Origin of the sequence: Pseudomonas sp. UBA1879 (assembly GCF_002338065.1) — a bacterium.
In the GTDB taxonomy this organism is placed as follows: Bacteria; Pseudomonadota; Gammaproteobacteria; order Pseudomonadales; family Pseudomonadaceae; genus Aquipseudomonas.
The window spans coordinates 1-56,572 of sequence record NZ_DDHJ01000021.1 but is presented as its reverse complement, the minus strand read 5'-3'; the positions used below and the strand labels follow the sequence as shown (position 1 = coordinate 56,572).

Sequence of the window (56,572 nt, the reverse complement as noted above, 5' to 3'; positions counted from 1 at the left end):
GGGCGTGATCGTCAGCGATATCCGTATGCCGGGCATCGACGGCCTTGAGCTGCTGAATCAGCTCCACGCGCAAGACCCTGAACTGCCGGTGTTGCTGATCACCGGGCACGGCGACGTGCCGCTCGCGGTGCAGGCGATGCGTGCCGGGGCCTATGATTTTCTGGAAAAACCCTTCGCCAGCGACGCCCTGCTCGACAGCGTACGCCGTGCCCTATCATTGCGCCGACTGGTGCTGGATAACCGAAGCCTGCGTCTTGAGCTGAGTGATCGCCAGCAACTGAGCGCGCGGCTGGTGGGGCTCTCGCCACAGATGCAACGGCTGCGCGACCAGATCGGGGCATTGGCAGCGACCAAGGCCGATGTGTTGATCCTCGGCGAAACCGGCGGAGGGAAAGAGGTCGTGGCCCGAGCACTGCACGATCTGTCCAACCGTCGCAACGGCCCCTTCGTCGCGATCAATGCCGGGGCGCTGGCAGAATCGGTGGTAGAAAGCGAGCTGTTCGGACACGAGCCTGGCGCGTTCACCGGGGCGCAGAAACGGCGTATCGGCAAGTTCGAATTCGCCAACGGCGGCACGCTGTTTCTCGATGAAATCGAAAGCATGAGCCTGGACGTGCAGGTCAAGCTGCTGCGGCTGTTGCAAGAGCGCGTTGTGGAACGGCTGGGGGGCAATCAGCAGATACCCTTGGACATTCGCATCGTCGCCGCGACCAAGGAAGATTTACGCCACGCCGCCGATCAGGGACGTTTTCGTGCTGACTTGTATTACCGCCTGAACGTCGCACCGCTGCGCATTCCTCCTTTGCGCGAGCGTGGCGAGGATGCGCTGGTGTTGTTCCAGCATTTCGCCGACGCCGCCAGCCTGCGCCACGGTCTGCCTCGCCACGAATTGCAACCGGGGCAGCGAGCCATGCTGTTGCGCCACAGTTGGCCCGGGAACGTGCGCGAGCTGCAAAACGCCGCCGAACGTTTTGCGCTGGGTCTGGAACTGGAGCTGGAAGGCATGTCGCAGCATATGCCAGCTTCCAGCAGTGGCTTGAGCGATCAGGTCGAAGCCTTCGAACGTGCCCTGATTGCCGCCGAACTGACCCGCCCTCATAACTCCGTTCGCAGCCTGGCCGAAGCCTTGGGCATCCCCCGCAAAACCCTGCACGACAAATTGCGCAAACACGGCCTGATCTTCAGCGGTGGCGGTTCCGATGACAACGAATGACATCGCGACCCGGCATCTGCAGACCGTGCTGCACCGCGACATCCCCTTGACCCGCGACATGGGCGTGACAGTGATCGCCTGGGAGCATCACCAATTGCGCCTGCATCTGCCGTTGGCGCCAAACATCAACCACAAGAGCACGCTGTTCGGCGGCAGTCTGTACTGCGGCGCCGTATTGGCAGGTTGGGGCTGGTTGTACCTGCGGTTGAAAGAAGCCGGGATCGACGACGGCCATATCGTGATCCAGGACGGCCAGATCAGCTATCCGCTGCCGGTGAAACGTGACGGTGTGGCGATTTGCGACGCGCCGGACGACGCGACGTGGGACAGGTTCTTGAAGCTGTATCAGCGGCGCGGGCGTGCGCGGTTGACGCTGAATACGCGAATCGTGGCCGAAGGGTCGGACGACTCAGCGGTGGAGTTTGTTGGCCAGTATGTGGTGCATAAATAAGCACGGCATCAGCGGACGCAGAGCGTCGTAGGCGGCATTTTACGCGGGGTCGAGGAATGATCGGAACAACAAAGAACACCTTTATCCGCTGGGTCAATTGCAATAACGGCTATCGCGACAAAATCTAATGCGCAAAGCGTCTATCACTACCCTTGAGTCAACAGCGTGAATTAACCCTGTACCAAGGAAGGAGTGAGGAACGTGAAAGTCAGCTCGACATTTTTGTTGCTCGCAACATTACTGGTCGTTAGCACCCATGAGAGCGATAACGCCTTGGCGGCGACTCTCGATAAGGTGAAACAGCCAAAGGCGGACTTTACTGTTCCCGCGTGCGCGACTTACTTCGAGTCCGCCGTCTGGCGTTTCGACGACGGCCCCAAGTTGTGGTCGTTGAGCCTGGTTCCCACTCGCTGCACGCGGAGCCTCAAAGGCGCAAAATCGTCTACCGGACTGGTCATCGATGCCGTCATCAGAGACCACTCAGGTGACAGATACTGGAAGGACGGCAACAACACGCGCGGCATGCGGGATCAAATCATTTGCCACTTGGCAGAGCTTTCCGGCAAGGCAGAATGGAACGTTGAACCAGGACGCCCCGATGTCGGCTATACAGAAACCGTCCGACGAAAATGCAATCCCTGATCGCTCTGATAACGTCACGCACTGGCAAGTCTGATCAACGCTTCACGCCAGGCAGCTTTTTCCGGCAACGCCAGAAAATAGCCATTGAGCAGCGATTCGCGCGCGGGATAGTCGAACGTCTCGCCCGCCAGGTTCAGCACAACCCCACCCGCGCCTTCAAGCACACCCTGCGCAGCGGCGGTGTCCCATTGCGAAGTCGGCGCCAGTCGCGGATAGCAATCGGCGGAGCCTTCGGCCAGCAGACAGAATTTCAACGAGCTGCCGATGTTGGTCAGCTTCAATTCACCCACCACCGCCGACAGCCCTGCCAACAGCGCCTCCTGCTCCGGGCTGGAATGGCGACGGCTGGCGACCACCGTAAACGCCTCCCCCACACCGGGCTGTTCACGCACGGTGATCGGTTCGACATGATCAACAGCATCGCTGCGCCAGGCCCCCAGTCCTGCGCCGCCGAAGTAACAGCGGTCGTTGGTCGGCATCGACACCACGCCGAACACCACTCGCCCGTTTTCGACAAGCGCGACATTGACCGTGAACTCTTCGCTGCCGGAAATGAACTCCTTGGTGCCGTCCAGCGGATCGACCAGCCACCAGCGCTGCCACTGGCTGCGTTCGTTCAGGGGGATGTTGGCGTCTTCTTCAGACAAGATGTGAATGCTCGGGTCCAGCGCTTTCAAGCCTTCGACCAACAGCTCATGAGCCGCCAAATCAGCAGCGGTCACCGGGGAATTGTCGGACTTGGCCGTCACTTCGACGCCCGAGCGCCAAAACGGCAGGATGACCTCGCCGGCGCGACGGCAGAGGTCGATCACCGGCGCCAGCAATGGATGGGGCAAATCGGCGAACACGTCGGTCATGGCAGAAAAACCCCGCGCTGGGTCAATAGATCGCGGGCCAGATACAGCGCCGCCAAGGCGCGGCCTTCAGAGAACTGCGGGTGCTGCGCCAGGCTGGCGAGTTCGCGCAGGTTGATCTTGTCCACGCGCATCGGCTCAGGCTCGTCGCCCTCAAGGCGCTCTTCATACAGATCGGTGGCGAGCACGACTTGAATCTTCTGGCTCATGTAGCCCGGCGAGAGCGATAGCTCGGTCAGGTGTTCCAGATTGCGCGCCCCGAAACCAGCCTCTTCCTTGAGTTCCCGGTTGGCGGCGGCCAATACGTCTTCACCCGGCTCGACCAGGCCTTTGGGCAATGACAGTTCGTAGTCATCGGTGCCACCGCAATACTCTTCCACCAGCACCGCATGGTCCGCGTCGAGCATCGCCACGATCATGACTGCGCCGTAGCCATTGCCGCGCCCGACCAGACGCTCATAGACGCGTTCGACGCCATTGGAAAAGCGCAACTGCACTTCTTCGACTCGGAACAGACGGCTGCTCGCGACAATTTCACGGGCGAGTACGGTGGGTTTCTGGCGCATGACAAGCTCCTTGGCGTAGACGGGTTACTATACCGTGGCTTTTCTGAATGTCTGTGTCGTAAAACCACAGCGACTTCTTCAACGCCGAGAGACCCTATGCCTTCATTGCCCTGGCGCGATATCGACACCGTCCTACTGGACATGGACGGAACATTGCTCGACCTGCACTTCGACAATCATTTCTGGCTCGAACACCTGCCCAAACGCTACGCCGAGCTTCACGGCGTAAGCCTGGCGATGGCGAAAATGGAACTGATGCCGCTGTTCGAGAAGAATGCCGGGACCTTGAATTGGTATTGCACCGACTTCTGGAGCGGCGAGCTGAAGCTTTCCGTGAAAGACCTGAAGGTCGAAATCGCTCATTTGATCGCGTTACGCCCCGATGCCGAGCTGTTTCTGCAGGCAATCCGACGCGCGGGCAAACGCGTGATCATGATTACCAACGCCCACCGCGATTCGCTGTCGCTGAAGATGGAGCGCCTGGAACTGGCGCCTTATTTCGAGCGACTGATCAGCTCTCACGATTACGGCTTTCCCAAGGAAAATCCCCAGTTCTGGGACGCGCTGCATGCCGATATCGCGTTCGACCCCGCCCGCAGCCTGTTCATCGACGACACCTTGCCGATCCTGCGCAGCGCCGGGCGTTACGGCGTGAAGCACCTGTTGGCGGTGCGCGAACCCGACAGCCGCAAGGGCCCGAAAGACACTGAAGAATTCGATGCGGTCGCCGATTATCGAGCACTGATTCAAGGCCTCTGAACATCTCACATCGGCCACGAACCTGTGGCAGTGAGTTTGCTCAAGAAGACGCCCGAACATCCGCTGAACTTCCTGCGGCTGAAACATTGTCTTCGTGAGCAAGCTCACTCCCACAAAAATACCCAGGCATCGACGCGATTGCGACATCGCCAATCCTCACCCTATGCGACACCCTGCCGCGCTAGAATCGCGGAGCCGACCCTGTGCCATGCGGAGTGAAGATGGACATCAAACAGCTGAAATTCCTGATAGCCCTCGACGAAACGCGTCATTTCGGGCAGGCGGCGGCGCGTTGTCATATCACCCAGCCCACCCTTTCGATGCGCCTGCGCAATCTGGAGGAAGAACTGGACCTGCCGCTGGTCAATCGGGGACAGCGTTTCGAAGGGTTCACAGCGCCTGGCGAGCGCATATTGGCTTGGGCGCGGACGGTCCTGGCGGCTTACGACGGGCTGCAGGCCGAAGCCGCGGCGTGTCGCGGGCATCTGGTCGGCACCCTGCGTCTGGGCGTTGTGCCCCTCTCCAACTTCGATCCACTGCCGCTGCTGCAACGCTTGCACAGCCTACACCCGAGCATGCGCTTCGAGTTGTCGTCCCTGAGTTCCGAGCAGATCCTCGACCAACTGGCCAGCAACCGCCTCGACTTGGGTGTTTCGTACCTAGAGCGGCTGGATTCGGAACGCTTCGACTCGCTGGAGTTGGCCGAAACACGCATGGGCTTGATGTACGACCAGCGCCACTTCAGCTTCGGCGGCGAACCGCTGAGCTGGGAGAGCCTGATCGAGCTGCCGTTGGGCATGCTCACCGGCGGCATGCATTTCCGCCAATCCATCGACCACAACTTTCACACGCGGGGCCTCGAACCCCAACCGCTGATCCAGACCGATGCCGTCCATCAGTTACTGCAGGCGGTCCAAGGCGGTTTCTGCTGCGCAATCATGCCGCTGGACGGCGGCCTCGAACGGTTGACCGAACATCTGCGCCTACAGCCTATCGAGCAGGCGCAAACCATTGCCCGCCTTGGGCTCATCATGCGCCGTGCTGCGCCCCGATCAGCGCTGGCAGAGGCGTGTTTCGGCGTCTACCACACTATGATCGACGCATCTTGATCGACGTCATCTATCAGGGCATCGGTGCTAGCAATTAGACGCCATCCGACGAGAGGCCTAGGCTAGGGGTCTGGAAACTCTGCCGGTACGTTCCAATGCATGCCAAGCACAAGGAAAGCACGGCGCCCGCAAAACAACTGCCCGCGCCTGCCGCAAGTCAGCCCTACACCTACTCGAATCTGGAGCACGACACCTCCGAGCCTACCGTGCTCGCTGAAGAGGTGGCTTTGGCCATTGCCTATAACGGCATCAGTCAGGCCGTCATGCTCGTGACACCTTCCGATCTGGAAGACTTCATTGTCGGGTTCAGCCTGGGCAGCGGCATCATCGAATCCCCCGACGAAATCTACGACATCAAACTCGGCGGCTGCGGTTCTGCGCAAACTGCTGAAGTTGAAATTGCCAGCCGCGCGTTCTGGAACCTCAAGACTCAACGTCGACAAATGGCCGGCACCACGGGGTGCGGGCTGTGCGGCGTTGAAGCTGTGGAACAGGCACTGCCGGAATTGAACGTGCTGACTGGCGCACCGCTGCCACCTGCTGAATGGCTGCATGGTTTGCGCGAACGTCTGGATGAATTCCAGCCGTTGGGCCAGTACTGCGGGGCGGTTCATGCCGCGATGTTCATGAACGACAGAGGTGAATTGTTGCTCGGGCGTGAAGACATTGGTCGCCATAACGCCCTCGACAAACTGATCGGCGCGCTGATCCGTCAAGACATTCCGATCGCAGGCGGTCTTGCCATTGTCACCAGCCGTTGCAGCCTCGAACTGATTCAGAAAGTACTGCGTGCCGGCATACACACCCTTGTCAGCCTGTCCTCGCCTACCGGCCTGGCGCTGCAATGGGCGCGGCGGCACAACCTTAACCTCATTCATCTGCCTAAACACAGCGCGCCGCGGGTCTATAGCCCGGCCTTGGAGAAGTAACGCATGAGCATGCACAAACAAGCCGACAAGACCCCCGTCCCCCGCTACAAGCCCTATAAAGGCCCGGCCGGGGGCTGGGGCGCGCTCATGAGCGTTGCCCATTTCTGGCTGACAAGCGACAACGCGCTGAAGAACATTCGCACGCTGCTCAAGACCAACCAGAATGGCGGTTTCGACTGCCCGGGCTGCGCATGGGGCGACTCCCCGGAAAGCGGCATGGTCAAGTTCTGCGAAAACGGCGCCAAGGCGGTCAACTGGGAAGCCACCAAACGCCGCGTCGATCCGTCTTTCTTCGCCCGTTACAGCGTCAGCGCTCTGCTGGAGCAGAGCGATTACTGGCTCGAATATCAAGGCCGCCTGACCGAACCCATGGTCTACGACGCGCAGACCGATCGCTATAAGCCGATCGCCTGGGACGACGCGTTCGCCCTGATCGCCAAGCACCTGAACAACCTGCCAAGCCCGGACATGGCAGAGTTCTACACCTCGGGCCGGGCCAGCAACGAAGCGGCGTTCCTTTATCAGCTGTTCGTGCGGGCGTATGGCACCAACAACTTCCCCGATTGCTCGAACATGTGCCACGAAGCCAGTGGCGTTGCGCTGTCGCAAAGCGTGGGCGTTGGCAAAGGCACGGTGACGTTCGACGATTTCGAACACGCCGATGCGATCTTCGTGCTGGGCCAGAACCCGGGCACCAACCACCCGCGCATGCTGGAGCCGCTGCGTGAAGCGGTACAACGCGGCGCACAAGTGGTGAGCGTCAACCCCCTGAAAGAACGTGGCCTTGAGCGCTTCCAGCACCCACAACATGCGCTGGAAATGCTCACCAACGGATCAGAGCCGACCAACACCGCGTTTTTCCGCCCGGCATTGGGCGGGGACATGGCGCTGCTGCGCGGCATGGCGAAGTTTTTGCTGCAATGGGAACGTGAGGCGCAGGCCAAGAACGAAGCTGCGGTGTTCGACCACGCGTTCCTCAACGAACACACCAGTGGCGTTCAGGACTACCTCGCGACGGTTGACGCGACCTCGTGGGCATTCATCGTCGAGCAATCAGGCCTGACGCTGGAAGACATCGAGCTCGCGGCGCGGATGTACGCCCGCGCCAACAACGTAATCATGTGCTGGGCGATGGGCATCACCCAGCACCGCCACTCTGTGCCGACCATTCAAGAAGTCGCCAACCTGATGCTGCTGCGCGGCAACATCGGCAAGCCGGGCGCTGGCCTGTGCCCGGTGCGTGGTCACTCGAACGTGCAGGGCGACCGCACCATGGGCATCAACGAGCGCCCACCGGCGTTCTTCCTCGACGCCATCGAAAAACGCTTCCAGTTCAAAGTCCCGCGCGAAAACGGCCATAACGTCATCGAGGCGATTCACGCGATGCTCGAAGGTCGTTCGAAGGTCTTCATCGGTCTGGGCGGCAACTTTGCGCAGGCGACGCCTGACAGCAACCGCACCTTCGAAGCCTTGCGCAACTCCGACTTGACGGTCCAGATCAGCACCAAGCTCAACCGCAGCCACCTGACCCACGGCAAGGAGGCGCTGATCCTGCCATGCCTGGGCCGTACCGACATCGATATGCAGGCTGAAGGCCCGCAGGCCGTGACCGTCGAAGACTCGTTCAGCATGGTCCACGCCTCCAATGGCCAGCTGAAACCCCTGTCGAGCCAGATGCGCTCCGAACCTGCGATTCTGGCTGGCATCGCCAACGCCACCGTGGGCAAACGGCCTGTGGACTGGCTGTGGTTGGTGGAGGATTACAGCCGCATTCGCGACCTGATTGCCGACATCTTTCCTGCGTTCAAGGACTTCAACGAGAAGATCAAGCACCCGGGCGGCTTCTATCTGGGCAACACGGCAGGCAAACGTCGCTGGAACACGCCAAGCGCACGTGCCAACTTCAAGGCGAATGAGCTGCCGTCTGACTTGCTGCACGAAAGCATTCGCGGGACCGGCATCGTCCCGGACCTGATCATGCAATCGATGCGTTCTCACGATCAGTACAACACCACGATCTACGGCCTGGACGACCGTTATCGCGGCGTGAAAGGTCAGCGCGACGTGATGTTCCTGAACGAGGCCGATATTGTGCGCCTGGGCTTCGTGCCTGGTCAGAAAGCCGACATTGTGTCGATCTGGGGCGATGACATTGAACGCCGTGTGAAGGGTTTTACACTCCTGCCGTTCGATATTCCCGCTGGTCAGGCCGCCGCGTACTACCCCGAGGTCAACCCGCTGGTGCCGCTGGACAGCATCGGCGACGGTAGTCACACCCCGACCTCCAAGTTTGTGGCAATCAAGCTGGAGCGGCATGTCGAGGTGGCGCGGATCATTTGAGCCCATCCGACACCGTCTGAGGCACGGACGATTGTTGCCGGCCGATGACCCTATGTAGGAGCGCTTGTCCGCGAAGGCGGCACGTCAGACAGGTCGTCTGTCATGACCCGCCCTCTTCGCGGGCAAGCTCAATTAAGAATGCGACCCTAGACGCGTCGGCCACAAAAAAGGCCCAAATCGCATGATTTGGGCCTGTGTGAAGTAATGTAGGACTCATCAAACGGGACTAAGTTCCCGATCCAAAACAATAACTTAGGCTTTTGTATACAGGTCGTGTTATTCGTCGGATTTACATTGTGACATTTTCTTCATGATTGCAGGATCGCGTCGTCATTCCTACGAGCATCCCTACATGAAGTATTCCTCGATTCTGTTGTTGTCTCTCTCCCTGGCCACCGGTTTCGCCTCTGCGGGCGATAACCTGAACGCTGGTGTGGGCGGCGCATTGGGTGGGGTACTGGGTTCAGTTGTCGGCCAGCAAATCGGCGGCAGCACCGGTTCAGCCATCGGCGCAGGCCTGGGCGGCGCAGCCGGTGGCGCAGTGGGCGCCAATCGTCGCAACCGTACAGAAGCCGCCATTGGCGGTGGTCTGGGCGCTGCAGGCGGCAACGTGATTGGCCGCAGCGTCGGCGGCAGCACCGGCAGCCTGATCGGCGCAGCGGCCGGCGGCGGCGCCGGTGGCGCACTGGGTAACTACATGGGCGAAGAAAGTCGTCGTGACGACAACCGCCGTGGCTATCGTGGCGACCGTCGTGACTATCACCACGGCCACGGCAAACGCCATTACGACCATGGCCGTCATCGCGGCTGGCGCCATCGCTAAGCCTGGCGCCTGGACATCAAACACACCGGCCGCCGATAACGCGGCCGGTGTGCATTTCAGAGCACCAAAAGCTCCAAGGCCGCGCGCAACGAAGCTGGAATCGGCACTGGCTGATTTGAAGCCCGATCCACAAACACGTGCACAAAGCGCCCTGCTGCGCACGCCTCCTCCTCCCCTGCCTTGAAAACCGCCAACTCGTACTGCACCGAGCTGTTGCCCAACTTTCCGACCCGCAATCCGACTTCAATCAGATCGGGGTACGCAATTGACGCGAAATAATCGCAGGACGAACTCACCACGAAGCCCACCACCTCCCCGTCGTGAATATCAAGCCCACCCTGCTCGATCAGGTAACTGTTCACCGTGCTGTCGAAGAAGCTGTAGTACGTGACGTTATTCACATGGCCATAGATGTCGTTGTCATGCCAACGGGTAGTGATGGGCTGAAAGTGGCGGTAGTCGGCACGTTGCGGGGTTTCACTCATGCTTTGTCCTCGGTTGGGCGTATCCAGACCGGACACTACGACGATTCAAGAGGTCGACGAAACCTATAGGAGCGAATTGATTCTTTCCCATAGGTCGCGCATCTGCCGTCCCTACTGGAGCTGGCCCCGAATCCAGCTTCTAACCTTGGCATAGGGATAATTCTCCAGCATCCCAAATCCGGGTATGCCTCTGGCCTTGAGCCTGGTAAACACCGGCACGCTGATGCCGCACAAGAATCGGGTCAGGCATTCGACGCTGGGCTCGTGCCCCACTTTCTGCCGATGCGTGCTGACAAATTCGCTGCACATGTCTGACAAATCCTGCTGATCGAGCGGCGCCAGCGCTGGTGCCTCAGGCAGCACTGCAACGCGCCCAGCGCACACTGAACAATGCCCACAGCGCTCGGGCGCTTGCTCATCACCAAAATACTGCGCCAACCGATGACTCAGGCACCGCTCGCTTGCAAACAGATCCAGCATCCCGTGAATGCGCGCCACTTCGTTTGCCTCGTGATGCACGAAATAGGCATGCAGTTCCTCACTCAGCGCCTGGGCATCGAAATCCGTCACTAGCAGGCTGTACACGTCCGTCATCTGCCGGGTTTCAAGGGCGATCCAGCCCTTCTCCTGAAAGAAATCCAGCGCCGTTACCACTCGCCCGCGCTCGGCCCGGTACTGCTGATGCAGGGCGTCGAAGTCGACGGTCGCCCACGTGCGTGCGCGGCGGGACGTCGCGACCAACGCCTGCACGAACTGCTGCCGCTCACCCTCGAACTGCTGAACCAGCACTTGCGGTTCGATCAGGTACCTGAAGCGATACTCGGCAAAATACGAATACCGAGGCGCAATGATTCCTCGGAGCTCAAGTTGCACCAGCAGCGTCTTCAGCGGCAATTGCCGAATGTTGCTCATGTCCGAAAGATGCAGCAGCAAGAACTCCCACTGCCCTTCACGACGCGCACTCTGCAAATCCTCCAGCACCTGGAGAATCCCCTCGCGCTCGGGCGTGTCGCCATACACGAAGTTCTCCAGCACATTGAGGCTGTCGCGATTGGCCAGCACCAGGCACTCGGACACCGCGCCGTCACGCCCCGCCCGGCCTATCTCCTGGCTGTAGTTCTCCACGGATTTGGGCAGGTCGAAGTGCACAACGTTGCGAATGTCGCTTTTGTCGATGCCCATGCCGAAGGCAATGGTGGCGACGATGCAGTTCAGACGTCCCTCCATGAACTGACGCTGAATCCCTTCGCGCTGATCGTGAGGCAGTCCCGCGTGATAGGCCTGCGCGGGAATGCCGCTCTCCGCCAAATGCTCAGCCACAAATTCGGCAGTCTTCTGCTGCGTGACGTACACGATGCTCGGCTGCCCTGCCCGTTCGCCCAGCCACTGCACCAAACGGCGACGCTTCTCACGGCCAAGTGTGGGCTCGACCGTCAGGGTAAGGTTCGGGCGGTAAAAGCCGGTGGTCACCACATCATCAGGGGCGATGGCGAATTTGCGTTGCATGTCTTCGATGACGTGGGGTGTGGCAGTCGCCGTCAGTAGCAGGGCTGGAGGAATGTTGAACTCGCGCTGATAGTCCGGGAGCTTGAGGTAATCCGGGCGGAAGTTGTGCCCCCATTCAGAGATGCAGTGCGCCTCATCGATGACCAATAACGAGATCGGCACGTGTGCGATGAAGTGCCTGAAGCGCTCGTTCTTCAGGCGCTCAACCGAGATCATCAGGATCTTCAGCGCCCCGGATCGCGCCCGATTCATGACGTCCGTGACTTCGTCGCGACTTTGCGCCGAATCGATACTCGCAGCGGCAATACCGTGACGCTGCAGAAACGACAGTTGATCCTGAATCAGCGCCAGCAAGGGCGACACCACCAGCGTCAGGTGAGGCAACAATAATGCGGGCAACTGATAGCAGAGCGATTTACCAGAACCGGTGGGAAAGATCGCCGCCGCGGAACGCCCTGCCAATATTGCGCTGATTGCAACTTCCTGTCCGGGCCGGAACTGCCGATAACCGAAAACCTGCTCAAGCGTTTGACGCATGTGCCGCACCTCCATGAACCTCGCAAAGGCATGAACCTTAGCGTGGCAGGTTCGGGCGACGTACACCTGAACCGTTACAGAAATGCTGAGCAGCATACATCCCGGACAGACATGAGCGACGCGATCGCTACGCAATGCTGGCAAAACAACATGGCGCCGTTTAATCTCGCCGCAATTTCTATACACATGCGTATTTCATTCGCTGCCTAGGCCACGGAGTCCCGTGCAGCGCACAGATTGCCAAGGAGAGGCCATGCAATCCACTCAACCGCCCGAGGATGAAGGGCAGATTGTGATGCAACGTCTGACACCGGATCAGTTCGATGTCGTACTGGGTTCGCACCCCGCCAAACGAAAGCTCCCACCGGCCAAAAGTAATTGGCCGCTCAGCAGTGTCTTGATTTGTCTGGCGCTGGTAGTGGCGATTTTCTATCTAATCATTCAGATGTTTCATACACAGAAGCCGACTCCGATCGCTGTTACGCCATTGCCTGAAACGGAAGTCATCGAAGGCGCTGCCCCAGAGGCTCAAGCCCCCGACATTCGTACGACCGAACAAGTGGTCTATGTGGCCCCCAGACTCGACACCGCACAGCCTGCGGCGTTGAAACCTCTGGATAACTGCATCAAGGATGGCAATGTGATAGACCGTGACGTCATCAATTGCCGGTTCGGCGAGGTTCAACCGACCGACTACAACGCACCCCATCCTCAAGGTATGGTCTCCGACCGCTACTTGGCGCAATACAAAGCGACCGCTACGAAGCCGCAAACTGAAACCGGTCGTCGCTATGAAGTCGCAGGCGTGCTCATTCGAGAGGTGGACGGCCGTAATCGCTACGAAGCACGCTATCGCATTTACAACAACCACGTTGAAAACAGCAGCGTGTGCATGAACTTCAAAGTGGATACCGTCGAACATCGTGAATGCCGTCGTGCAGCGGCGCCTTATTTCAAAGACATGTGCAGCGACTGGACCAAACGCGCGGCTAAAGACAAAGACGAAAAAATCAAACTGGCCCAAGAACGATTCTGTGAGGCCGCCGCCACGTATTACCCATGATGATCTATCGACACATCTGGACTCATCAAAACAGGCTAATATCAGGATACAGATACGCTTTTGCCAAATGAACTTTTGCAACCTACCTTTTGGGGACCTATCAACCCAAAAGGTAATTAATCATGAGCGTTTTTACTGTATTCTTTTGCGGCACCGGCTCTAACAGCTTCGACCCCTTCAATAAGAGTTATTGGGACGGGGAACTCGTTTCTAAATTAGCCTCGCATATGACCGATCGGGAATTTGCCGACTGGATTGTTATCGACGGGCCTGGCAGCGGTAACTTACAAGCCGACAACTTGTTCACCGAACCGGGCGGCTATGGTCTGAGCGGAACATTGTTTGGCAAAGGCTGGGAGGAAAACGTTTCTCACGCGTTGGCCATGATCAAGGGTAAAACGGATTGGCAGCGTAAATCGCTGACCAAACAGGAATACGACCGGCTGAAAAAGGCCAACGTGCCGATTGAGGATCTTGACCGCACCGGATGCTGGCTCTGGCGCACCTATGATTACGGCACTCGCAAAGTTACCCCTCAGCAGCTTCAAGAAAAAATCATCCAGATTTTCCGAAAGAAGGATGAAAAGGGTCGGCCGATTCCCAAGCAGGTCAACCTGGTGGGTTGGAGCCGAGGAGGCATCAGCTGCCACATGCTGGCCAATGCCATGCAGGCGGACCCCGAGTTGAAGCACATTAACGTCAATATCTTCGCGATTGACCCTGTTCCAGGAGCGCTGAACTTTCAGGCTCACCGTGTCACCCTCGGTCCCAATGTCAAACAATACGTTGGCTTTTATGCAAGAGATGAGCGCTCCAAAGGCTTTGCCTGCGTAGCCCCACGCACTGCGCCGGGCACCAATGTGCACATCTTTCCCATGGCCGGTCGTCATGCAACATTGGTGGGCAACGCAGCCCTAGACGGCGCCAACGGTCCGAAAGCGCTCGTCGAGCCCGGTCTTATCATTCGCCATTACGCGGAACAATGTTTGACACGGTGGGGCGCGCAGCTGGACAAAAAACTCAACTTGTCCGTTGCGACGATAGATGCGTATTTGAAAGTGATTGCTAAAGACGATGCCAAGTACGCCACTATGCGCAAAAACAGCTATACCGTTTTGACCGAAAGCGACAAAAATGAGCGCAAGATTTCGTGGGGCGACAAGGGCGTCAAGTTCTCAGATGTCAAAGGCTCGACATTCCTTCCCAATGCAGCATTAGCAGCGCCCGTTGCTCCGTCGGCGAGTTATCACAAGCCGATTGTTTAATGAAGCGAGTTTCAGGAAACTTAGAGCCATCACCGTTTAGCTAGAACAATTGAACGTTAAAAAGCAAAACACTCTGACATGACCTCGTCGTATTTAACGGAAGGTTAGCGTCATCCAGAATTCTGTAAAACGGCGTGCCCTCGACCCTTATTGTTAATGACTGCCGAGGGCACGCCTTTAAGCCATCGCACAAGCGTATTTTTTGCACAGCCCTGATAAAACTCGTTTTTCAGTGGTCATAACTTCCGTCAAGCAGAGGCTTTCAGCCGATCACTTCAGGAAAAACCTCATGACCTATACCCGCTACCTACCCCTTGTGCTCACTGCCCTCATTGCCTCCCTGGCAGGTTGCGGCGACAAAAACCCTGAAAAAGCCAGCGGCGCCTCTGCCGACGCCCGAGGCATGTCGAAGTCGATGACCGTCGACGTGAGCGGCGCCATGAACCTGCACTACGAAGCGAAGGGCGATGCCGTCAACGTAGGGTTCCTGCCCGGCAAACTGCCTGGCGCGAACTGGCTTACGCTCAGCGCGGATCAGGAAGCGGATGGCGATCGCAACGAAGTCAGCATCGGGCCAATACTCGGCTTTTCATTCGATAATCCGGACCAACAGAAGCAAGCCATCCTGTTTCAGGGCGGCCGCGTAGAGGTTGCCCACGATGAAAACAGCGCCTCCTACGACACTGGCTCGTACTATCAATACTTCGACACCGACAAAAACGGCGCCAACAGCAATGTCAAACTCGACTTCCGCAGCATTGAAAAGCTGACGTCACCGAACAAACTGCTCGACCGCTACCGGCTGGTCGGCACCTTCGAGTTCAACGCTGCGCTTTCCCCCGAACAACCCACCGACGAATGCACCAAAGAAGCCGCTGCCTTCGCCGCCCAACACGGCGAACGCCACCCCGGTTTCGACGCCAAATTGTGCAACGCCAAGAACGTCGTGGCGAAGGGCAGCTTCGACATCACGCAGGATTTTCCAGTGACAGAAAAAGCGGGGTAACTGTCGGGTTAAACCGAGCTCAGACTGCCGCATCACACTCCCACAGCGGACTCGGCTGTCGCCCGTATTGAGCTTGCGCCCATAAAAAAACCGCCCCGGGAGGCGGTTTTTATGCAGCAGAGCCCTGCCTTACAACTTCGGACCTGCAGCCTTGATCGCATCGCTCACTTCGAATTTCTTGAAGTTCTCGATGAACAGGCCAGCCAGTGCCTTGGCCGCTTCGTCGTAGGCCGCTTTGTCAGCCCAGGTATTGCGCGGGTTGAGCAGGACGGTATCTACGCCCGGTACCGATTTCGGCACGTCCAGATTGACGGTGTCGAGGTGCTCGGTTTCTGCACCGATCAGCGCGCCGCTCTGGATGGCAGCGATGACGCCACGGGTGGTCGGGATGTTGAAGCGCTTGCCGACGCCGTAGCCGCCACCCGTCCAGCCAGTGTTGACCAGATAGACCTTCGAACCAAAACCACGGATGCGCTTGATCAGCAGCTCAGCGTACTCACCCGCCGGACGTGGGAAGAACGGTGCGCCGAAGCAGGTGGAAAATGTCGACTTGATGCCAGCGCCCGAACCCATTTCGGTCGAACCGACCAGTGCGGTGTAGCCCGACAGGAAGTGGTAGGCCGCTTGTTCTTCGCTAAGGATCGACACCGGCGGGAGCACGCCCGTCAGGTCGCAGGTCAGGAAGATCACGGCGTTCGGCTCGCCACCCAGATTCTTCTCGGAGCGTTTTTCAACGTGCTCCAGCGGGTACGCGGCGCGGCTGTTTTGGGTCAGGCTGCTGTCGGCGTAATCGGCATGGCCGTTTTTGTCGAGAACGACGTTTTCCAGCACGGCGCCATGCTTGATGGCTTTCCAGATGACAGGCTCGTTCTTCTCGGACAGGTCGATGCACTTGGCATAGCAACCGCCTTCGATGTTGAACACCACGCCTTCGCCCCAGCCGTGTTCGTCGTCGCCGATCAGGTAACGGCTCTCGTCTGCAGACAGGGTGGTCTTGCCGGTGCCTGAAAGACCGAAGAACAGGGTCACGTCGCCTTCTTCGCCGATGTTGGCCGCGCAGTGCATCGGCAGCACGTCAGCGGCGGGCAGCAAGAAGTTCTGCACCGAGAACATGGCTTTTTTCATCTCGCCGGCGTAACGCATGCCTGCGATCAGGACTTTCTTCTGCGCAAAGTTGATGATCACGCAGCCATCGGAATTCGTACCGTCGCGCTCGGGTTCGCAAACGAAATTGGCAACGTTCAGTACTTGCCATTCCTGACGCCCCGCAGGGTTGTACTGGTCTGGGTTGATGAAGAGGCAACGGCCGAACAAGTTCTGCCATGCGGTTTGCGTCGTCATCTTGACGGCCAGGTAGTGGTCGGCCGCCGCGCCTACGTGTACGTGCGAAACGAAGTGTTCCTGAGCGTTGTTGAACGACTCGACACGTGCCCACAAGGCATCGAATTTGTCAGCAGGGAATTTGCGGTTGATCGGGCCCCAGGCGATAGCCGCCGACGTGCTCGGTTCATCAACGATGAAACGGTCCGCTGGCGAGCGACCTGTGCGGTGGCCGGTTTCGACGACGAGTGCGCCGGTATCGGACAGTACGCCTTCTTCGCGTTTGAGGGCTTCTTTAACCAGATCGTCGACACTGAGATCGGTGTAAACGGCGTTGTTGGCTTGCGTCATGAGATTCCCCGTCGGCCCGCTGGCCGAGTGCTCCAAACGTTTTGTAGTAGAAAAACCCAAACTACTACAGCTGAAAAGTGGGCCGGATTATGCCAGAAAAGGCCAAAAAAGGTAGGGGCCAACTGTCAGAACTACATAATGTGGAGCCCAGCGGGCCGGGCGGAAACCATTCAGCGCTGCCTTGACACTACATCGGCACTACATCAATGACGGGTGTTCGATGGAGTGTCGATCCCTCCCCCCGCAAACAGCTGCGCAACGTCAGCGGCATCGAAGAGATAACGCTGGTTACAAAACTGGCAATCGATCTCGACGGTGCCGTTATGTTCGATCACCAGTTGCTGGGCATCTTCGAGGCCCAGGCTCACCAGCGCATTGGCCGAGCGCTCGCGAGAGCAGCTGCAGCGGAACACCAGCGGTTGAATGTCGAACATACGTACGGGGTCTTCATGGAAGAGACGGTGCAGCACGGTTTCGTTGTTCAGGCTCAACAGTTCTTCGGCGGTAAGAGTGTCGACCAATGTATTGACGTGCTGCCAACTGGCCTCGCGCTCTTCTGCGTCAGTCAGACGCGCGGGTGGAAGCTGCTGGAGCAGCAGTCCACGCGCGCGTTTGCCGTCGGCTTTGATCCAGAAGCGTGTAGGCAACTGCTCGGACATGACGAAGTAACTGGAGAGACACGCCGAAAGGTCGACCCCGTCCAACCCTACGATGCCTTGATAACGCTTGCCCTGACGAGGATCGATGGTCATGGTCAGGTCGCCGTCCGGCATCAGTTCTTGCAAGGTGGCTGATGGGGTAATGAGCGATTCGTCATACCGGGCGATGCCCCGGATCTCGCGCTCGCTGGAGCATTCGACCATAAGCAGCGATACCGGGCCTAACGAACGCGCCTGCAACACCAACAGGCCGTCGAACTTGAGCGTGCCGACCAACAAAGCGGCGGCGGCCAGCATTTCGCCGAGCAGCTGCGCTACCGGTTCCGGGTAGGGGTGCTTGGCAAGTACCTCCGCGTAGCTGCGCTCCAATGCCACAAGCTCACCGCGAACGTCGCTCTCGTCGAAGATGAAACGCTGGGTGTAATCGATATCCGGGAAATTATGCATATGAAGAAAGGTATCTGAGTAATGACAAAGTGATGACAAGCGCTTATAAAACGCCGTTTAGCACCGACGGGTGCACTGCCATGCCGATGGGGGCATCTTATGGACTATCCCGCATTGTTCCAACCCAAGTGGAACGCCAAAAAATTCGTGTTGTGTAATCTGATCGCGCTGGCGCTGTTGCTGGTGTGGATCTGGCCCACGGCCCATGCGGCTTTCACCCAGTTCGACGAGTGGCTGTTCCATCTGCTGAACCGGCCGCTCGCGCAGAACAAAGTGTGGCTTTGGATCTGGACGATTGCCAGTATGCGCCCCTTCGATATCGTCGTCGGGCTGATCCTGCTGATGCTGTTGATCAAAGGCGACTGGGTCTTCAAAGCGGTACAGACCCGCGCCGCGCTGATCGGCTTCGTGTTGACCCTGATTCTGCTGCTGATCATCCGCACGGTGTTCTCGAAAATCATCGATCACTCTTCGCTGCAACACGACAGCGCGTCGATGGTCATCCCGGATGCAATCAAACTCAGCGAAATCTTTCCTACGCTCGAAGACAAATGGCAACTGAAGGATCGTTCGAGCCAGAGCTTCCCCGGCGACCATGCGTCGGTGCTGTTGATCTGGGCGATGTTCATGACTGTGTTCAGCCGCACAGTCGGTCAGCGGGTGATCATTTGGGCGTTGGCATTCCTGTTCATGATGCCGCGGCTCGTGGCGGGCGCGCACTGGGGTCAAGACGATTACATTGGCGGCGTAATGATCGCCCTGCTGGCGTTAGCCTGGAGCTGCTACACGCCGTTCGTGGCGGTGGTCACGCGCTTTCTGCTGCGGGTCACGGCACCCATTTTCAATTTCTTCGCCAAAGTGCCGTTGCTCAACTGCCTGAGCATCATGAAGCCAGGGGCACGTCTCTGAGGGGGCGGATTCACCCAACGCTCGGTGAGAGCGAGCTTGCTGACGAAAGCAGTCAGACTGTCGATAAACGATGTCAGACATTTCGCCATCGAGAACGCTCCTACACGTCAAACTTTAATCGTCGCCCGACCGAAAATGAAACAGCTGACGTCGCTGTTTCTTGGTCGGCTTGCCGTCTGTCGTCACACCCAGACTTCCTGCCTTGCGCATTTGCGCCGCCTGCTCCCGTTTAGCCAGGCTCTCAGGCGTCTCGCTGTAAAGCAATTGGGCTTCAGGCGCACCCCGACGCACGATGGACAGCGCCTGAACGACCACCGTGCGCTCGTCGAATCCAGCGCGGATCTGAAATTCGTCGCCGATGCGCGGCTCCTTGCCTGGCTTGCACCGCTCGCCCCGGCAATGCACCTTGCCGCTTTCGATCGCCGCTTTTGCCAGCGCGCGAGTCTTGAAGAAACGCGCCGCCCAGAGCCATTTGTCCAGACGAACCTTGTCGTCCTCTTCTGACTTTTGTGTCATCTGAATTCCTCAACCGGGTAATAGTCAGAACTGTACTACGCAACGTCGAGCACGCAGTTATTCCAACCGTCGTTTACACTGCCAGCCAAGACACCTATCGCCGACCCTGGAGTGCGATGTGACAGACTTTCCAACTTCATTGACTGGCGGGTGCAAAGGCTGCAAAGACAGCCCCGCACTGGATTTCGACTTCGAGTTTGCGTATCAGCCCATCGTCGACATTCGTAACCGATCTGTTTTCGCCCACGAAGCGCTGGTTCGCGGCGTGAACGGCGAAAGCGCTTATTCGATCTTGAGCCGTATCGACGACAACAATCGTTACAGGTTCGATCAATTGTGCCGAACCCGCGCGATTTCAACAGCCGCACGCCTGAACATGACCGAACACCTTTCGATCAACTTTCTTCCGAATGCGGTTTATCGCCCCGAGCTCTGCATCCGCAGCACACTGGAGGCCGCGCGCACTTATCAGTTCCCCCTTGACCGCCTGATCTTCGAAACGGTCGAAAGCGAGCACGCAGACAGCAACCGCCATTTGACGAACATTCTCCGTGAATATCGGGAGTTCGGCTTCAAGACCGCCATCGACGACTTCGGCGCGGGTTATTCCGGGCTGTCGCTGCTGGCCGATTTCCAGCCTGATCTGATCAAACTGGACATGGCGCTGGTACGAGACATCCACCGTGATCGCGTGCGCCAGGCCATCGTGCGGGGCGTTGTCACAATGTGTACGGAGTTGGGCGTTACAGTCATCGCCGAAGGCATCGAATGCGCAGAAGAGCGAGACTTCCTCGCCGATTGCGGCATTTTTCTGATGCAGGGTTACTGGTTCGCCCGACCTGCATTCAAGGCACTGGCCCAGATTGATCCTGGCGTCTGGCAGAACGCGTAAAGCTACGGTATCGCTTTGAAAACATTCGACCATCTCACCGTCATCGGTCTGCGCGAATGGGTGGCGCTCCCCAACCTTGGGGTTGCCGGCTTGCGCGCAAAAATCGACACCGGCGCCAGCACGTCCAGCCTGCACGCCACTGAAATCGAACCGTTCGAACGCAACGGCGAAAAATGGGTCCGTTTCAACGCCCATCTGGGAACCGTCGTGCAGTTGCGTCATCGCCGTTGCGAAGCTCAGTTGGTGGCCATGAAGACCATCAAAAGCTCAAACGGCCAGGCGCAGGTGCGCTACGTGATTCGCACCACCCTTGCCCTGGGCGATCGGGTGTGGCCGGTAGAGTTCACTCTCGCCTGCCGCAAAGCCATGCGTTATCGATTGCTGTTGGGCTCGAAGGCTTTGATTGACGGCCAATTGGTGGTCAATCCGGGCATTACTTACGTTCAGGACAAGCCGACCTTTCCGGCCTCTAATCCCTCTGCCACAGGTGTTGCATGAAGATCGCTGTGCTTTCGCGGAACCCGCGTCTGTATTCAACTCGTCGTCTGGTCGAAGCTGGCATTCAGCGTGGCCATGAGGTCGTAGTGATCGATACCCTGCGCGCCTATATGAACATCGCCAGTCATAAGCCGCAGATTCACTACCGAGGAAAACCGCTGGAAGGCTTTGATGCGGTCATCCCGCGAATCGGTGCTTCCGTGACCTTCTACGGCTGCGCCGTGCTGCGTCAGTTTGAAATGATGGGCGTGTTTCCGCTCAACGAATCCGTCGCCATCGCTCGCTCCAGAGACAAACTGCGCTCACTGCAGCTGTTGTCACGGCGCGGCATCGGCCTCCCGGTGACAGGTTTCGCTCACTCCCCCGACGACATCCCCGACCTGATCCAGATGGTCAATGGCGCTCCGCTGGTGATCAAGGTACTGGAAGGCACTCAAGGCATTGGCGTCGTGCTGTGCGAGACCGCGACGGCGGCGGAGTCCGTGATTGAAGCCTTCATGGGGCTCAAGCAGGACATCATGGTGCAGGAGTACATTAAGGAAGCTGGAGGCGCGGATATCCGCTGCTTCGTGGTGGGCGACAAAGTCATTGCCTCGATGATGCGTCAGGCCAAGCCTGGCGAGTTCCGCTCCAATCTGCACCGAGGTGGCACCGCCAGCCTGATCAAGATCACCCCGGAAGAACGCATGACGGCTATTCGCGCGGCCAAGGTCATGGGCCTGAGCGTCGCTGGCGTGGACATCCTGCGCTCAAACCATGGGCCTTTGGTGATGGAAGTGAACTCATCGCCAGGCCTCGAAGGCATCGAAGCCACGACCGGCAAGGACGTGGCAGGGATGATCATTCAATACATCGAGAAAAATGGCGGCCCGCACATGACGCGGACGAAAGGAAAAGGGTGACCTCCTCCTTCATGTAGAGGGTGCGCCTGCCGGTGATGACGGTGGAGCCAACGTCATCAGATGTCGGGGCTTCTCGAATCGCGGGCAAGCGCGCCTACAAGAACAAACTCCGCGTCAATCCGCATCCCTGGGCAGCAGCAGCCCCAACGGTAGCCGAACCCGCGCCTCCAAACCGCCGCCGGAGCGGTTGCGCAGTTCGACGTTGCCACCGTGCATGGCGGCGATGCGTTTGACGATGGCGAGGCCCAAGCCGGTGCCTTTGCCGCTGCGGGCGCGATCGCCACGGATGAAGGGGTTGAAGATCCCCTCCAACTCCGCCGTGTCGATGCCCATGCCTCGGTCCAGAACACTGAGCACCACGTACGGCGCGCCGTTATCGCCAGAGACGTAAGCAGCGACTTCAACACCATCGCCAGCGTGGTGCATGGCGTTGCCGATGAGGTTGGCGAGCAGACGTTTCATCGAGACCCGACGCAACGGAAACGGCGGGATCGACTCAAGGCACAAACGTACCTGCTCGACCGGGCTGTTGTAGGGCGCCACTACTTCCTGAACCAGCTCGACCAGATCGACTTCCTCGACCTCTTCGTCGCGGCCGTCGCGAATGAATGCCAGAAATTGATCGAGGATGGCGTCCATGTCCTCGATGTCCCGCACCATGCCTTCCATGAACTCATTGTCTTTGGGCATCAGTTCCAACGACAGGCGCAATCGCGTCAGAGGCGTGCGCAAGTCATGAGAAACCCCCGCCAGCATCAGCTCCCGCTCCTGACCCGCCTGTTCCACGTCTTCGGCCATCTGGTTGAAAGCGCGATACACCTCGGTCATTTCGCTTGGGGTATCACCAACAGGCAATCGAACGCTTCGTCCTTGCCCCAATTGGCGGGCGGCAAACACCAGACGTTTGAGCGGTCGGTTCAACTGGCTGACGAAAATCCAGGCCGACGCCGTGGACAGCAGACCGATCGCGAGAAACCAACCCAGTACGCTCCAGATTTTCTGGCCGCGCAGGGGATGCGGATACAGGGGAACCTTCAGCCAGCCATCGCCCAGACTTGGCGCACGCACCCACAGGGCAGGCGGCGCATGAACTCGCAGCCGCACTTCAGTATCTGCGCCAAGTTCGGCCTGCATTTGACGTTGGTAGATTTCTGAATAAGGCCAGTGCTGCTCGCCTTCAGGAACGCCGCCGCCGACCACGCGGATCAACCCAGCAGCATCTGCGATGGTTTGCCTGTCGCTTTCGTCTGCGGCCCAATACGCCCGCAAAGTCAACGCGACACCATGGCTGTACTGGCGGTCGACGAGCACGTCTTCGTTCATCAGCAGATAAACCAGTGTCAGCGCCTTGGAAAACAGCACGACAATGAGCACCAGCCAGAGGGTGCGAGAAAAGAAACTTTGCGGAAACCAGAGCGGTGTCTTCATAAACAGCAGTTACACACTTTCAAGAGGGAGCCAGGCTTACGAACTTTCACCGATGGCCATCGCAGCAAAGCCAGCCACCCCAGCGCCCCCCCCTTTCGAGAGGCGTGAAGTGACTGGTTGCGTAAGCGAGCATGCAACGCGGTCGGCTGGCGACCTGTCGACGTGCTTACTGCTTGTTGGCACCGTCTGGCACAAACACATAACCCACGCCCCAAACCGTCTGGATGTAACGCGGCTTGGCAGCATCGACTTCGATCAGACGGCGCAGGCGAGAAATCTGAACGTCGATGGAACGTTCGAGCGCATCCCACTCGCGCCCACGGGCCAGATTCATCAACTTGTCGCGGGTCAGCGGCTCACGGGCGTGCATGACCAACGCCTTGAGAACGGCGAACTCGCCGGTGGTGAGCATATGAACCTGATCACCCTTCTTCAATTCGCGCGTGGCCAGCGACAGCTCGTATTCCCCGAAAGTGACGGTCTCGTCTTCACTGGCGGGCGCGCCGGGTACAGGTGCCGACTGCCGACGCAGGACAGCCTTGACCCGCGCCATCAGCTCATCCGGGTTGAAAGGCTTGGCCAGATAGTCGTCAGCGCCAAGTTCCAGGCCCTTGATGCGACTCAATTCGTCGCCCTTGGCCGTCAGCATGATGATCGGTACCTGGTTGTTCGCGGCACGCAGCCTACGGCAGGCGGACAAACCGTCTTCGCCAGGCAGCATCAGGTCCAGCACGACGAGATGAAAAACTTCCCGAGCCAGCAGACGATCCATGTGCTCGACATTGGGCACAGCACGGGCGCGATAGCCCTTGCTGGTGAAAAAACGTTCTAACAGGCTGCTCAGCCCCGGGTCATCATCAACGATGAGGATCTTCTCGCCTTCAGCCGTTTGTGCAGTGCTGCTCATGGGATGCTCCTTTGATCTCGGCGCGCATTATGGCGTAGCTGCTGTTCTGTGCACCGTGTGCATTGTTAGCAGATTTTTCTCGACCCCACACGGATGCTCTACACGGGGCGTTACGGAGACTGAACGCCTGACGAAGGGGTCTGGGTTGCTCCGCCGACGAGGCAATCCCCTAATCGGGGTTCACTGGGTATAATGCGCCGCCCTCACGATCAGGCACCACTCGCTCACGGCAGTTCGCCAGCAGCCGGATTTTTTGTACACACATTTGCCAGGTGGTTTTATGGACAGCATCAACAGCCGCATCGCCGAGGAACTCGGCGTCCGCCCGCAACAGGTCGAAGCGGCCGTCGCATTACTCGATGAAGGCTCTACCGTGCCGTTCATCGCTCGCTACCGTAAAGAAGTGACTGGCAGCCTCGATGACACGCAACTGCGTCATCTGGAAGACCGTCTGCGCTATCTGCGTGAACTGGACGAACGCCGGGTCAGCATCCTTGCGAGCATCGAAGAGCAAGGCAAGCTGACCCCGGAGCTGGCGCGCGACATCAAGCTTGCCGACACCAAAACCCGTCTTGAAGACCTGTACCTGCCCTATAAACAGAAGCGCCGCACCAAGGGCCAGATCGCGCTCGAAGCGGGTCTCGGCGAATTGGCAGACGGGCTGTTCAATGACCCGAGCCTGACACCGGAGGCAGAAGCGGCGCGTTTCGTCGATGCGGAAAAAGGCTTTGCCGACGCCAAAGCCGTCCTTGAAGGTGCCAAATACATCCTGATGGAGCGCTTCGCCGAAGACGCGACATTGCTGGAAAAACTACGCAGTTTCCTCAAGCAGGAGGCCGTAATCAGCGCGCGCGTCGTGCCCGGCAAGGAAGAAGAAGGCGCCAAATTCCGCGACTACTTCGAGCACGACGAACCTCTGAAAAGCATGCCGTCCCACCGTGCCTTAGCTATTTTCCGCGGCCGAAACGAAGGCATCCTCAGCTCCGCATTGAAAGTCGGCGAAGAATTGCCGGGCACTCTACACCCGTGCGAAATGATGATCAGCGAGCGTTTCGGCTTGCAGAATCAGAATCGTCCGGCAGACAAATGGCTGGCCGAAGTGGTGCGCTGGACCTGGAAGGTCAAGCTGTACTCTCACCTGGAAACCGATTTGCTGGGCGAGCTGCGCGACGGCGCCGAAACCGAAGCGATCAACGTGTTCGCCCATAACCTGCACGACCTGCTGCTGGCCGCGCCTGCCGGTCCTCGCGCCACGCTGGGTCTCGACCCGGGGCTGCGTACCGGCTGCAAGGTCGCTGTGGTCGACGCCACGGGCAAACTCCTGGACCACGCGACAGTCTACCCGCACGTGCCGAAGAACCAGTGGGATCAGACCATCGCGGTGCTGGCCGCGCTCTGCGCCAAGCATTCGGTCGACCTGATCGCCATCGGCAACGGCACCGCCAGCCGCGAAACCGACAAACTGGCTGCCGAGCTGATCAAAAAATATCCAGGTCTGAAGATGACCAAAGTCATGGTGTCCGAAGCTGGCGCATCGGTGTACTCGGCGTCCGAGCTGGCCGCCAAGGAGTTCCCGGATCTGGACGTGTCGATCCGTGGTGCAGTGTCCATCGCCCGCCGCTTGCAGGATCCGCTCGCCGAGCTGGTGAAAATCGATCCGAAGTCCATCGGCGTCGGCCAGTACCAGCACGACGTCTCCCAGCTCAAGCTGGCGCGTGGTCTGGATGCCGTGGTCGAGGACTGCGTGAACGCCGTGGGCGTCGACGTGAACACCGCTTCGGTTGCCTTGCTGGCCCGTATTTCCGGTCTGAACACGACCCTGGCGCAAAACATCGTGACCCACCGTGACCAGAACGGCGCCTTCAAGACCCGCGCCTCGCTAAAGAAAGTCGCTCGCCTGGGCGAGAAGACCTTCGAGCAGGCCGCAGGCTTCCTGCGTGTGATGAACGGCGACAACCCGCTGGATTCGTCCGCAGTTCACCCCGAGGCGTATCCACTGGTGCAACGCATCGCGGCTGAAACCGACCGAGACATTCGCTCGCTGATCGGCGATGCCAGCTTCCTCAAGCGTCTTGACCCGAAAAAATTCACCGACGAGACCTTCGGCCTGCCAACGGTTACCGACATTCTTCAGGAGCTGGAAAAGCCGGGGCGTGATCCGCGTCCGGAATTCAAGACCGCCGAGTTCCAGGACGGTGTTGAAGACTTGAAGGACTTGCAACTGGGCATGATCCTCGAAGGTGTGGTGACCAACGTCACGAACTTCGGCGCGTTTGTCGACATCGGCGTGCATCAGGATGGCTTGGTGCACATCTCTGCACTGTCGGAGAAATTCATCAAAGACCCTCGCGAAGCGGTTAAAGCCGGTGACGTGGTGAAAGTGAAGGTCATGGAAGTCGATATTCCGCGCAAGCGCGTCGGCCTGTCGATGCGCATGAGTGACACACCCGGCGAGAAAATCGATGGTGCCCGTGGTGCGCGCCCTGGCGCAGCGCCTCGTCAGCAAAACACCAGCGCGCCGCGCAAAGAAACCGCAACGGCAGCCCCGGCCAACAATGCCATGGCATCGCTGTTCGCTAACGCCAAGCAACTGAAGAAACGCTGATGGACATTCCAGACGATCTGACTCAAAGCGCTTACTTCAAAACCCTGGGCTGCCGCGTCGTTCGGCTGAGCGAGGAAGGCGTCGCTGAAGTGGCGCTGGCACTGGAGCCTCATTTGCGCAATCGCGGCAACGTGATGCACGGCGGCGCACTCTTCAGTCTGGTCGATATCGCCATGGGGCTGGCGTGTTCCAGCGCCCACGGCTTTGACAAGCGAAGCGTGACCGTCGAATGCAAGATCAACTACATGCGCGGCGTGGCGGATGGCGAAGTCACGTGCGTGGCGACGGTGCTGCATGCCGGTCGTCGCACGCTGGTGGTCGAGGCTGCAGTGCATCAGGCCGACAAGTTGGTCGCGAAAGCGCAAGGCACGTTCGCGATCGTCTAGCTGTCCCATAGCGATTTGGGTTAATTTCGGCACTGTGTATCAGTGTCGAAATGTCCTCTTGGCCGCCGATAACGGCCTGTGGGAACGACCGACGACGGGCATCGGCGTTAGGGCCAAAAACGAGGCGAAAACGCCAGTTCCTTTCTTCACCCTTGTAGATCGCCATATCGCCCCCATATAGGGCCGACTGACGCGTGAAGGAATCCAACTTGAGCGAACTTCTCAATCGCCGCCTGGCACTGCTCGGCGAGCAATCTCACCTCTCCCTTTTGGAGAAGTGCCTGCACGGTATCGAGCGTGAATGCCTGCGCGTTACGGCCGAAGGCCGCCTGGCCCAGACGCCCCACCCGGAAAGCCTGGGTTCCGCACTGACCAACGAGCAGATCACCACCGACTATTCCGAGTCGCTGTTGGAGTTCATCACTCCGGCGCTGACCAACCCTGCCGACACCCTCGACAGCCTCGACAAGATCCATCGTTTCGCCTACAGCAAGCTGGGCAGCGAGTACATCTGGAGCCCGTCGATGCCGTGCCCGCTGCCAGCCGAGGCGGACATTCCAATTGCCTATTACGGCACCTCGAATATCGGCAAGCTCAAATACGTGTACCGCCAAGGCCTGGCCTTGCGTTACGGCAAGACCATGCAGTGTATCGCGGGCATCCATTACAACTTTTCGCTGCCTGAAGACGTCTGGTCCGTCCTGCGGCAGACCGAGGATTTCAACGGCACCGACCGCGACTTCCAGTCCGAAAGCTACATCGGCCTGATCCGCAACTTCCGTCGCTACAGCTGGCTGCTGATGTACCTGTTCGGCGCCTCGCCTGCATTGGACGCCAGTTTCCTGCGCGGTCGGTCGCACCAGTTGGAGCAGTTCGACGCCGACACGCTCTACCTGCCATACGCCACGAGCTTGCGCATGAGCGACCTGGGTTATCAAAGCAACGCCCAGGCCGATCTGACGCCCTGCTACAACGATCTGCTGACCTACACCGACAGCCTGCGCAAAGCGGTGGCGACGCCCTACCCGCCATACACCGAAATTGGCACGCACAAGGATGGCGAGTGGATTCAGCTCAACACCAACGTGCTGCAGATTGAAAACGAGTACTACTCGACGATCCGTCCGAAGCGCGTCACTTACTCCGGCGAGCGTCCGATTCAAGCGCTGATGGCCCGTGGGGTGCAGTACGTCGAAGTGCGCTGCCTGGACATCAACCCTTTCCTGCCGGTCGGGATCGACCTGCAACAATCGCGCTTCATCGACGCCTTCATCCTGTTCTGCGCTTTGAAGGACAGCCCGCAGTTGGCCGACTGTGAATGCGGCAATTCCAGCAGCAACTTCCTGACCGTGGTGAAAGAAGGCCGCCGTCCCGGTCTGCAACTGAGCCGCAACGCGTCGACCGTCGACTTGAAAGTCTGGGCGAACGAGATGCTGGACGAGATCGAGCCGATCATTGCGTTGCTGGACAAGAGCCAAGGCATTTCTGAACACGCTGAATCGCTGGCCGTCCAGCGGGCCAAGGTGGCGGATGCCTCGCTGACGCCGTCGGCACAGGTCCTGGCCAAGATGACAGAGCGTAAGGAAGGCTTCACAGCGTTCTCGCTGCACCAGGCGCAGAGCCACGCCGATTACTTCCGCAGCCGTCCGCTGAGTGTCGAAGATCAAACGGACTTCGAAACCAAGGCCCGTGAATCCCTGTCCCAGCAATCCGAGCTGGAACAGACAGAAGAGCCGGTGGATTTCGATACGTTCGTTGGCGCGTATCAAGCGAGCATTCTGGCGATCAGTAACTGATCGATGCTTGAACGAAAGACGGCGTGCCTCAGGCGCGCCGTTTTTTGTTTCTGGTGCACCCAAGGCACGTTAGTGCGCGCTTGCCCACGATTGCGGTCATTCAGAAACGAATCTATCGACGAGCACAACGCAATCGCGGGCAAGCGCGCTCCTACACGAGGAGGCGCTGGCGATGAAATCTGCGACGGGTTTAGATCGCCTTCTCGAAAATTTTCGAATTCCGCTGATAGTTGTACAGCGACGCACGGGCGCTCGGGAGGCGGTCAACGCTGCTCGGTTCAAAACCGCGCTCGCGGAACCAGTGAGCAGTGCGGGTCGTGAGGACGAACAGCGTCTTCAGGCCTTGCGCCTTCGCTCGCTCCTCAATGCGCTCAAGCAGCTCATCCCCCCGCCCGCCGTGGCGATATTCTGGGTTCACCGCCAGGCACGCCAGTTCGCCAGCCTCGGAATCGGCAATCGGGTATAACGCAGCGCACGCAATGATCAGCCCTTCCCGCTCGACCACGCTGAACTGCTCGATTTCGCGCTCCAGCACTTCACGGGACCTGCGCACCAGAATGCCCTGCTCTTCCAGCGGCGTGATCAAATCGATCAAACCGCCGACGTCACCAATCGAAGCCTCGCGCACCAACTCGAACTGCTCCTGCGCCACCAGCGTACCGCCGCCTGCGCGGGTGAAGAGTTCGGACAGCAGCGCGCCGTCTTCCGCGTAACTGACGATATGACTGCGCGCTACGCCGCCGCGACAGGCCTGAGCCGCCGCATCCAGCAATTCCGCCTGATAGTTGCTGCCCAAACGCTGAAGATGCGCGGGGACTTGCTGCGGCCGCAGTTCGCGCACCAGACGGCCTTGCTCGTCCATCAGGCCGGATTCGGCACCGAACAGCAGGAGTTTCTCTGCGCCAAGATCAATGGCCGCGCGGGTGGCGACGTCTTCGCAGGCGAGGTTGAAGATTTCACCGGTCGGCGAGTAGCCCAACGGTGATAGCAGCACAATCGAACGCTCATCAAGCAAACGATTGATGCCTTTGCGGTCGATCCGGCGCACTTCGCCGGTGTGCTGATAATCCACGCCTTCCAACACGCCAATCGGCCGGGCCGTGACGAAGTTGCCACCGGTGACACGCAACCGCGAGCCCTGCATTGGGGAAGCGGCCATGTCCATCGACAGGCGCGCTTCGATGGCAATCCGCAAGGCGCCCACAGCGTCGATGACACATTCCAGCGTGGCGGCGTCTGTCACACGAAGCTCGCGGTGAAAATGCGGCGTGATCCCGCGCGCCTCAAGGCGACTTTCGATTTGCGGGCGCGAGCCATGAACCAGCACCAGACGCACGCCCAGGCTGTGCAAAAGCACTAGGTCGTGAACGATGTTGCCGAAATTGGGGTGTTCGACCCCGTCGCCCGGCAGCATGACGATGAAGGTGCAATCCCGGTGGGCATTGATGTAAGGAGACGCGTGGCGGAGCCAATTGACGTAATCGGGCATATCCGAATGAGCCTGTAATAAAGAGGGACGAAGGGTGAAAACACTCACAGCGGCATGAGCTTTATCGTCGGAACAGGCATCGCAACACGCGTACTCTCCTTCTGGATGGGTCTGGGGCTGACGCCGACTTACGCGGGCGTCAGGCAGTAATGTTCGATCAACTGGCGCAATAGACGCACTGTAGGCTGCAAACGTGACATTTCGAGATACTCGCCCGGCTGGTGGGCGCAGGCAATGTCGCCCGGCCCCAGCACGATCGTCTCGCAGCCAAGGCGCTGAAGATAAGGCGCTTCGGTACCAAATGCCACTGCTTCGGCCGTATGCCCGGTCAGACGCTCGGCCACCCGCACCAGTTCCGCATCGGCACTCTGCTCGAACGGCGCGCACTCCGAGAACAACGGCGCGTAATCGATCCTCACTTGATGCAGCTCCGCCAGCGGTTGCAGCTTCTGACGAATCGCTGCGCGCAGCATTTCCGGGTCCATGCCGGGCAGTGGGCGGAGGTCGAACTCCAGCGAACACTGACCGCAAATGCGGTTGGGGTTGTCCCCGCCGTGGATGCACCCGAAGTTCAGGGTCGGTTGAGGCACGCTGAACTGCGGATTGTTGAACTGAGCCTGCCACTGCTGGCGCAATCCTTTGAGGGCGCCGATGGTGTCGTGCATCGCCTCAAGGGCGCTGTGACCCAGGCTAGGGTCCGAGGAATGGCCGCTACGACCGAGAATGTCGATGCGCTCCATCATGACGCCTTTGTGCAGGCGGATCGGCTTGAGGCCCGTAGGCTCGCCGATCACCGCCGCACACCCCAACACGCCGCCCGCCGCTGCAAGGGCTTTAGCGCCTGCCATGGAGCTTTCTTCATCACAGGTGGCGAGGATGATCAGCGGTTGTTTGAACGGTTGATCGAGAAGCGGTTGCAGCGCCTCGATGGCTAGCGCGAAAAAGCCTTTCATGTCGCAACTGCCGAGTCCTACCCAACTGCCGTCGACCTCTGTCAGTTTCAGCGGATCGGTCTGCCACAGCGCATCGTCATAGGGAACGGTGTCGCTGTGACCCGACAACACAAGCCCGCCAGGGCCGGTGCCGAAAGTTGCGAGCAGATTGAACTTGCCGGGGCTGACCTGCTGAATGTCACAGGCGAATCCGAGGTCGCCCAGCCAGGTGGCCAACAGGTCGATGACCGCGCGGTTGGACTGATCCAGCGCAGGCTGCGTGCAGCTCACCGAAGGCGCTGCGATCAAGGCCGCAAACTGGTCTTTCATGGACGGTAACGGCATAGGCAATCCTCTGTGCAGGTACGACGCGCGGACCATCATAGGGTGATTGGACAGCAGGAATAAACTGTCTCGGGTGATGTCCTGTACACTGCACGACCCGCGCAGCTGTGTCGATTCCGGCTGCGTCCCCTTGTTCCAAGAGAATGAGCGCCTATCCGCGATAGCGCGCCTGGATTCCCGGCCATGCAGAAAGAAACCGAAATCAAACTCCGCGTCAGCCGCGAAACCCTGACTGCCCTGCGCGAGCACCCGCTGCTGAAAAAGCGCAACAAAAGTGGCTGGGAGCGGCTGGAGCTGTTCAATCAATATTTCGACACACCCGAACGCGAGCTGGCGCATGCCAAAGTGGCCCTGCGTCTGCGCCGTGATGGCGACGCGATCATCCAGACGCTGAAGACCCGTGGCCAGAGCGTGGCGGGTCTGTCCGAGCGCAACGAGTACAACTGGGATCTGCCGAAGGCCAAGCTGGACCTGAAAAAACTCGACGGCGAATGCTGGCCCGAGCAGTTGGCTGATCTGGACAAGAAAACCATCAAGCCGTTGTTCACCACCGATTTCGTGCGTGAAAAAGCTGAAATCGCCTGGGGCCGTGGCAAATCCAAGGTCGTGATCGAAGCAGCGCTGGACTTGGGCAATGTCATCGTTGGCAAGCAGAAGGAAGAAATCTGCGAGCTGGAACTGGAGCTGCGCGAAGGCGAGCCCGCCGCATTGTTGGAGTTGGCTGCTGAACTGGCTGAAAAACTGGCGCTGATGCCGTGTGACATCAGCAAGGCCGAGCGCGGCTATCGTCTGTTCGATGCCGGCAGCTACTCGGTCAAATTGCCACTGCCGACGCTGCAGGCTGAAACATCTGTGGACGACGCCTACGCCGCGCTGGCCTGGTATCTGTTGGGCAGCAGTCAGCGTCTGGCCGAGCAGTACCGTTTCAATGGTCACTGGAGCCTGTTGCAGGAATGGGTTGAAGTCCTCGCTGAATTGCGTGCATTGACCGGCAGCCTGGGCCAGGCCGCGCCACGCGCCAGCACCCACGACCTGCGTGCGGCGCTGGACGCCCTGCTCGAAGACTGGCGCACGCTGGTTCAGGCGGGTCAGGAAGACGCCGACGTGCGCGCAGCGGCCCATGAGCAGTTCATCGAAGAGCTGGAGGACCCGCGCTGGGGCCTGTTCTCGCTGACGACTTCCCGTTGGCTGATGGAGCGCAGCTGGACCGTTGAGCGCAACAACCGGGGCAATCGTCAGGGGCACGCGATGTTGAGCAGTTGGGTGCCGCGCTTCCTCGGCGATGAAGCCAACGCGTTGAACCTGGCGCGTTATCAGCAGCAGCCGGAAGATCTGGCCGAGCAATTGCCGCGTATCGAGCGCATTCAGGTCTGGCTGCACTATGCCCGCCAGACCCTCGAGTTGCCGGAGCTGGATCGCTTGTACGGCGAGTTGAACAAGTTGGAGCAACTGGCGCATCTGGACATCAGCGACGAAATCCTCGATGCCCGTATGCAGCAGACCATCACCGTGCTGCAAAGCCGGGCGTGGAAGACGTTGTTGAAGATCTAAGCAACACCGCAATTCTCTATGTGGGAGCCGGCTTGCTGGCGAATGCGTTCTATCAGTCAATCCAGCTGTGGCTGACCCGACGTTTTCGCCAGCAAGCCGGCTCCCACAGTTCGTGCGCAACCCGACCTATCTCGCAATTGGCAAACTCGTCGTCGATTTAATTTCCGACAAGGCCACTGTCGAGTTCACTTCCTGTATCCCCGGCACCAGCGACAGTTTTTCGAAGAAAAACCGCTCATACGCCTCGATGTCAGGCGTGACGATGCGCAGCAGAAAGTCCACCGATCCCATCAGCACGTAACATTCCAACACTTCTGGAAACCCGCGAATCGCTTCGGTGAATTCCGTGAAGTTTGAGCGGCCGTGGGCGTTGAGTTTCACCTCGGCAAAAATCTGCGTGTTGAGTCCGATTTTCTTCCGATCCAGCAGCGTCACCTGACGCCGGATCACACCTTCGTCCTTGAGCCGCTGGATCCTGCGCCAGCACGGTGACTGTGAAAGTCCGACCGCCTCTGCAATCTGCGCACTGGACAGCGAGGAGTCCTCCTGCAACAGCGCCAAGATCTTGCGGTCATACCCGTCCAGCTCAATTTGCATAAGTTATTCTCGATAGAAAGTCATTGTGCATTAACAAGTCGAAAACGGCTTGATACAGCCAATCATAGACCAGAAATTTCCGTTGGTGCGTGTGAAACTCTTCTCCATTCAAACAACCCGTCCGTGCCCCTGGACGAAAACAGGAGAGTTCAGCATGCCGCACCTTGAAGCCGTTCCTGCTGCACCGCATCGTCACGACGCCTGGTCCGCCCACAACGCGCACTGTCGCTCTCGTTACCAGATCCTTGCCGAAGCCGAGCCAGACCTGCTGTGTCGGGTGCTGAATTACTTCGCCATGCAATACCTGATTCCCCAGCGGGTCAGCGTTTCGCAGCAGGACGGCATGCTGATGATCGAGGCTGAAGTCGAGGGTATGACGTGGCATCGCGCGCAGGTGATTGGCGAAAAAATGCGCAATTTGATCAACGTTTGTACAGTCGAGCTGGAACCGGTGGGCGATTTACACGTCCTATCCGAGCCCGTCTCTCTCGCTGTCGGTTGAGCGTGCCGAAAATATTGGCAACGCTTCACTACCTGCAGGACGCAACAACTGGCACGCTTGGGACTACTCTTGCTTACCTACGAAGTGAGCCGTCTCGTCCAAAGGAGCCCGCATGTCCGTCCTTGCCCCCTCGTCCCAGGACCGCTGGCTGGATCTCAATGAAGTCCTGCGCGATCTCGTCGCGCAGGGTTATCTCGATCAGGACAATGCCGAATACGCACTGACCTTGCGCCGAACCGCGCAGAACCTGCAAACCCACCCCCTTGAATTCATCGCGACACAGCAGTTCGAGAACCACAAACGGCCCGGCAAAAAGCTGGATCTTGAAACCCTCACTGCCTGGCTTGCCGAACAGGCAGGTCAGCCGTATCTGCGCATCGATCCGCTGAAGATCAACGTGGCCGCCGTCACCCCCCTGATGTCCTACGCCTTCGCCCAGCGCCACAAGATTCTCGCCGTTGCCGTTGATCGGGAGTGCGTGACCATCGCCAGCGCCCAGCCATACGTCAGGGCGTGGGAAGCCGACCTGATGCACGTACTGAAAATGCCGATCAAGCGCGTGGTCGCCAACCCGGTCGATGTGCAGAAATTGGCTGTCGAGTTTTACCGCTTGGCGAAGTCGGTCAGTGGTGCCAGCGCAACCGATCAAAAAGTGAGCAATCTGGGCAACTTCGAACAATTGCTCAAGCTCGGCGCCAGTGATCAGGAGCCCGACGCCAACGACGCGCACATCGTCAATATCGTCGACTGGCTGTTCCAGTACGCCTATCAACAGCGTGCCAGCGATATTCACATCGAGCCTCGTCGCGAAGCCGGGACCGTGCGTTTCCGCATCGATGGCGTGCTGCACAACGTCTATCAATTCCCGCCACAGGTGACGATGGCCGTCACCAGCCGCCTGAAAAGCCTGGGGCGGATGAACGTGGCCGAAAAACGCAAACCTCAGGACGGACGGGTCAAGACCAAAACCCCGGATGGCGGCGAAGTGGAATTGCGCCTCTCGACCTTGCCGACGGCGTTCGGCGAGAAGATGGTGATGCGGATTTTCGACCCGGAAGTGCTGCTCAAGGACTTCGACCAACTTGGCTTTTCCGGTGATGACCTGCGCCGCTGGGAGGGCATGACCCATCAGCCTAACGGCATCATTCTGGTTACGGGGCCGACCGGTTCCGGCAAGACCACCACCCTGTATACGACGCTGAAGAAACTCGCGACTTCAGAGGTGAATCTCTGCACCATCGAAGACCCGATCGAGATGGTCGAGCCCGCGTTCAACCAGATGCAGGTTCAGCACAATATCGATTTGTCCTTCGCCAGCGGTGTCAGGGCGCTGATGCGGCAAGACCCGGACATCATCATGATCGGCGAGATTCGCGACCTGGAAACGGCTGAAATGGCGATTCAGGCAGCACTCACCGGTCACTTGGTGCTGTCGACCCTGCACACCAACGACGCGCCAAGCGCCATCAGTCGTCTGCTGGAGCTGGGCGTACCGCATTATCTGCTCAAGGCCACGATCCTGGGCGTCATGGCGCAGCGTCTGGTGCGTACGCTGTGTCCGCACTGCAAGGCGCCGGTGGACATCGATGAGGTGGATTGGCAGACGCTCACACGGCCTTGGCAAGCGGGGGTGCCCACAGGGGCGCATCGGGCGGTAGGCTGCGCTGAATGTCGCGATACGGGGTATCGCGGGCGGGCTGGCGTGTACGAAATCATGCTGATGTCCGACGCCGTCAAGACCCTGATCACCGCAGACCTGGACCTCACAGCACTGCGTCGGCAGGGCTTCAAGGACGGGATGCGCAGCCTGCGTCTGTCAGGTGCGCAAAAAGTGGCAGCCGGATTGACGACCATTGAAGAAGTGCTGCGAGTCACACCGCAGAGCGAACAGCGCTGAAACAGACGCTACGTCCCCTGTAGGTGCGCTTACCCACGATCTGCTGCGAAGCGGCAACAAAATCTGGCACCTCGGCCATGTCAGATCCACCGCATGCACAGGTTTTGCTGCCGCTGCGCGCCAGATCGCTGCCGTCGTGCCTCCGGCGTCTCCCACAGGGTTCGGTGTGTCAAATGCCAGCGATCGACTGCTTGGATTGCCTGGAGGACGTATGAGCTTCTCCGTCTGTGGCTGACACACTGCAGTCCCTGTGGGAGACGCCGGAGGGACGACGGCAGCGAAGCGGTGGGTCGGTCGGCGCTGCATCGGCTGACACTCCGCTAAGGCCAGCCTGGAAGCGGTTTGCCTGGATGATCGAGGTGTCAGGGTTTTGCTGCCGTCGTGCCTCCGGCGGCTCCTACGACGATTTGTGTCAAGCCGACGTCTGAGGCTTTTGATTCTGGCCGAAGGCCGTGGGAGCCGGCTTGCTGGCGAAGAGGGTGGGTCAGGAACGAGTTGATCGCCTGACACAACGCGATCGCCGGCAAGGGCGCTCCTACAGACAGCCCGTTAAACGTCCTTCACCCCGAAATCCAGCACCACTTTCATCGCCTGCTGTTTATCACCCGCCAATTCAAACGCCTGCACGGCTTGGTGAACGGGAACGGTGTGTGAGATCACGGGATTCACGTCGATCACTTTGCGGTTCAACAGCTCCACAGCCTGTGCAAACTCTGGGTGAAAGCGAAAGGTGCCGCGCAGGTCGATTTCCTTTCCAACCACCAGATTCAACGGAATCGACACATCACCCCCCAGGCCGACCGTTACTACCACTCCCCGAGGCCGCATACAGGTCAGGCCGTCGCGCAATGCCTGAGCGCTGCCTGAAGCCTCGAACATCACATCGAAATAGCCCTTATCAGCGGTGTATCGCGCCAGCGCTTCGGGCTCGTCTTTCAGATTGTGCGTCTCGCTGGCGCCCATTCGCCGCGCGCAGGCCAACGCGCTGTCGCTGAGGTCAGCTGCCACGATCTGTAGCGCACCGGCTGCTTGCAGACTGCCGATCAACAGGTTGCCGATCGGTCCGCAGCCAGTCACCAGCACACGCTTGCCGAACACGCCGCCTGCTCGTTGTATTGCGTGAAGCCCCACCGACAGCGGCTCGGCCAGTGCGCCTTCGGCCAAGGTCGTGGAGGGTGCCAACAGATGCGCCTGGCTGCTCTCGATCACCAGGATTTCGCGAAATGCGCCCTGAATGTGCGGAAACGGCATCGCGCTCCCGTAGAAGCGCATGTTCAGGCAATGATTGGGCAGACCTTCATGACAGTATTTGCAGCCACCGCAGGGCCGGGACGGCGAGACCGACACGCGCTGACCGACGCTGAAGCCGCTCTGCACGTCGCCCACTTCTTAGATGACCGCAGAAATCTCATGGCCCAACACCATCGGTTCTTTCAGCCGAACCGCACCGAACCCGCCGTGCTGGTAGTAATGCAGATCCGAACCGCAGATCCCGCCGCGTGCAACCCGTACGCGCAATTGGCCAGGCGTCAGCGCAGGCGGCTGCTCCTCGGCTTCGATGCGCAGGTCTTTCGGGGCGTGGCAGACAATGGCTTGCATGGAAGCTCTCCCAATCACAACGACGCCGTGATGGCGCCGTCGACGTAAAGAATGTGGCCGTTGACGAAGCTCGAGGCATCGGAGGCCAGGAACACCGCAGCCCCCGCCAGTTCGGAGACTTCACCCCAGCGTCGACTCGGCGTGCGCTGCACCAGCCAGTCGCTGAATTCGGGGTTGGCGACCAGCGCCGCGTTCAGGTCAGTCTTGAAATACCCCGGCCCGATGCCGTTGACGTTCAGCCCGTGCGGGCCCCAATCGATGGCCATGCCCTTGGTCAACATCTTGAGTGCGCCCTTACTGGCAGCGTAGGGAGCGATGTTGGGCCTACCCAACTCGCTCTGCACCGAGCAAATGTTGATGATGCGCCCGCGTCCGCGAGGAATCATGCAGCGTGCAACGGCTTGACCGACGAAAAACGCGCTGTCCAGATTGGTCCGCATCAGCTCGCTCCAGTTCGCTTCGCTAAACTCGGCCAACGGCGCACGGCGCTGAATGCCTGCGTTGTTGACCAATATTTCCAGCGGGCCGATGCGCGTTTCAATGGCAGAAACTGCTTGGTTCACCGCCGCGCTGTCAGTCACGTCGAACGCTTGAATGTGGACGTTGTGCCCTTGCGCGGCCAGTGCCGCAGAAGCCGCCTGCAGGGTGTCGGGGTTTCGCCCGTTCAGCACGACCTGTGCACCCGCCTCCGCCAGGCCCTTTGCGATGGCCAAGCCGATACCTGCGCTGGAGCCGGTGATCAGCGCCACTCTTCCGTCGAGGCGGAAGCTTTCCAGAACAGCCATGATGCTCTCCTTGTGTTGAGTCAATATGGGTTCACTCCCTCCCGGCAGTGACTGCGCAGTGGCAAGGTTGCCAGAACAGGCCCAGACCCCAACGCAGCGCCTTCGACGCGAGTCGGGAGCTATTCTTCAGCGTGCTGCTTGCTTAACGTGCACACTGCCGCCGCAGAAGGGGCTGTTACAAGAAATATTCGCAGGACGGATTATGATCCCCTTACTCTTCGCCGGATCCTCTACTCAGCAATCGCAATCGACAGGGACAGGTTATGCAAATCGGTAGTGTGGTTTTACTGTTTGTCGCGCTGGCCATCGCCATCGTGTTCATGGGCTTCAAAGTGGTGCCGCAGGGGTATCAGTGGACCGTCGAGCGTTTCGGTCGCTATACCAACACCTTGAAGCCAGGCCTGAACATCATCGTGCCAGTGATGGACCGCATCGGGCACAAGATCAACATGATGGAGACCGTGCTCGACATTCCACCACAGGAAGTCATCACTTCGGACAACGCCACCGTGCAGATCGACGCCGTTTGCTTCTACCAAGTGGTGAACTGCGCGCAGGCGGCGTATGAGGTCAACAACCTGCAGCACGCGATTCGCAATCTGCTGCAGACCAACATCCGCACCGTGCTGGGCTCGATGGAGCTGGACGCCATGCTCAGCCAGCGCGACGGCATCAACGAACGGCTGCTGCGTATCGTTGATGAAGCGACAGCGCCGTGGGGCATCAAGATCACCCGGATCGAGATCAAGGACATCAGCCCGCCCGCCGACCTGATGGCAGCCATGTCGGGGCAAATGAAGGCCGAGCGGATCAAACGCGCACAGATTCTCGAAGCCGAAGGCCTGCGTGCCTCCGCCATCCTGACCGCCGAAGGCAAGAAACAGGCGCAGATCCTGGAAGCGGAAGGCGAGCGTCAGGCCGCGTTTCTGGAGTCCGAAGCCCGAGAGCGTCAGGCAGAGGCTGAAGCCCGCGCGACGCAGGTGGTGTCCGAAGCCATTGCGGCCGGTGACGTGCAGGCCATCAATTATTTTGTGGCGCAAAAGTACATCGACGCTTTGGGCAAGCTGTCATCGGCCAATAACAGCAAGGTCATTCTGATGCCGCTGGAGGCCAGCCAAATGATCGGTGCCATCGGTGGCATCGGCGAAATCGTCAAAGCGACGTTCGACAAGGGGCCGCTCGACAAGAGCAGGCCCGACGCCGGCAAGCGGGTCTGAGCCATGTGGGATTACCTGCAAGACCTTTCGTTCTGGGACTGGCTGGGGCTGGGCACCGTGCTGCTGATTCTGGAAGTCTTCGGCGCCGGGGGTTACCTGCTGTGGATCGGCGTAGCGGCGGCGGGCGTCGGCATCCTGACTTACATCATTCCGGCCATGCACTGGGAAGTGCAGTTCCTGCTGTTCGCCGTGCTGTCTGTGCTGACGGCGCTGTACTGGTGGCGACGTCAGCGCAGCGTGTTGCGCCAGTCTGATCAGCCAGGCTTGAACATGCGCGGATCGGAGCTGATCGGCCGGACATTCGTGGTGCACGACGCCATCATCAGCGGTCGCGGCAAGATCAAGGTCGGTGACGGGGTATGGATGGTGGTCGGGCCTGACACGCCTGCGGGTGATCACGTGCGGGTAATTGGGCAGGACGGGGCAATCTTGAACGTGGAACAAGTGGACGCGCACTGAGAGGGCTAGTTACGGGCGTTTGCCGGATAAGGTTTGAGGCGGGTATGGAACTAGAAAGGGACGCGGCGTATCAAATCGTTTCAGAACAACCAAAGTCGGAGTGACCCGTCATGCGTCTAAAACTTGCTGTAGCCACGTTAGCGTTGCTTTCCCTCCCGGTCGGTTCAGCAATGGCTGACGGCTTCCTGCGCGACGTTCTGTCGTCAGGCGCCACCACGGGTTCGACCTACCTGACCTTTCGGCATCACAAACTGATCGTCGCCGCTCAAGACGATGCCGGTAGCTTCGTCGCCAGCAACGGCGCCATTCGGGGTCCGTACCTGGAAGCAGCTCTGGATCAAGTGCGCAAAGACAATCCAAGCCTGAATGCGTCGGACATGGATCTGGCCAACGCGATTCTGGCGAAGAATCTGGTGGCTGAGCAGTAAGACGTGTAGAAGCGCGCTTGCCAGCGATGGCCGTGAGTCAGAAAACGATTCGTTGCTGAAACACCGCCGTCGTGAGCAAGCGCGCTCTTACACGTATTCCACCGGCGGCTTACTCGCCGATGGCGGCCTTGTAACCCGCCGCATCCAGCAATTTGGCCAGGTCGCCTTTAGCGTCGCTCGGCTTGACCTTGAAGATCCAGGCGCCATAAGAGTCGGAGTTCAGCGACTCTGGTGCATCACCCAGCGCTTCATTCACTTCGACCACTTCACCGGCAACCGGGGAGTAAATGTCGGAAGCAGCCTTCACAGACTCCACCACGCCCGCAGCGTCACCAGCGGCGAAGACCTTGCCGATTTCCGGCAGCTCGACGAACACCACGTCACCCAGCGCTTCCTGCGCATGGTCGGAAATACCGACGACGATCAGATCACCTTCTTGCTTGGCCCACTCATGGCTTTCAGCAAAACGCAGTTCGGCGGGTACGTTACTCATAATTTTTGTCCTCTCTACATCATCAGGTCAGCGGAAAACCCGCCAAGGGAGTGTTCTCGAAATCAGGTTCAAACCAATGTCTTTCCATGGCGCACGAAAGTCGGCTGAACCACGCGAACCGGGTACCACTTGCCGCGAATTTCCACTTCGGCTCGGTCAGCCGTCGCGCATGGAACGCGGGCCAGGGCAATCGACTTGCTTAGCGTAGGAGAGAAACTACCACTGGTGATCTCTCCTTCGCCAACTTCCGCTATTCGGACGACTTGATGCGCGCGCAAAACGCCGCGCTCCTCAAGGACCAGTCCTACAAGCTTGGAGGCGGCGCCTTGCGCACGTTCGGCTTCAAGAGCAGCGCGACCGATGAAATCACGGTCCTCGGGGGTCCATGCAACTGTCCAGGCCATGTTAGAGATCAACGGTGATACCTGTTCATCGATTTCCTGGCCGTACAGGTTCATGCCCGCTTCCAGACGCAGTGTGTCGCGAGCCCCAAGGCCGATAGGCGAAATACCAGCGCCGACCATGTCATTGAAGAAGCTACACGCCTGCTCGCTAGGCAGGATGATTTCCAGACCGTCCTCACCGGTGTAGCCGGTACGTGCTATGAACCAGTCACCTTCCTGCTGACCTTCGAACGGCCGCAGGGTATGGATCAGCTCGGTGCGGATTTGAGTGACGAGCTCGGCGATCTTCTGCCGGGCACGGGGCCCTTGGATGGCAAGCATGGCCAACTCGGAACGGTGTGTCAGGTGCACATCGAAACCGGAAAGATGAGCGTTCATCCAGGCCAGGTCTTTGGCGCCGGTGGCAGCGTTGACCACCAGTCGATAACCCGCATGGGTGAGGTAGACGATCATGTCATCGACGATCCCGCCTTGGGCGTCGAGCATGGCGCTGTAGAGCGCGCTGCCGACTTCCTTCAATCGGCCAACGTCGTTGGCCAGCAGGTGCTGGAGCCAGGGCTTGGCCTGACCGCCACTGACGTCAATGACGTGCATGTGCGACACGTCGAAAATCCCGCAGTCACGGCGCACCTGATGGTGCTCTTCGACCTGTGATCCGTAGTGCAACGGCATATCCCAACCACCAAAATCGACCAGCTTCGCGCCTAGGGCGAGGTGCAGGTCGAAGAGCGGTGTGCGCTTTCCCATGGATGTCTCCTTCCGGGCCAAGGGGATGTAAGAACTACTGCGGGCTGGGCACCTTCGGCGTTACTCGCACACTGCTGCGTAAAAAACAGGCGGAAAATGCTCGTTTAGAAAAGCCAGAGTCGAACGCGACCCCGGCCGTTTTTCGCCTGTTTTTGCCTTGTATTGCCTTCGCTCGATACGTTCTCACATCCCCCTGGGGGCGAAGACACAGTGAGTCACAACAACCGCAAATCCCCCGTAACTTGGGGTCTGAAGCGCTTGCGAATTTGCGGAATTGTCTGACAGACCGTGTCGATTGCGGCGCATTGTAGCCGCAAGGTCGTGACCCCGCACCTAGCCGATCGGTCTGGCCGAACGTCTGATCAGGCCAATCACTGGTAGCAAACCGACAACAACCAATGTCAGCGCCGGTAACGCTGCACGTGCCCACTCGCCTTCACTGGTCATTTCGAAGATGCGCACCGCCAGCGTATCCCAGCCAAACGGGCGCATCAGCAGCGTCGCGGGCATTTCCTTGAGGACGTCGACAAACACCAGCAACGCAGCGCTCAACGTGCCGGGAATCAGCAGCGGCAGATAAATCTTGAAAAACAAACGTGGCCCACTGACGCCCAGACTGCGCGCTGCTTCAGGAAGTGACGGCCGAACCCGCGACAGACTGTTCTCGAGCGGGCCGTAGGCCACGGCGATGAAACGCACAAGATACGCCAACACCAGCGCCGCCAGGCTGCCAAGCAACAAAGTCTTGCCTGCGCCGCCGAGCCAACCGGACAGCGGCACCACCAGCTCGCGGTCCAGGTAACTGAACGCCAGCATGATCGATACAGCCAGCACAGACCCTGGCAGCGCGTAGCCGATGTTGGCCAGACTGACGCCCGAACGGATCGCCCGGGTCGGCGCCATGCGACGGGCGAACGCCAGCAGCATCGCTACGCTGACGGTCACCAGCGCCGCAATGCCACCCAGATAAAGCGTGTGCAGGATCAGTCCGGTGTAGCGCTCGTCCAGATCGAAGCGCCCCCGTTGCCAGACCCAGACCACCAACTGCAACAGCGGCACCACGAACGCACAGGCGAACACCACCCCACACCACGCGGTCGCAGCAGCCGCCTTGATACCGTGCAAGTGATACAGCGCTTTCGCCCGAGGCCGTTCATTACTGGCGCGACTGGCACCCCGCGCGCGATGCTCGCCGTACAGCACCAGCATCACAGCCAACAGCAACAGGCTCGCCAGCTGTGCCGCGCTCGACAGGCTGAAGAAGCCATACCAAGTCTTGTAGATGGCCGTAGTGAACGTATCGAAATTGAAGACAGAAACAGCACCGAAGTCCGCCAGCGTCTCCATCAGCGCCAACGCGACACCCGCGCCAACAGCGGGCCGCGCCATCGGCAACGCGACTCGCCAGAACGCCTGCCAAGGCGACTGTCCGAGAATCCGCGCCGCCTCCATCAGCCCTTTGCCTTGCGCGAGGAATGCCGTGCGCGCCAGCAGGTAGACATAGGGATAAAAGACCAGCACCAGCACGACGATTACGCCCCCCGTGGAGCGCACGCGAGGGAAGCGCAGGCCGGTGCCGAACCATTCGCGCATCAGCGTTTGTACGGGGCCTGCGAAGTCGAGCAGGCCGACGAACACGAAGGCCAGTACATAAGCAGGGATAGCGAACGGCAGCATCAAGGCCCAGTCGAGCCAGCGACGGCCGGGGAATTCACACAAGGCCGTGAGCCACGCCAGACTCACGCCCAGGATTGTCACACCCACGCCCACTCCGAGCACCAAGGTAAGGGTGTTTCCCAGCAAACGTGGCATCTGGGTTTCCCACAGGTGCGACCAGATTTCGTGATCGATGGTCTGCCAAGAGAACAGCAGCACGCTCAGCGGCAGGAGGACCAGTGCAGCGATGGCGAAAACAAGGAGGTACCAGCGGCGCTGGGCGGGATGGGCCAAAAAAATCTCTCAGTTGACTAAAAAATGGTAGGAGCGTGGGTTGTCCCGCGATCGACTGTGCAGCAGTCGTGAAATCTGCAATCTCGGTTTATCAGTCATACCGAGGCCGTTTGGTTTCGCTGCCGGTTCCCGGCAGATCGCGGGACAAGCCACGCTCCTACATAGGCATGCCGCTCAATTCCAACCCACCCGATCCATCATGCGAATCGCCTCGGCCTGGCGCCGTCCGGCAATCTCGACGGGAATGGTATCGGCTTTGAACGTCCCCCAACTCGCGACTTCCTCAGACGGCGCGACCTTTGGATTGGCAGGAAACTCCTGATTGGTGCCAGAGAAGATCGCTTGTGCATCAGCGCCGGTCATCCATTCCACCAGCGCCTTGGCAGCTTCAGGGTGGGGCGCGTATCGCGTCAGGCCGATGCCCGACAGGTTGACGTGTACGCCACGGTCAGTCTGGTTGGGCCAGAACAGGCGCACCGCCAGATCCGGATTCTGCTTGTGCAAACGGCCGTAGTAATAGGTGTTGACGATGCCGACGTCGCACTGCCCGGCGTTGATCGCTTCGAGTACGGCGATGTCATCGGAAAACACGTCGGTGGACAGGTTGTTCACCCAGCCTTTGAGGATCTTCTCGGACGCCTCGGCGCCATGGGTTTCGATCAGCGTGGCGGTCAGCGACTGGTTGTAGACTTTCTTCGCGGTGCGCAGGCAGAGACGGCCTTCCCACTGCTTGTCCGCCAATGCCTCGTAGGTGGTCAGCTCTTCGGGTTTCACGCGGTCGGTCGAATACGCGATGGTCCTCGCACGCAGGCTTAATCCTGTCCAGGCATGGCTGGAAGAACGGTATTGCGCAGGGATGTTTTCGTCGATCACTGGCGAGGTAAAGGGCTGCAGAATGCCCATCTGTTCGGCTTGCCAGAGGTTACCGGCATCAACGGTAAGGAGCAGATCAGCCGTGGCGTTTTGCCCTTCGGCCTTGATGCGCTGCATAAGCGGCGCTTCTTTATCGGTAATGAATTTGACCTTCACGCCGGTTTTAGCAGTGTAGGCATCGAAAACCGGCTTGATCAGTTCGTCGATACGGGAGGAATACACCACCACTTCATCAGCGGCCTGGGCGGTGCTGCCGAGCACGGTCAATGCCAGGGCAGCCAGAAGACGCTTGCTCGCCTGCATGCTGATCTCTCGTCTTGAAAAAATGAGGCGAAATGGTAGTGAATCTCATCAACGAAATCTGTGCGGAGCCGTTACGAGATGTTGCAGAGCCCAGGAGCATGCAGCAAATCTCTGTAGGAGTGAGCAAGCTCACTCCTACAGAGATCGCGAGAAATTCAGATCTTCGCCAGTTCCGGCAAATCCCCGGTCAGCCCCAGCGCCTGCCGCACGAACATCGCTTTGACCTCAGCCGATTGATCCACCGTCTTCAAACCGGCATTGCGCAGCCAGCGCACGGGCAGCGCATCGGCCTGGAACAGCCGCTCGAAACCTTCCATTGCCGCCATCAGCGCCAGGTTATGCGGCATGCGGCGGCGCTCGAAGCGGCTCAACACTTTCTGATCGGCCAGACGCTCGCCACGCTCCGTCGCGTTGCGTAGCACGTCAGCCAGCACCGCCGCATCGAGGAAGCCAAGATTCACGCCCTGCCCCGCTAACGGGTGGATGGTGTGGGCGGCATCACCGATCAGCGCCAGACCGTCCATCACGTAACGCTTGGCATGGCGTTGACGCAACGGGACACATAGACGCGGATCGACGGAAATGACGTGACCCAGACAGCCTTCGAACGCCGTTTCCAGCGCACGGCAAAACGCCTCGTCTTCCAGCGTCATCAAACGCTCGGACTCCTCGGGCGTCACCGACCAGACGATGGAGCACCAATGCTCGCCGTCACGTTCAAGCGGCAGAAATGCGAGAGGGCCTTGATCGGTGAAGCGTTGCCAGGCCGTTCTGCGGTGGGATTCTGCCGTGCGTACGCTGGTCACGATGGCGTGGTGCATGTAGTCCCATTCCCGCGTTGCCATGCCGGTCATCCGCCGCACGGTAGAGTTGGCACCGTCTGCAGCCACCACCAGCGGCGTACGCAGGGTGCGGCCGTCCGAGAGGGTCAACAGCCAGTCGTCCCCGGAATGCCGTATCTGCTCAAGACGCGCATTCGCCAGTAAACCAATATCGGAGTCCTGCAAACGCTCGATGAGAGCATCCTGAACCACCCGGTTCTCAACGATGTGCCCCAACACCTGCGCGTGCACGCTGGATGCGGAAAAATGCACCTTGCCTGTGCCGCTGCCGTCCCAGACGTGCATGTCCCCATAGGGACTGACGCGTCGGGCCACTATGCCTTCCCAAACATTCAGACGCTCGAGGATACGTTGGCTTGCCGCAGACAACGCGCTGACACGCGGCTCGAACGGCGCGCTGGCGTCGAACGGCTTGACGCTCAACGGGCCGCTGTCGACCACCAGGATGTTCAACCCGCTGTCTTTCAGCGCCAGCGCCAAGGCGCTACCGACCATTCCGGCCCCGATAATCAGCAGATCTGCGCGCGTTTCCATGCTTTAAATCGTCTCGTTGGTGGCTGGACTACGGAATGAAGTGCGGCATCGGCCACGAATGAAAGAAGGGGTCAAACATCGGCTTGAGTCCCCAGCCCCATGGCCTGACGTGCGAACCAGCTCTTGGCCGAGGGCAGCAAATCAAGGCCGAGCAAGCCGATATTGCGCCCGGCCGTAATAGCCGCTTGTTGATTGCTGAACAGACGGGTGACCTGATCGGAAAAGCCTACGGTCAGCTTTTGGTCCAGGTACTGGCGGTCGCGATACGCCTGCAAGGTTGCCAGATCACCCGGCGCCGCATCGCTGGCGAGCAAGGCTTCAGCGAGCGACGCCGCATCGCGCAAGGACAAGTTGAAACCTTGACCGGCAATCGGGTGCAGGCTGTGCGCCGCGTTGCCCAACACCACCAGATGCGAGCGCACCTGCTCTTCGGCCTGGATCAACGACAGCGGGTACGTGTGGCGCACGCCGACCTGTTTCAACGCGCCCAGTCGATAGCCGAACACGCCTTGCAGTTCGCTCAGGAAGCTGCGGTCGTCCAGTGCCATCAGCCGTTTCACTTCTTCAGGTTTGCGGGTCCAGACCAGCGCACAGCGGTTCTCCGGCAGCGGCAACAGCGCCATCGGGCCTTCGTCGGTAAAGCGCTCGAACGCCTGACCACGGTGGGCTTCGCCGGGCGTGATGTTGGCAATCAACGCGCTCTGATCGTAGGGCGTCGTGCGCACGCCGATGCCGAGTTGTTCGCGCAAATCAGACCGGCCACCGTCAGCGAGAATCGCCAGGTCGCAGTCCAGTTGGGTTTCGTCGTTCAGGGTCAGGCGATAGCCCTCGGGCAACGCCTGCATCTGTTTCACCTCAGCGGGTACTCGCCAAGTGATGACATCTGCGTCCAGGCCTTGCCAAAGGCATTGGCCGAGCCAGGCGTTTTCTACCACATAGCCCAGCGCCGGCACGCCTTCCTGCATCGACGACAGCCGCGCCGCGCCAAACCGGCCCTTGTCGGAAACCTGAATCTCCAGGATCGGCTCGGCGCGGCGGCTGATTTGCTGCCACAGGCCGAGCCGTTCGTAGATCTGCCGCGCGCCGAAAGACAGTGCCGAGGAGCGCGCGTCGTAGCTGGGCTGATAGGTATTGCCCGGCGCGAACGGCTCGATCAGGACGATCTTCCATCCACGCGCCTTGGCCCCCGCCTGCAACGCCAGCGCAAGGCTGGCGCCGACCAGCCCGCCGCCTACGATGGCCAGATGGAAACGGCTCATGGTGCTTCGGTTCGCGCAACGGCCATCAGGGCCTCGATATCGGCCACAGTCTTGGGCACGCCTGCGGTGAGAATTTCACAGCCTTTTTTGGTCACCACGACATCGTCCTCGATTCGTACCCCAATCCCGCGCCACTTCTTCGCGACGCTTTGATTATCCGGCGACACGTAGATACCGGGCTCAACGGTCAGCGCCATGCCAACTTCCAGCACTCGCCATTCGCCGCCGACTTTGTACTCACCGACGTCGTGCACATCCATGCCCAACCAGTGCCCGGCGCGGTGCATATAAAAAGCTTTGTACGCCTCACTGGCGATCAGTTCACTGACCTCGCCTTGCAGCAAGCCCAGCTCGACGAGCCCCGCCGTGATCACCTGGACCGTAGCCTCATGGGCCTGATTCCAGTGATTGCCCGGTTTGATCGCCGCGAACGCCGCTTCCTGGGATTTGAGCACCAGCTCGTAGATCGCTTTCTGTTCGGCTGAAAATCGGCCGCTCACCGGAAACGTGCGCGTGATATCGCTGGCGTAACAGTCGATTTCACAACCAGCGTCGATCAACACCAGATCGCCGTCTTTCAGTGGAGCGTCGTTTTGTTGGTAGTGGAGAATGCAGGCGTTGCGGCCAGACGCGACGATAGAGCCGTACGCCGGCATCTTCGCTCCGCCTTTGCGAAACGCGTAATCCAGCTCGGCTTCGAGGCTGAACTCATACAGCCCGGCACGGCTGGCCTGCATGGCGCGAACATGGGCGTGGGCGGAGATTTGAGCCGCTTCGCGCATTACCTTCACTTCCGCTGCTGATTTATAGAGGCGCATGTCATGCAGCAGATGATCCAGCGCAACGAACTCTTTCGGCGGCTGCGCGCCGAGATGCGCCTTGGAGCGAATCACGTTGATCCACTCCATCACGTGGCGATCGAACTCAGGGTTGCTGCCCATCGACGAATACACCCGATCGCGCCCTTCGATCAGACCCGGCAGAATGTCGTCGATGTCGGTGATCGGGAACGCGTCGTCAGCGCCATACTCGGCAACCGCCCCGTCCTGCCCGGCACGCAGGCCATCCCACAGCTCACGCTCGGCGTTGCGCTCGCGGCAGAACAGGACGTATTCGCCATATTCCCGCCCAGGGATCAGCACGATCACCGCTTCAGGTTCGGGGAAGCCGCTCAGGTACTGAAAGTCGCTGTCCTGGCGATAGACATGTTCGACATCACGATTGCGAATGGCCACAGCCGCTGCCGGAAGGATGGCGATGCTGTTGGGCTCCATCTGCGCCATCAGGGCTTTGCGGCGGCGGGCGTATTCGGCTTTCGGGATACGGATCATGGGCAGGGGCGGTCCTCGGGAGGCATGTTCCGGTCTCCCGCCGATTGGCAAGGGACCGGACGACAACGATGGCAGTCAGTGCAGGGAAGGCTTTGGTTCAGGTTCCGTTTTCGTGTTGAACTCGGTGAACAACAGCAACGGTGCGACCCGCAGATATTCCATGACTTCCATGTAGTCGCTCTCGCCGTCTTCAGAGTCTTCCAGAGCGTCTTGGATCTGGGCAATGGCGGCCAGGTCCTGCAGGACGTCCTTGGCATCGTCGCTCATGGGCTGTCCGCCTACGCGTGCAAAACCGTGGAGGAAGCCTTGGCACCACTGGCCGATGGCAGTGGTTCGTGCGGTGAGGGATTCGTCGTCGCCGGGCAACAGCAGCACGACGGCCATGTCATCGCCAGTCAGCTCGTTCTTGACCATTTCCTGTAGGCCGATCAGGGCCTGACGGACGTTGGCCTCGGGCTCGGTCTGCAACAACTCGTGGGCGTCGTCGAACCAGCCTTCGGCGTCAAAGCCTGCACCCGCACAACTGCGGCCCAGCAACAGGCCGTGCAACTCGGCAGGAGAAACAGGATGACCAGCGCTGCTGAGCAGGGTGGCGAATGCGTTGTACGGGGAATTCTGATTAGGCATGGGCAGCTAGGCGCCAAGCGGCGCAATGTCTAGAATGGAGGCCTTGTATCGTAGCACCGGCAGATGCGCCCAAGCTATCCAGGCGATATTTGAGGCAGTTCCTGAGGCCAGCTCCTGCACCACTCATCAGAAAATAATCAGTGGAAAACGATGGAAGACAACGACCTGCAAGCGCTGATGGCTCGACTGGAATTATTGATCAATCGCGTCGAGCAACTAAAAAGTCAAAACGGACTCCTATTAGCTCAGGAAAAAACCTGGCGCGAGGAACGCGCTCACCTCATTGAAAAGAACGAAATCGCCCGGCAAAAGGTCGAGTCCATGATTTCGCGCCTCAAGGCCCTGGAGCAAGACTCATGAGTAATGGCAACAGCATCACCGTGCAAATCCTCGACAAAGAGTATTCGATCATCTGCCCTCAAGAAGAGCGCACCAATCTGGTCAGCGCCGCCCGTTATCTGGACGGCAAGATGCGTGAGATCCGCAGCAGCGGCAAGGTCATCGGTGCCGATCGCATCGCGGTGATGGCAGCCCTGAACATCACGCACGACCTGCTGCATAAACAGGAACTGCCTGAATCGCAAACCAGCGGTTCGACCCGCGAGCAAGTGCGTGATCTTCTGGACCGCGTTGACCTGGTCCTTGCCACGGATGAGCCAAAAGCACAAGGCTGATTGTTCGAGCATCATTCGTTATACTGGCCATCGCTCCCTGGAGTGCTTGCCAGTCGGTCATGTCCCTGAGCCGATACGCACAACCACGGGGGTTGCACGTTGGGGCTGGTGTGCATGTCCGCTCGACGGAAAGCCTTAAAGCCTCCTGCAATCTCCACCTTGAACTTTCGGGTTCAAGGGCTACACCGACAGCGGTTCGTCGGGGAGTCTCAAATTCTCAAACCGGCGCCAGACGTCCTGTCTGGCGATGGAAACGGGGGACGAGCATCGCGAAATTGCCTTGTCTCCCGTACATTTTCCAAACCTCACGGACCCGCCTGCATGACTGCCTCTGGCGCCGCTTCCCTGAACGATTCTGCCAACCTCTCCCGACCTCAACTGCGCCGCCTTTTGCGTAAGGCTCGCCGCTCGCTCACACCCGCAGAACAGCGACAGGCGGCGCAAGGTTTGTACCGGCAACTCGCGCAAAACCCGCTTTTCCGTCGCGCCAGGCATGTTTCTCTATACCTTCCGATGGACGGCGAAATCGATCCACGCCTGTTGCTGCGTGAAGCCCAGCGTCGCGGAAAGGCGACTTATCTGCCGGTGCTCAGCGCGTGGCCACGGACAAAGATGGTCTTTCAGAGAGTGCGGCCGGGGGACAGGTTCAAGCCCAATCGATTTCGCATTCCTGAGCCACACATCAACCCGCGACAACAACGCAAAATCTGGGCACTGGATCTGATTCTGATGCCCCTCGTTGGCTTCGATGATCAGGGCGGCCGGCTCGGTATGGGCGGTGGCTTCTACGATCGCAGTCTGGCGTACCAGGCTCGTCGAAAAGCCTGGCAAAAACCGGTGCTGCTCGGCTTGGCGCATGAGTGTCAGAAAGTTGAAAGGCTGGCAGTGGCCAATTGGGATGTGCCGTTGCAGGGAACGGTGTCAGACAAGCGTTGGTATATGGCGTGAACAGGATCAGCGCCTGATTGCTCGGCTGACGCAGGCTTTGTGGGAGTGAGTTTGCTTACGAATGCGGTGTTACAAACGCAAACTATGCGGTGAGTGAACTGCCCCTTTCGTGAGCAAGCTCACTCTCACAGTCATCGAGTCAGCTCAAATTCCGCTTTATCGACGAGGTTGTTGCTGAGTGACTTCTACCGGTGCATCCGACTTCGCGGACCACAAACTTTGTGCGTAACCCGTGGTGACAATGCCCAAGCCGAACAAAATGACCAAAATCCATAGTAAATCCGGCTTGCGTTGCATTGATTGCCCCCCTTTGGCAAATCAAAAAGCTGACGTCCACGGCAACTTTCTGTAGGCCGCGTCACGTGTAGCGCTGAAAACGGCGGCATTCTGCGATAACGTGACCCAACACGCAAATGCTGGCGTCAACCGACCGTCGGTTTGTCATAAAAGCGTCGGACAACCTGTCCATTACGTCTTCAGGAGCCCCAATCCATGGCCTATTGGCTGATGAAATCCGAGCCTGATGAGCTGTCCATCACTGGCTTGCAAACTCTCGGCCAAACCCGTTGGGATGGCGTTCGCAATTATCAGGCACGCAATTTTTTACGTGCCATGGCAACCGATGACGAATTCTTCTTCTACCACTCCAGCTGTCCCGAACCGGGTATCGCCGGCATTGGAAAAATCGTCAGAACGGCTTATCCCGATCCAACGGCGCTGGACCAAAACAGTCATTACTTCGACGCCAAAGCCAATGATGAGAAGAATCCGTGGAGCGCCATCGATGTGGCGTTCGTGGAGACATTTCCGAAGGTGTTGGGCTTGGGTTATCTGAAACAGCAGACGGCATTAGAGCAACTGCCACTGATTCAAAAAGGCAGCCGTCTTTCCGTCATGCCGGTTACGCCCGAGCAATGGGCGGCGGTGTTGGCGTTGCGCTGAAGGGTCAAGCGCCTTTTACCTGTAGGAGTGAGTTTGCGCGCTATAGCGCTGTATCAGCGAGTGATCGGCAAACAGACACTACGCAATCGCGCGCAAGCTCACTCCTACCGTTTCATACCGGCGTTTATTGCGCGATGAAGTTGTTAAACAGCAAATCGTCCACCACCGGCTTGCCCGTTTCCTGGCTCAGCACCTGCTGGGTTTGTTTCAACGCTTCCTGACGCAGTTTTTCTTTGGCGTCGACGTTGCTCATGCTCTCGATGGTCTGCTGCGTGAACAGCGCCACCAACTGATTGCGGATCAAAGGCTCATTCGCTTTGACCAGTTTTTGCGCCTCGGCGCCAGTGACACGCAGGGCCACGTCAGCTTTATAGACGTGCAACTTGGGGCTGCCATCCAGCGCATAGTTGCCCACGAACGGGGGCGTCAACGCGACGTACGACACCTTGTTCGGGTCATCTTTCTCGCCGCCCTCTTCGTTGGCCAGCACAGGCGCCGACAACGCCAACAACATCAGAATCCACGCTTTCACAGTCCCACTCCTCGTCCGGTTCGCGCCATAGCTTACTCCAGCTTATGCACGCCTATCAGGCCGGGGCATGCTCATTGACCCCACAGTTGCCCTACCTACACTTATCGGCCATCACTGGAAAAGGAATAGTCCCGAATGAAAGCCGTGCTCTGTAAAGCCTTCGGCCCTGCCGAAAACCTGGTGCTGGAGGACATTCCGGTGCCGGAACCCAAGAAAAACGAGATTCTGCTAAACGTGCACGCCGCAGGGGTCAACTTCCCCGACACGCTGATCATCGAGGGCAAGTATCAATTCAAACCGCCCTTTCCCTTCTCACCAGGCGGCGAAGCCTCGGGCGTCGTGGCCGCTGTGGGTGAAAAAGTCAGCCACCTGAAAGTCGGTGACCGCGTCATGGCACTCACCGGCTGGGGCAGTTTCGCCGAACAGATCGCCGTGGCGGGTTACAACGTCCTACCAATTCCCGAGGCGATGGACTTCACCACCGCCGCAGCTTTCAGCATGACCTACGGCACCTCAATGCACGCCCTCAAACAGCGCGCCAACCTGCAACCCGGTGAAACCCTGCTTGTGCTCGGCGCCTCTGGCGGCGTGGGCCTGGCCGCCGTTGAAATCGGCAAAGCCCTCGGCGCCCGCGTCATCGCCGCCGCCAGCAGCGCCGACAAACTCGACGTCGCCAAAAACGGCGGCGCCGATGACCTCATCAACTACAGCGAAACCAACCTCAAAGACGAACTCAAACGCCTCACAAATGGCAACGGCGTCGACGTCATCTACGACCCTGTCGGCGGCGACCTCTTCGACCAGGCCATCCGCTCCATCGCCTGGAACGGCCGCCTCCTCGTCGTCGGCTTCGCCAGCGGCCGCATCCCCGAACTGCCCGTCAACCTCGCGCTATTAAAAGGTGCCTCGGTGGTCGGCGTGTTCTGGGGCTCCTTCGCTCAGCGCCAACCGCAGGACAACGCCGCGAACTTTCAACAGCTGTTCAACTGGTTCAGCGAAGGAAAGTTGAAGCCGCTGGTGTCGAAGGTGTATCCGCTGGACCAGGCAGGTGAGGCGATTGATTCGTTGGGGCAGAGAAAGGCGGTTGGGAAGGTGGTGGTTGGAGTTAGGTGATTTGGGTGTTGCATGAACCCGCTGTGATTGGCGGGTTTTGCAGGTCTGAAGTGCAATCTTGGCGCAAGAACCGTATCGTTATCGGTGCAATAGTTGACTCAATGTGAGCAGCGCCGCCTATGGCGAAGCTTAACGCACCTATACTCAGGGACACCGAATTTTTTGCATTCTAGCTCGGGGGTACCGGCTGTCACTGCGATGTTGGCGAAGTTTTGCATCTATGTTCAATTGAAAAATAAGGATCGTTGAACGATGGCTGAGGTAATGTCCAAGTTCAACGATGTGAAGAGCCTACAAGAACTTTCAAAAGTTCTTGCTTGGCCCAAGCAGATGGTTGCGTACTTCTGATGAGTGATCCACAGATATTATTCATAACCTTTGGGAAATCCAACGACCAGATGCTCTTACCTCCCTTCTGGCTCTGAGTGTCAGCGCCGATATGCTGCTATTTGATGAGGGAGAACGTGGGCCGGATGACCGCCTAAAACCTCAGTTCGAGGCCATTTCCAAGCTGGATGACAAAGAGCGCGAAGCTCTGGAGACAGTTATCAGCAGCGTACTGCACATGCACGACGCCAAGCGGTGGACACAAGCTGCGACTAAAAAGACAGCTTGTGGGGCCAATAAAACGGGCTGACCTTGAAAAAAGGACCAGTTCTGTGGTGCTGCCGCTGTGTATAAAAAAAGCTCTACAAATCACTTCAGTGCTTGCTGGGTTAAACACTCGCTTTGTATTACAAAAGCATAGCAGCCATTTAACATGAAAACATGCTAACTCTTTGATCTAGAAATAAATATCTACCCCGGGCGGGGTGCGTGTTGTGTATTGAGATTTTGCTCCTGTTTTGCACCATTAACTCACAGAGGCAAGGCTCACCCCCTCACTGATCACTATTTCCTCTGGGATCTTATCATAGATATAAAGCTCATCACCTAAGTTCAAAATGGACAGGCAAAAATCGTTATCAAACGAGAGAACAACGCCTATCACTACGTTTTCTGCTAAGGACTGTACAAGTGATACTGATACTAACCTCCTACCTACAACATCGGAGAAATAAAGCTCACCAGAAATACAAAAAATGTCCTGTCTACCGTACTCGCCTAGATCGCAGCTTGAAATCGGATTCAAAGAAAAACAGATAGATGCACCATCAGGTCCGCCATAAAGCTTCCCAACTTCAGAGCTTTCAAATAGAAGGCCAACCTCTTGAGGCGCAGAATCCCTCTCGGAAGAGAAAACATGGAATAGAGCATTTACTGACAGCAGTTTCTTACCGAGCACTGTTAACAGCCAAGCAATCATAAGTCTAGGGGAGTTCATTACCTGACACCCCCCTTCAATGCGCTCTGTACAGATGGATTCTGAGTTACCCCATCCTTCAGGATAGTAACGAACGTTCCATCAGGCTTGGTAACAACCACATCATTGCCCTTAACTCTGAAAAACACATCACCCCGTGCGCCATTTGCCCCTTGCCCAGCAAAAGTACCAGGGACTACCTTTTCAGGGTTACTGCCAACGTCATGAATTTTATCGAGTACCATTTTACGATCTGCTGGACTAGCCGCATTGCCGCCGAAATCTTCAACGTGCTTACCGAGTTTTTTACCTAGCTGCTTCGAATCTACCCTAAATGCTGCACCAGCGCCTACGCCACTTGCTGGAATAGATGTAGCGCCAGGTTTTGGAAGAAGACCGGACACCTCCCCTTTTGCACCAACCCCCATCGAGGCCTCGGCCGCTACCGTCCTCTCCGCAGCTGCAAGTGCCGCAGCACCACCACCCAGTATCCCACCCGCAATCCCAGACTCGCTCCAGAATGACTGTAGCCAAGCATGGCCAGCCACTCGTTCATCGTTGTGATTGATGTCTTGGAAATGACCGAGTACGGCCTTCTCATCAGCGGTTAGCGCGAAAGAATCAAGCAGCGAGCCCAGTCTAGCAGAACCGTCTTTGGCAGCACTATATTGACCGTTACACGTTTGCTCCCCTTCGCCCTTGCAGTCATACAGTCTGGCGCCGGTTTTGCTA

54 protein-coding genes, 1 other RNA gene and 1 pseudogene (1 of these 56 cut by a window edge) are annotated in these 56,572 nt (G+C 58.9%); 30 read left to right on the top strand and 26 right to left on the bottom strand.

The window, feature by feature from the left end; genetic code table 11:
* The 3 genes from B3N48_RS23540 to B3N48_RS23530 form a co-directional block, all read left to right on the top strand.
* Positions 1-1,213: the 3' portion of a sigma-54-dependent transcriptional regulator gene (locus B3N48_RS23540; protein ID WP_296187770.1), read on the top strand. 164 nt of this gene lie to the left of the window's left edge; only the last 1,213 of its 1,377 coding nucleotides appear in the window; its start codon lies off the left edge, out of view; it ends in the stop codon at positions 1,211-1,213.
* Positions 1,200-1,664, top strand: a complete 465-nt coding sequence (locus B3N48_RS23535; protein WP_296187768.1) for a YiiD C-terminal domain-containing protein — start codon at positions 1,200-1,202, stop codon at positions 1,662-1,664. Before B3N48_RS23540 ends, B3N48_RS23535 begins: the two co-directional genes overlap by 14 nt.
* Positions 1,665-1,865: 201 nt before the next feature.
* Complete coding sequence (locus B3N48_RS23530) at positions 1,866-2,306, top strand: DUF2599 domain-containing protein (protein ID WP_296187767.1); 441 nt, start codon at positions 1,866-1,868, stop codon at positions 2,304-2,306.
* Between the two features lie 14 nt (positions 2,307-2,320).
* Here the strand turns inward: B3N48_RS23530 and cysQ are convergent, their stop codons facing one another.
* Together cysQ and nudE are read right to left on the bottom strand one after the other, a co-directional pair.
* A complete protein-coding gene (gene cysQ, locus B3N48_RS23525; RefSeq protein ID WP_296187766.1) occupies positions 2,321-3,163 on the bottom strand; it encodes a 3'(2'),5'-bisphosphate nucleotidase CysQ in 843 nt (280 codons plus the stop codon).
* On the bottom strand, positions 3,160-3,726 hold the full coding sequence (gene nudE / locus B3N48_RS23520; protein WP_296187765.1) for an ADP compounds hydrolase NudE: 567 nt from the start codon (positions 3,724-3,726) through the stop codon (positions 3,160-3,162). Before nudE ends, cysQ begins: the two co-directional genes overlap by 4 nt.
* 96 nt (positions 3,727-3,822) lie before the next feature.
* Between nudE and yrfG the strand changes: the two genes are divergently transcribed.
* The 5 genes from yrfG to B3N48_RS23495 all read left to right on the top strand — a co-directional run bounded on the left by yrfG (position 3,823) and on the right by B3N48_RS23495 (position 9,686).
* The gene (gene yrfG / locus B3N48_RS23515) at positions 3,823-4,485 is read left to right on the top strand and encodes a GMP/IMP nucleotidase (protein ID WP_296187763.1); all 663 of its coding nucleotides are present in this window, start codon (positions 3,823-3,825) and stop codon (positions 4,483-4,485) included.
* 221 nt (positions 4,486-4,706) lie between these two features.
* Positions 4,707-5,594, top strand: a complete 888-nt coding sequence (locus tag B3N48_RS23510; protein WP_296187762.1) for a LysR family transcriptional regulator — start codon at positions 4,707-4,709, stop codon at positions 5,592-5,594.
* Between the two features lie 95 nt (positions 5,595-5,689).
* Entirely contained in the window at positions 5,690-6,523 is an 834-nt protein-coding gene (fdhD, locus tag B3N48_RS23505; RefSeq protein WP_296187761.1) for a formate dehydrogenase accessory sulfurtransferase FdhD, read from the top strand.
* A 3-nt stretch (positions 6,524-6,526) separates the two neighbouring features.
* Positions 6,527-8,863 carry an FdhF/YdeP family oxidoreductase gene (locus tag B3N48_RS23500; RefSeq protein WP_296187760.1) on the top strand — a complete coding sequence of 779 codons (2,337 nt, stop codon included), beginning with the start codon at positions 6,527-6,529 and terminating at the stop codon, positions 8,861-8,863.
* A 352-nt stretch (positions 8,864-9,215) separates the two neighbouring features.
* Entirely contained in the window at positions 9,216-9,686 is a 471-nt protein-coding gene (locus B3N48_RS23495) for a glycine zipper domain-containing protein (RefSeq protein WP_296187759.1), read from the top strand.
* Between the two features lie 56 nt (positions 9,687-9,742).
* Here the strand turns inward: B3N48_RS23495 and B3N48_RS23490 are convergent, their stop codons facing one another.
* Together B3N48_RS23490 and B3N48_RS23485 are read right to left on the bottom strand one after the other, a co-directional pair.
* Positions 9,743-10,171, bottom strand: coding sequence for an acyl-CoA thioesterase (locus B3N48_RS23490; protein ID WP_296187758.1), 429 nt, complete (start codon positions 10,169-10,171; stop codon positions 9,743-9,745).
* A 111-nt stretch (positions 10,172-10,282) separates the two neighbouring features.
* Positions 10,283-12,214 (bottom strand): RecQ family ATP-dependent DNA helicase, encoded by a 1,932-nt coding sequence (locus B3N48_RS23485; RefSeq protein ID WP_296187757.1) that lies wholly within the window; start codon positions 12,212-12,214, stop codon positions 10,283-10,285.
* Between the two features lie 253 nt (positions 12,215-12,467).
* Between B3N48_RS23485 and B3N48_RS23480 the strand changes: the two genes are divergently transcribed.
* The 3 genes from B3N48_RS23480 (at position 12,468) to B3N48_RS23470 (ending at position 15,548) form a co-directional block, all read left to right on the top strand.
* A complete protein-coding gene (locus B3N48_RS23480; RefSeq protein ID WP_296187756.1) occupies positions 12,468-13,277 on the top strand; it encodes a hypothetical protein in 810 nt (269 codons plus the stop codon).
* 122 nt (positions 13,278-13,399) lie between these two features.
* Positions 13,400-14,542 carry a hypothetical protein gene (locus B3N48_RS23475; protein ID WP_296187755.1) on the top strand — a complete coding sequence of 381 codons (1,143 nt, stop codon included), beginning with the start codon at positions 13,400-13,402 and terminating at the stop codon, positions 14,540-14,542.
* Between the two features lie 289 nt (positions 14,543-14,831).
* A complete protein-coding gene (locus tag B3N48_RS23470) occupies positions 14,832-15,548 on the top strand; it encodes a hypothetical protein (RefSeq protein WP_296187754.1) in 717 nt (238 codons plus the stop codon).
* A 129-nt stretch (positions 15,549-15,677) separates the two neighbouring features.
* Here the strand turns inward: B3N48_RS23470 and B3N48_RS23465 are convergent, their stop codons facing one another.
* Together B3N48_RS23465 and hslO are read right to left on the bottom strand one after the other, a co-directional pair.
* A complete protein-coding gene (locus B3N48_RS23465) occupies positions 15,678-17,219 on the bottom strand; it encodes a phosphoenolpyruvate carboxykinase (protein WP_296187753.1) in 1,542 nt (513 codons plus the stop codon).
* Between the two features lie 203 nt (positions 17,220-17,422).
* Positions 17,423-18,325: an Hsp33 family molecular chaperone HslO gene (hslO, locus tag B3N48_RS23460; RefSeq protein ID WP_296187751.1), complete on the bottom strand. Its 903-nt coding sequence runs from the start codon at positions 18,323-18,325 to the stop codon at positions 17,423-17,425.
* A gap of 99 nt (positions 18,326-18,424) precedes the next feature.
* Here hslO and B3N48_RS23455 point away from each other — a divergent pair, with 99 nt between their 5' ends.
* Positions 18,425-19,234: a phosphatase PAP2 family protein gene (locus tag B3N48_RS23455; protein ID WP_296187749.1), complete on the top strand. Its 810-nt coding sequence runs from the start codon at positions 18,425-18,427 to the stop codon at positions 19,232-19,234.
* Between the two features lie 114 nt (positions 19,235-19,348).
* On the opposite strand, the gene B3N48_RS23450 is transcribed toward B3N48_RS23455, so the two are convergent.
* Positions 19,349-19,750, bottom strand: a complete 402-nt coding sequence (locus tag B3N48_RS23450; protein WP_296187748.1) for an RNA-binding S4 domain-containing protein — start codon at positions 19,748-19,750, stop codon at positions 19,349-19,351.
* A gap of 118 nt (positions 19,751-19,868) precedes the next feature.
* On the opposite strand from B3N48_RS23450, the gene B3N48_RS23445 reads away from it, so the two are divergent.
* Genes B3N48_RS23445 through rimK form a run of 3 tightly spaced genes read left to right on the top strand, consistent with a single transcriptional unit; the run spans position 19,869 to position 22,042 of the window.
* The gene (locus B3N48_RS23445) at positions 19,869-20,642 is read left to right on the top strand and encodes an EAL domain-containing protein (protein ID WP_296187746.1); all 774 of its coding nucleotides are present in this window, start codon (positions 19,869-19,871) and stop codon (positions 20,640-20,642) included.
* Positions 20,643-20,690: 48 nt separating this feature from the next.
* Positions 20,691-21,140, top strand: coding sequence for an ATP-dependent zinc protease (locus B3N48_RS23440; protein WP_296188049.1), 450 nt, complete (start codon positions 20,691-20,693; stop codon positions 21,138-21,140).
* The gene (gene rimK / locus B3N48_RS23435; protein ID WP_093465889.1) at positions 21,137-22,042 is read left to right on the top strand and encodes a 30S ribosomal protein S6--L-glutamate ligase; all 906 of its coding nucleotides are present in this window, start codon (positions 21,137-21,139) and stop codon (positions 22,040-22,042) included. The genes B3N48_RS23440 and rimK overlap by 4 nt, the downstream gene beginning before the upstream one ends.
* A gap of 114 nt (positions 22,043-22,156) precedes the next feature.
* On the opposite strand, the gene B3N48_RS23430 is transcribed toward rimK, so the two are convergent.
* On the bottom strand, positions 22,157-23,470 hold the full coding sequence (locus B3N48_RS23430; protein ID WP_296187745.1) for an ATP-binding protein: 1,314 nt from the start codon (positions 23,468-23,470) through the stop codon (positions 22,157-22,159).
* Positions 23,471-23,636: 166 nt separating this feature from the next.
* Positions 23,637-24,377 (bottom strand): two-component system response regulator OmpR, encoded by a 741-nt coding sequence (gene ompR, locus B3N48_RS23425; RefSeq protein WP_166594164.1) that lies wholly within the window; start codon positions 24,375-24,377, stop codon positions 23,637-23,639.
* Positions 24,378-24,657: 280 nt separating this feature from the next.
* Here ompR and B3N48_RS23420 point away from each other — a divergent pair, with 280 nt between their 5' ends.
* The 3 genes from B3N48_RS23420 (at position 24,658) to gshA (ending at position 29,164) form a co-directional block, all read left to right on the top strand.
* Entirely contained in the window at positions 24,658-26,982 is a 2,325-nt protein-coding gene (locus tag B3N48_RS23420; protein ID WP_296187743.1) for a Tex family protein, read from the top strand.
* Positions 26,982-27,368, top strand: coding sequence for a PaaI family thioesterase (locus B3N48_RS23415; RefSeq protein ID WP_296187742.1), 387 nt, complete (start codon positions 26,982-26,984; stop codon positions 27,366-27,368). The genes B3N48_RS23420 and B3N48_RS23415 overlap by 1 nt, the downstream gene beginning before the upstream one ends.
* Before the next feature lie 209 nt (positions 27,369-27,577).
* A complete protein-coding gene (gene gshA / locus B3N48_RS23410) occupies positions 27,578-29,164 on the top strand; it encodes a glutamate--cysteine ligase (protein ID WP_296187741.1) in 1,587 nt (528 codons plus the stop codon).
* A 190-nt stretch (positions 29,165-29,354) separates the two neighbouring features.
* Here gshA and argA read toward each other — a convergent pair whose 3' ends face one another.
* Positions 29,355-30,653, bottom strand: coding sequence for an amino-acid N-acetyltransferase (gene argA, locus B3N48_RS23405; protein WP_296187740.1), 1,299 nt, complete (start codon positions 30,651-30,653; stop codon positions 29,355-29,357).
* Positions 30,654-30,781: 128 nt separating this feature from the next.
* Positions 30,782-31,930 (bottom strand): acetylornithine deacetylase, encoded by a 1,149-nt coding sequence (gene argE / locus B3N48_RS23400; protein WP_296187739.1) that lies wholly within the window; start codon positions 31,928-31,930, stop codon positions 30,782-30,784.
* A 183-nt stretch (positions 31,931-32,113) separates the two neighbouring features.
* On the opposite strand from argE, the gene B3N48_RS23395 reads away from it, so the two are divergent.
* Positions 32,114-33,481, top strand: a complete 1,368-nt coding sequence (locus B3N48_RS23395) for an inorganic triphosphatase (protein WP_296187738.1) — start codon at positions 32,114-32,116, stop codon at positions 33,479-33,481.
* 126 nt (positions 33,482-33,607) lie between these two features.
* Here B3N48_RS23395 and B3N48_RS23390 read toward each other — a convergent pair whose 3' ends face one another.
* The gene (locus B3N48_RS23390; protein WP_296187737.1) at positions 33,608-34,078 is read right to left on the bottom strand and encodes an Lrp/AsnC family transcriptional regulator; all 471 of its coding nucleotides are present in this window, start codon (positions 34,076-34,078) and stop codon (positions 33,608-33,610) included.
* A gap of 154 nt (positions 34,079-34,232) precedes the next feature.
* Here B3N48_RS23390 and B3N48_RS23385 point away from each other — a divergent pair, with 154 nt between their 5' ends.
* Both B3N48_RS23385 and B3N48_RS23380 read left to right on the top strand, forming a co-directional pair.
* Positions 34,233-34,580 carry a hypothetical protein gene (locus B3N48_RS23385; protein ID WP_296187736.1) on the top strand — a complete coding sequence of 116 codons (348 nt, stop codon included), beginning with the start codon at positions 34,233-34,235 and terminating at the stop codon, positions 34,578-34,580.
* 112 nt (positions 34,581-34,692) lie between these two features.
* A complete protein-coding gene (locus B3N48_RS23380) occupies positions 34,693-36,477 on the top strand; it encodes a GspE/PulE family protein (RefSeq protein ID WP_296187735.1) in 1,785 nt (594 codons plus the stop codon).
* A gap of 549 nt (positions 36,478-37,026) precedes the next feature.
* Here B3N48_RS23380 and B3N48_RS23375 read toward each other — a convergent pair.
* From B3N48_RS23375 to B3N48_RS23365, 3 genes and pseudogenes are all read right to left on the bottom strand, one after another.
* The gene (locus B3N48_RS23375; protein ID WP_296188047.1) at positions 37,027-37,686 is read right to left on the bottom strand and encodes a zinc-binding dehydrogenase; all 660 of its coding nucleotides are present in this window, start codon (positions 37,684-37,686) and stop codon (positions 37,027-37,029) included.
* Positions 37,672-38,076 (bottom strand): annotated as a pseudogene (locus B3N48_RS23370) (alcohol dehydrogenase catalytic domain-containing protein); the annotation flags it as partial. The pseudogene B3N48_RS23370 and the gene B3N48_RS23375, both read right to left, overlap by 15 nt.
* A gap of 14 nt (positions 38,077-38,090) precedes the next feature.
* Positions 38,091-38,861, bottom strand: coding sequence for a glucose 1-dehydrogenase (locus B3N48_RS23365; protein WP_414704278.1), 771 nt, complete (start codon positions 38,859-38,861; stop codon positions 38,091-38,093).
* 263 nt (positions 38,862-39,124) lie between these two features.
* Between B3N48_RS23365 and B3N48_RS23360 the strand changes: the two genes are divergently transcribed.
* The 3 genes from B3N48_RS23360 to B3N48_RS23350 all read left to right on the top strand — a co-directional run bounded on the left by B3N48_RS23360 (position 39,125) and on the right by B3N48_RS23350 (position 40,965).
* Positions 39,125-40,078, top strand: a complete 954-nt coding sequence (locus tag B3N48_RS23360; protein WP_296187733.1) for an SPFH domain-containing protein — start codon at positions 39,125-39,127, stop codon at positions 40,076-40,078.
* A 3-nt stretch (positions 40,079-40,081) separates the two neighbouring features.
* The gene (locus tag B3N48_RS23355; protein ID WP_296187731.1) at positions 40,082-40,537 is read left to right on the top strand and encodes an NfeD family protein; all 456 of its coding nucleotides are present in this window, start codon (positions 40,082-40,084) and stop codon (positions 40,535-40,537) included.
* A 110-nt stretch (positions 40,538-40,647) separates the two neighbouring features.
* Entirely contained in the window at positions 40,648-40,965 is a 318-nt protein-coding gene (locus tag B3N48_RS23350; RefSeq protein WP_296187729.1) for a DUF2388 domain-containing protein, read from the top strand.
* Positions 40,966-41,074: 109 nt separating this feature from the next.
* Here B3N48_RS23350 and gcvH read toward each other — a convergent pair whose 3' ends face one another.
* The 8 genes from gcvH to B3N48_RS23310 all read right to left on the bottom strand — a co-directional run bounded on the left by gcvH (position 41,075) and on the right by B3N48_RS23310 (position 50,328).
* A complete protein-coding gene (gene gcvH, locus B3N48_RS23345) occupies positions 41,075-41,458 on the bottom strand; it encodes a glycine cleavage system protein GcvH (protein ID WP_296187727.1) in 384 nt (127 codons plus the stop codon).
* Positions 41,459-41,526: 68 nt separating this feature from the next.
* On the bottom strand, positions 41,527-42,609 hold the full coding sequence (gene gcvT, locus B3N48_RS23340; RefSeq protein ID WP_296187726.1) for a glycine cleavage system aminomethyltransferase GcvT: 1,083 nt from the start codon (positions 42,607-42,609) through the stop codon (positions 41,527-41,529).
* 333 nt (positions 42,610-42,942) lie between these two features.
* Complete coding sequence (locus B3N48_RS23335) at positions 42,943-44,559, bottom strand: ABC transporter permease (RefSeq protein WP_296187725.1); 1,617 nt, start codon at positions 44,557-44,559, stop codon at positions 42,943-42,945.
* Between the two features lie 174 nt (positions 44,560-44,733).
* Complete coding sequence (locus B3N48_RS23330; RefSeq protein ID WP_296187724.1) at positions 44,734-45,735, bottom strand: extracellular solute-binding protein; 1,002 nt, start codon at positions 45,733-45,735, stop codon at positions 44,734-44,736.
* Positions 45,736-45,890: 155 nt separating this feature from the next.
* Positions 45,891-47,111: a 2-octaprenyl-3-methyl-6-methoxy-1,4-benzoquinol hydroxylase gene (locus B3N48_RS23325; protein WP_296187723.1), complete on the bottom strand. Its 1,221-nt coding sequence runs from the start codon at positions 47,109-47,111 to the stop codon at positions 45,891-45,893.
* Positions 47,112-47,182: 71 nt separating this feature from the next.
* On the bottom strand, positions 47,183-48,370 hold the full coding sequence (ubiH, locus tag B3N48_RS23320; RefSeq protein ID WP_296187722.1) for a 2-octaprenyl-6-methoxyphenyl hydroxylase: 1,188 nt from the start codon (positions 48,368-48,370) through the stop codon (positions 47,183-47,185).
* A complete protein-coding gene (pepP, locus tag B3N48_RS23315) occupies positions 48,367-49,701 on the bottom strand; it encodes a Xaa-Pro aminopeptidase (protein WP_296187720.1) in 1,335 nt (444 codons plus the stop codon). Before pepP ends, ubiH begins: the two co-directional genes overlap by 4 nt.
* Positions 49,702-49,776: 75 nt before the next feature.
* Positions 49,777-50,328, bottom strand: coding sequence for a YecA family protein (locus B3N48_RS23310; RefSeq protein WP_296187719.1), 552 nt, complete (start codon positions 50,326-50,328; stop codon positions 49,777-49,779).
* A gap of 150 nt (positions 50,329-50,478) precedes the next feature.
* Between B3N48_RS23310 and B3N48_RS23305 the strand changes: the two genes are divergently transcribed.
* From B3N48_RS23305 to B3N48_RS23285, 5 genes are all read left to right on the top strand, one after another.
* Positions 50,479-50,688: a TIGR02449 family protein gene (locus B3N48_RS23305; protein WP_062379587.1), complete on the top strand. Its 210-nt coding sequence runs from the start codon at positions 50,479-50,481 to the stop codon at positions 50,686-50,688.
* A complete protein-coding gene (locus tag B3N48_RS23300; protein WP_296187716.1) occupies positions 50,685-51,002 on the top strand; it encodes a cell division protein ZapA in 318 nt (105 codons plus the stop codon). The genes B3N48_RS23305 and B3N48_RS23300 overlap by 4 nt, the downstream gene beginning before the upstream one ends.
* A gap of 31 nt (positions 51,003-51,033) precedes the next feature.
* A non-coding RNA gene (gene ssrS, locus B3N48_RS23295) (6S RNA) lies at positions 51,034-51,212 on the top strand.
* Positions 51,213-51,323: 111 nt separating this feature from the next.
* Entirely contained in the window at positions 51,324-51,950 is a 627-nt protein-coding gene (locus B3N48_RS23290; RefSeq protein ID WP_414704277.1) for a 5-formyltetrahydrofolate cyclo-ligase, read from the top strand.
* Between the two features lie 492 nt (positions 51,951-52,442).
* Positions 52,443-52,892, top strand: a complete 450-nt coding sequence (locus tag B3N48_RS23285; protein ID WP_296187714.1) for an EVE domain-containing protein — start codon at positions 52,443-52,445, stop codon at positions 52,890-52,892.
* A 124-nt stretch (positions 52,893-53,016) separates the two neighbouring features.
* Here B3N48_RS23285 and B3N48_RS23280 read toward each other — a convergent pair whose 3' ends face one another.
* On the bottom strand, positions 53,017-53,424 hold the full coding sequence (locus tag B3N48_RS23280) for a flagellar basal body-associated protein FliL (protein WP_296187713.1): 408 nt from the start codon (positions 53,422-53,424) through the stop codon (positions 53,017-53,019).
* Between the two features lie 135 nt (positions 53,425-53,559).
* On the opposite strand from B3N48_RS23280, the gene B3N48_RS23275 reads away from it, so the two are divergent.
* Positions 53,560-54,537: an NADPH:quinone oxidoreductase family protein gene (locus B3N48_RS23275; RefSeq protein WP_296187711.1), complete on the top strand. Its 978-nt coding sequence runs from the start codon at positions 53,560-53,562 to the stop codon at positions 54,535-54,537.
* Positions 54,538-55,390: 853 nt separating this feature from the next.
* Here the strand turns inward: B3N48_RS23275 and B3N48_RS23270 are convergent.
* Together B3N48_RS23270 and B3N48_RS23265 are read right to left on the bottom strand one after the other, a co-directional pair.
* Complete coding sequence (locus B3N48_RS23270; protein ID WP_296187710.1) at positions 55,391-55,861, bottom strand: hypothetical protein; 471 nt, start codon at positions 55,859-55,861, stop codon at positions 55,391-55,393.
* Positions 55,861-56,572: hypothetical protein (locus tag B3N48_RS23265; protein WP_296187709.1), on the bottom strand; the 712-nt coding region annotated here is incomplete at its 5' end. The genes B3N48_RS23265 and B3N48_RS23270, both read right to left, overlap by 1 nt.

Excerpts from the sequence above, each read along its gene's own strand:
- B3N48_RS23420 (WP_296187743.1), top strand. The coding sequence starts at position 24,658 with ATGGACAGCATCAACAGCCGCATCGCCGAGGAACTCGGCGTCCGCCCG.
- B3N48_RS23285 (WP_296187714.1), top strand. The coding sequence starts at position 52,443 with ATGGCCTATTGGCTGATGAAATCCGAGCCTGATGAGCTGTCCATCACT.
- B3N48_RS23495 (WP_296187759.1), top strand. The coding sequence starts at position 9,216 with ATGAAGTATTCCTCGATTCTGTTGTTGTCTCTCTCCCTGGCCACCGGT.
- ubiH (WP_296187722.1), bottom strand. The coding sequence starts at position 48,370 with ATGAGCCGTTTCCATCTGGCCATCGTAGGCGGCGGGCTGGTCGGCGCC.
- rimK (WP_093465889.1), top strand. The coding sequence starts at position 21,137 with ATGAAGATCGCTGTGCTTTCGCGGAACCCGCGTCTGTATTCAACTCGT.
- ompR (WP_166594164.1), bottom strand. The coding sequence starts at position 24,377 with ATGAGCAGCACTGCACAAACGGCTGAAGGCGAGAAGATCCTCATCGTT.
- B3N48_RS23390 (WP_296187737.1), bottom strand. The coding sequence starts at position 34,078 with ATGCAAATTGAGCTGGACGGGTATGACCGCAAGATCTTGGCGCTGTTG.
- gcvH (WP_296187727.1), bottom strand. The coding sequence starts at position 41,458 with ATGAGTAACGTACCCGCCGAACTGCGTTTTGCTGAAAGCCATGAGTGG.
- B3N48_RS23510 (WP_296187762.1), top strand. The coding sequence starts at position 4,707 with ATGGACATCAAACAGCTGAAATTCCTGATAGCCCTCGACGAAACGCGT.
- B3N48_RS23380 (WP_296187735.1), top strand. The coding sequence starts at position 34,693 with ATGTCCGTCCTTGCCCCCTCGTCCCAGGACCGCTGGCTGGATCTCAAT.
- B3N48_RS23450 (WP_296187748.1), bottom strand. The coding sequence starts at position 19,750 with ATGACACAAAAGTCAGAAGAGGACGACAAGGTTCGTCTGGACAAATGG.
- nudE (WP_296187765.1), bottom strand. The coding sequence starts at position 3,726 with ATGCGCCAGAAACCCACCGTACTCGCCCGTGAAATTGTCGCGAGCAGC.
- B3N48_RS23480 (WP_296187756.1), top strand. The coding sequence starts at position 12,468 with ATGCAATCCACTCAACCGCCCGAGGATGAAGGGCAGATTGTGATGCAA.
- B3N48_RS23490 (WP_296187758.1), bottom strand. The coding sequence starts at position 10,171 with ATGAGTGAAACCCCGCAACGTGCCGACTACCGCCACTTTCAGCCCATC.
- B3N48_RS23325 (WP_296187723.1), bottom strand. The coding sequence starts at position 47,111 with ATGGAAACGCGCGCAGATCTGCTGATTATCGGGGCCGGAATGGTCGGT.
- B3N48_RS23430 (WP_296187745.1), bottom strand. The coding sequence starts at position 23,470 with ATGAAGACACCGCTCTGGTTTCCGCAAAGTTTCTTTTCTCGCACCCTC.
- B3N48_RS23535 (WP_296187768.1), top strand. The coding sequence starts at position 1,200 with ATGACAACGAATGACATCGCGACCCGGCATCTGCAGACCGTGCTGCAC.
- argA (WP_296187740.1), bottom strand. The coding sequence starts at position 30,653 with ATGCCCGATTACGTCAATTGGCTCCGCCACGCGTCTCCTTACATCAAT.
- hslO (WP_296187751.1), bottom strand. The coding sequence starts at position 18,325 with ATGCATAATTTCCCGGATATCGATTACACCCAGCGTTTCATCTTCGAC.
- B3N48_RS23330 (WP_296187724.1), bottom strand. The coding sequence starts at position 45,735 with ATGCAGGCGAGCAAGCGTCTTCTGGCTGCCCTGGCATTGACCGTGCTC.
- B3N48_RS23470 (WP_296187754.1), top strand. The coding sequence starts at position 14,832 with ATGACCTATACCCGCTACCTACCCCTTGTGCTCACTGCCCTCATTGCC.
- B3N48_RS23350 (WP_296187729.1), top strand. The coding sequence starts at position 40,648 with ATGCGTCTAAAACTTGCTGTAGCCACGTTAGCGTTGCTTTCCCTCCCG.
- B3N48_RS23415 (WP_296187742.1), top strand. The coding sequence starts at position 26,982 with ATGGACATTCCAGACGATCTGACTCAAAGCGCTTACTTCAAAACCCTG.
- cysQ (WP_296187766.1), bottom strand. The coding sequence starts at position 3,163 with ATGACCGACGTGTTCGCCGATTTGCCCCATCCATTGCTGGCGCCGGTG.
- fdhD (WP_296187761.1), top strand. The coding sequence starts at position 5,690 with ATGCATGCCAAGCACAAGGAAAGCACGGCGCCCGCAAAACAACTGCCC.
- B3N48_RS23365 (WP_414704278.1), bottom strand. The coding sequence starts at position 38,861 with ATGGCTGTTCTGGAAAGCTTCCGCCTCGACGGAAGAGTGGCGCTGATC.
- B3N48_RS23305 (WP_062379587.1), top strand. The coding sequence starts at position 50,479 with ATGGAAGACAACGACCTGCAAGCGCTGATGGCTCGACTGGAATTATTG.
- B3N48_RS23290 (WP_414704277.1), top strand. The coding sequence starts at position 51,324 with ATGACTGCCTCTGGCGCCGCTTCCCTGAACGATTCTGCCAACCTCTCC.
- B3N48_RS23275 (WP_296187711.1), top strand. The coding sequence starts at position 53,560 with ATGAAAGCCGTGCTCTGTAAAGCCTTCGGCCCTGCCGAAAACCTGGTG.
- argE (WP_296187739.1), bottom strand. The coding sequence starts at position 31,930 with ATGCCGTTACCGTCCATGAAAGACCAGTTTGCGGCCTTGATCGCAGCG.
- B3N48_RS23355 (WP_296187731.1), top strand. The coding sequence starts at position 40,082 with ATGTGGGATTACCTGCAAGACCTTTCGTTCTGGGACTGGCTGGGGCTG.
- B3N48_RS23385 (WP_296187736.1), top strand. The coding sequence starts at position 34,233 with ATGCCGCACCTTGAAGCCGTTCCTGCTGCACCGCATCGTCACGACGCC.
- B3N48_RS23500 (WP_296187760.1), top strand. The coding sequence starts at position 6,527 with ATGAGCATGCACAAACAAGCCGACAAGACCCCCGTCCCCCGCTACAAG.
- B3N48_RS23310 (WP_296187719.1), bottom strand. The coding sequence starts at position 50,328 with ATGCCTAATCAGAATTCCCCGTACAACGCATTCGCCACCCTGCTCAGC.
- B3N48_RS23395 (WP_296187738.1), top strand. The coding sequence starts at position 32,114 with ATGCAGAAAGAAACCGAAATCAAACTCCGCGTCAGCCGCGAAACCCTG.
- B3N48_RS23455 (WP_296187749.1), top strand. The coding sequence starts at position 18,425 with ATGGACTATCCCGCATTGTTCCAACCCAAGTGGAACGCCAAAAAATTC.
- B3N48_RS23465 (WP_296187753.1), bottom strand. The coding sequence starts at position 17,219 with ATGACGCAAGCCAACAACGCCGTTTACACCGATCTCAGTGTCGACGAT.
- yrfG (WP_296187763.1), top strand. The coding sequence starts at position 3,823 with ATGCCTTCATTGCCCTGGCGCGATATCGACACCGTCCTACTGGACATG.
- gcvT (WP_296187726.1), bottom strand. The coding sequence starts at position 42,609 with ATGGGAAAGCGCACACCGCTCTTCGACCTGCACCTCGCCCTAGGCGCG.
- pepP (WP_296187720.1), bottom strand. The coding sequence starts at position 49,701 with ATGATCCGTATCCCGAAAGCCGAATACGCCCGCCGCCGCAAAGCCCTG.
- B3N48_RS23270 (WP_296187710.1), bottom strand. The coding sequence starts at position 55,861 with ATGAACTCCCCTAGACTTATGATTGCTTGGCTGTTAACAGTGCTCGGT.
- B3N48_RS23300 (WP_296187716.1), top strand. The coding sequence starts at position 50,685 with ATGAGTAATGGCAACAGCATCACCGTGCAAATCCTCGACAAAGAGTAT.
- B3N48_RS23485 (WP_296187757.1), bottom strand. The coding sequence starts at position 12,214 with ATGCGTCAAACGCTTGAGCAGGTTTTCGGTTATCGGCAGTTCCGGCCC.
- B3N48_RS23360 (WP_296187733.1), top strand. The coding sequence starts at position 39,125 with ATGCAAATCGGTAGTGTGGTTTTACTGTTTGTCGCGCTGGCCATCGCC.
- B3N48_RS23475 (WP_296187755.1), top strand. The coding sequence starts at position 13,400 with ATGAGCGTTTTTACTGTATTCTTTTGCGGCACCGGCTCTAACAGCTTC.